Origin of the sequence: Jatrophihabitans sp. (genome assembly GCF_036388195.1) — a bacterium.
Lineage (GTDB): Bacteria > Actinomycetota > Actinomycetes > Mycobacteriales > Jatrophihabitantaceae > Jatrophihabitans_A.
This window is the reverse complement of record NZ_DASVSG010000071.1, coordinates 1-43,702: the sequence shown is the minus strand read 5'-3', so window position 1 is coordinate 43,702 and position 43,702 is coordinate 1. Positions and strand designations below refer to the sequence as shown.

Sequence of the window (43,702 nt, the reverse complement as noted above, 5' to 3'; positions counted from 1 at the left end):
TGCTCCGCCGCGGCTGCCCAGGCGACCTTCGCCGGGCTGGTGGCGCTGCCCGACCGGCCGGCCATGGCGGCCACCCTGGCCGGCGACAGCGCCGAGCAGCGATCGGAGCTGTTGCCGCGACTGGCCGCCGCGGAGCAGCGCAGGGCCGGCGTCGGCCCTGAGCGGGCCGCAGAGCAGCGGCGGGACGAGGTGGCTGGCCTGCTGGCCGCCGCGGCTGCCTTCGCCGCTGCGGCCGAGCTGGCCGACCCAGGCATGTCGGAGCCGAGGGGCGAGCCGGAACCCAGAGGCGAACCGGGAGCGGGGGACCAGCGCGTGCCGGCAGCGGGAGGTCAGTGCTCGACGGGAGCCACGCTGGCCGCCGAGCAGCTGGCCGAGCACGCCGTGGCCCTCACCGATCCGAAGGTGCGAGACGCCCTGTGGCTGGCCCTGGACGACGGCTTCCTGCCGATCAGCCGACTGATGGAGGAGCTGCATGCCAGGGTGCCCGTGCCCTACGACGCCGCGCCGCTGTTCCTCTTCGGCTGGGCGCAATGGCGTGCCGGCAACGCGACGCTGGCGACGATGGCCGCCGAGCGGGTGCTGCAATCCCAGCCCGGTTACTCGGCCGCCGAGCTGCTCCTCACCGCGGCGCAGCGCGGCGTGGACCCGCGTGCCGTGCCGACGCTCAGCCAGGCCCGGCGCTGAGCCGGCTCAGACCGGCACGGGACGAAGCTCAGACCGGCGCCGAGAAGGGAACTCAGGCCGGCGCGCCGAGGCGAAGCTCAGACCGGCGCCGAGAAGGGAACTCAGGCCGGCGCGCCAAGGCGAAGCTCAGGCCGGCACCGAGACGAAGATGTGCCGGGCGACCTCGTCGAGCACCAGCTCGGAATCCGGGGCGCCGGTCACGTGCAGGCCGGCCGGCACCCGGGTGACCGCGACCGACAGCCCGGGCACCAATCCGGAGTCCGACAGCTGACGCATCAGATCGACGTTCGGCTGCAGGAGCTCGCTGATCCGCTCGATCCGGACCGTGACCTCCTCGGCAGCCACGGAGTCGGCCAGCGTGGGGAGCGCCGGGGCGTCCGCGCTGCCGTCGGCGGGCAGGCCGAGGTCCTCCAGGCCGGGGATCGGATTGCCGTGCGGGCAGACCAGCGGGCCGTCGAGCATCGCCACGATCCGGCGCTCCACGGCCTCGCTGATCACGTGCTCCCACCGGCAGGCCTCGTTGTGCAGCTGGTCCCATTCCAAGCCGATGACGTCGTGCAGCAGGCGCTCGGCGAGCCGGTGCTTGCGCATCACCGCCACCGCCAGGTGCCGGCCGCGATCGCTCAGCAGCAGGTGGCGGTCGCTTTCGACGTGCAGCAGGCCGTCTCGCTCCATCCGCGCGACCGTCTGGCTCACCGTCGGCCCGGACTGGCTGAGCCGCTCGGCGATCCGGGCGCGCAGCGGGGTGACGCCCTCTTCCTCGAGCTCATAGATAGTGCGCAGGTACATCTCGGTGGTGTCGATCAAGTCGCTGTGGTGATGGTTCACTTGCCGACCCCTTTCCGAACTCCGGTGCCGAACTCCGCCGGGCTGCTGCGCCGGACCCACGTCCATGTTAGAACCGTCGACATGAGCGACCATTCTCCGCAGGCCCTGATCAGCGTCGATGAGCTGGCTGCCGCCATCGAACAAGGCGCCAACCTGGTGCTGCTCGATGTCCGGTGGCAGTTAGCCGGGCCCTCCCAGTATCCGCTCTACCTCGCCGGGCATCTACCGGGGGCTCGCTGGTGCGATCTGGGAACCGATCTGGCCGACCCGGCGGGCGCCCGCGGCCGGCATCCGTTGCCCGATCCGGACCGGCTCGAAGCCAGGCTGCGGTCCTGGGGGATCGAGCCCCGGTCCCAGGTCGTGGTCTACGACGAGGCCACCTCGGTAGCGGCGGCCAGGGCCTGGTGGGTGTTGCGGTGGGCCGGGGTGGAGCAGGTCCGGGTGCTCGATGGGGGTTTCGAGGCGTGGACGCGCGCCGGCCACCCCACCGACACCGAGGAGCCCCCGCCCGGCGCCGGCACGGTCAGCGTCCGCCCCGGCAGCATGCCGGTGCTGGATGCCGACACCGCCGCATCCTGGGGCCGCGCCGGCCGGCTGGTCGACGTCCGGGCAGCCGAGCGGTACCGCGGCGAGGTTGAGCCGATCGATCCGGTCGCCGGGCACATCCCGGGCGCGATCAACCTGCCGACCACCGCCAACGTGCAGCCGTCCGGGCATTTCCTGCCGGAGCCCGAGCTGCGCCAGCGGTTCACAGCGGCCGGGGTGGACGAGGCCGGCCCGGACGCGCAGGTCGGGGTCTACTGCGGCTCGGGGGTCACCGCGGCCCACACCGTGCTCGCGATGCGGCTGGCCGGCATCGAGGCCGCGCTGTACCCGGGCTCGTGGAGCGAATGGATCACCGACCCCAGCCGGCCGATCGAAACCAGCGGGCCGGTCGAAACCAGCTGACCCGGCCGCAACCGCCCTACCGGTCCCGGTTCGCCCACGCCAGCAACTCCTCCACCGGCCAGGTGTTGACCACCCGGTCCGCCGGCACCTCGCACTCGGCGGCCCGGGCGACCCCGAAGGGCTGCCAGCCCAGCTGGCCGGGCGCGTGCCCGTCGGTGTCGATGCTGAACAGGCACCCGGCCTCGACGGCCTGCCGTAACAGCTCACGCGGCGGATCAAGCCGCTCGGGCCGGCTGTTGATCTCCACCGCGACGCCGTGCTCGGCGCACGCCGCGAACACCGCCGCGGCATCGAAGGTGCTCTGCGGCCGGGACTTGCCACCGATCAACCGGCCGGTGCAGTGCCCGAGGATGTTGGTGTGCCGGTCGGCGATCGCGGTGAGCATCCGCCGGGTCATCGCCGGTGAGTCCATCCGCAGCTTCGAGTGCACCGACGCCACCACCACGTCCAGCCGGGAGAGCAGCTCCGGGGTCTGGTCCAGGCTGCCGTCGTCGAGGATGTCGACCTCGATGCCGCTCAGCAGCCGGAACGGTCCCAGCCGCGGCGCCAGCGAGTCCAGCACCCCGAGCTGGCGCTCGAGCCGCGCCGCGGTCAGCCCGTTGGCCACCGTCAGCCGGGGGGAGTGGTCGGTCAGCGCCAGGTACTGGTGCCCGAGCTCGATGGCAGAGACCGCCATCTCCTCGATCGGGCTGCCGCCGTCGCTCCAGTCCGAATGGCTGTGCAGGTCACCGCGCAGCGCGGCCAGCAGCTCCTGGCCGGCGGGGGTGAGGTCGACCAGCGGGCCCTCCCGCTCCTCCAGCTTGGCCAGGTAGTCCGGCACCCGGCCGCTGGCCGCCTCGGTGATCACCGAGGCGGTCACCTGCCCGATGCCGGCCAGCTCGGCCAGCGTGCCGGCGCGCAACCGCTCCTCCAGCTGCGCGGCGTTGGTCAGGGCCACCTCGGCTGCCCTGCGGAACGCGCGCACCCGGTAGGTGGGAGCGCCGCTGCGTTCCAGCAGGAAGGCGATCCGGCGAAGCGCGATGACGGGGTCCACCAGCACACCGTAGAGAGCAGGCGCCCGGACGCATAGCGCAGCAGGCCGGGACGCAGAGCAGGCGGGGCCGTCCCGATAAACACCAACCGCCCGGTATCTCGACGCGAACATCGAAACACCGGGCGGCCGGAAAGACTCCTGCGCGTGGGCGGCTGCCGTCAGCGCGAACGACCGGAAAGCGCAGCGACCCAGAAAAGGGCCGTCAGGCGTCCAGGTAGTCCCGAAGCGACTGGGCCCGGGAGGGGTGGCGCAGCTTGGCCATCGTCTCCCGTTCGATCTGGCGGATCCGCTCACGGGACAGGCTGAACTTCTTCGCGATGTCGTCCAGGGTGTGCGGGTTGCCGTCGGCCAGGCCGTACCGGAGCCGGACGACGGCTGCCTCCCGGGGCTCCAGCGAGTCCAGGATCGTCCCGAGCTGTCGGCGCATCAGGTCGAACTCGACCGCCTCGGTCGGCTTGGTGGCCTCGCTGTCGGCGATGAAGTCCCCGAGCGCGGAGTCCTCGTCGGTGCCGACCGTCTGGTCCAGGCTCACCAGGTCACGGGCATGGTCGATGAGCTCGTGCAACCGCTCGACGGTGATGTCCAGCTCGCTGGCCAGCTCGGCGTCGGTGGCGTCCCGGCCGAGGTTCTGGCCCAGCTCGCGGCGCATCCGCTGCATCTTGTTGATCTGCTCGACGAGATGGACGGGCAACCGGATCGTGCGCGACTGATCTGCCATCGCGCGGCTGATCGCCTGCCGGATCCACCAGGTGGCATAGGTCGAAAACTTGAAGCCCTTGGTGTAGTCGAACTTCTCCACGGCCCGGATCAGTCCCAGGTTGCCCTCCTGGATGAGGTCCAGGAACGGCATGCCGCGGCCGGTGTAGCGCTTGGCCAGCGACACCACCAGCCGCAGGTTGGCACGCAGCAGCAAGTCCTTGGCGGTCTCGCCGTCGGCGGCCAGCGCCTGCAGCTCCCGGCGGCGCGGCAACGCCACCCGCTTGCTGGTGCTCAGCAGGTGCGTCGCGTACAAACCGGCTTCGATCCGCTTGGACAGCTCGACCTCTTCGACAGCCGTCAGCAGCGACACCTTGCCGATCTCGTTCAGGTACGAGCGGACCAGGTCGGCGGCCTGGACGACCTCGTCAAGATCAGCGGTGGCCTCGACCGGGTTGACCTCGTCCAGGACGGCCTCGGTCGGGCCGGTGAGGTCGTCGAGCTCGACCGGCGCGTTGGGCGGCGTTGCGGCAGCACGGGAGGCGCGGTGGCCCGGCAAGGTGTGGGAAGCCGCGTTGCGGCGCTTGGCTGTGCTCGGCTTGGCTGCTGGCTGTGCGGCTATATCGATGGCTGGCTGCGTCACGTTTGGGGTCCCGTCCGCTGATGGGGGTGCTTTTCTCCCGTCCTGTACAACGATTCGTAGCCGCAGTTGTTCCCGGATCGGCCTTCTCGTTGCTCCGCAGCCCCAATTGGCGCAACGCAAGAGTGTTCGTCGGCCTCGGACGAATCTGCTGTGATGTAGGCCACTCTCTGCGTCGGGGCCCATCATGCCCAGAGCAGCGTCAGCCACCTTGCCACGAGCACAGCACGAGCAACGCCCAGGACGCCCGCCAGCACGAGACGTCAGCGCCGGGACGGCGTCTCGAGCAGGAGGGTCAGCGGGCCGTCATTGACGCTGTGCACGGCCATGGTCGCGCCGAACTCCCCGGTCGCCACCGGCAGCCCGAGCGCCCGCAACTCCTCGCACACCGCGGCCACCAGCGGCTCGGCGTGGCCGGCCGGCGCGGCGGCCTGCCAGCTGGGCCGGCGTCCGGAGTTGGTGTCGGCGTACAGCGTGAACTGGCTGACCACCAGCACCGGCGCGCCGATCGAGGCCGCCGATGCCTCGTCCCGGCCGCCATCGCGCAGCACCCGCAACCCGGCGATCTTGCCGGCCAGCCAGCGAGCGTCGGAGTCGGTGTCGGAGTGGGTGACGCCGACCAGCACCAGCAAGCCTGCCGGGATCTCGCCACGAACCTGGCCGCCAACGGTCACCGACGCCGCTGAAACCCGTTGCACCACCGCCCTCATCGGTCACTCCCGGTAGCAGCGGGGCCGGCCAACTCGACGGGGACGAGGAAACCGCGATCGATCAAATCGCGGACGACCGGTAGCAGAGCGGTGATCACCTCGTCGACACCGGCTGACACCGAGGCCGCCAGCACGCTGAGCACCACACCGAGGGCAGCCTCGCCCGTGCAGGCGGCCACCAGCGCCGCGACCGCATCGTCGACCTCCAGCTCCCAGCGCAGGCCGCCGGCCTGGCGCAGTTGCGCGACCGCCTGCTGCCAGCCGTCGGCGGTGAGCACCGAGTGCGTCGAGCGGACCATGCCGGCCGCGGCTGTCAACCGGGCTTCCAGCAGCTCCGGGACCGACCGGTCCCGCAGCCAGGCCTGCCGGCCGAACCAGTCCTCGATCGCCGGCCCGATCGGATGCTCATGGGCCTGCGGAACGTCCTGGCAGACCACCTGCGAGGCGTGCCCACCGGTACGCCGCAGGCTGATCAAGCCCATTCCGATGCCGGCCACCCCGGCAGCGGCGAACCAGTCCAGCCACTGGTCATAGCGCTGCTGCCAGCCGGGGGTGCCCGGCTGCTCGCCGGCATCGCGCAACCACAGCGCGACGTACTCGCCCGGTTCGGCGACCTCGCGCTGCCATACCCAGGCCTGGCAGCCGGCCGGCGGGAACCACTCCGAGACCCGCTCCTCCCAACTCTGGGACGCGCCGATGATCCAGTTGGCCAGCAGCTGCCCGGTGCCGCCCTCGGCCAGCCGGGCCGGCAGCCCGCGGACCAGCTCCGCGCACACCGAGTCCCCGGGTAGGCCGCTGTCGCGGTAGCGGAAGCCGCCGGCGCCAGGGGCGAAGCCCGGGCCGACGATGAACGGCGGGTTGGACACGATGAGATCGAACTGCTCCTGCCCGACCGGCTCCAGCAGCGAGCCTTGCCGCAGGCCCCAGCGCTTGCCGTTCAGCGCCGCCGTGGTGGCCGCCATCCGCAGCGCCCGGCCGCTCAGGTCGGTGGCCGTCACCGACCCGCTGTGCTCGGACAGATGCAGCGCCTGGACGCCGCAGCCGGTGCCGACGTCCAGCGCGCGCCGCACCGGATCGCGCACGGTGGCCTCGGCCAGGGTCAGCCCGGCCGAGCCGATCCCCAGCACGTGTTCCGGGTGCAGCGGGCCCGGCCGGACCTCGGCGCCGAGGTCGGAGACCACCCACCAGTCCGGTCCGCCGGTCTCGGAGTAGGGCCGCAGGTCCAGCGTCGCGCGGACGGAGCCGGCGGCCTCCTCGACCAGGCCGGCGGCGACGGCCTGCGACAGCGGCAGCGGGCGCAGGACCGCCTCCGCGGCGGCGGACGGCGCCGGCAACCCGAGCAGGAACAGCCGGATCAGCGTCTCGGTCTCCGAACCGCCCCGGGTCAGCCGGTCGGCGCCGCTGAGGTCGCCACGCGACATCGCCGCCTCTCCGGGCAGCCCCAGCGCCTCGGCGACGGCTACCGAGCCGTACCGGCCACGGATCGCCTGGCCCAGCTGATCGAGCACGGACGCCGGGAACAGCGGCTGGACGCTCATGCCGGCTCCGCCGCGGCTGGACGGTCGACCGGGCCAGCCGCAGCCGCCCCGACCGGACCCGGCTCCGCCTCAGCTGGACGGTCGACGGGCTCCGCCGACGCCGCCCCGGCCGGACCCGGGCCCGGAACGAGGCCGAGTCGTCGCGCCGCCCAGCCGGCGATCAGCTCCGCGATCGCGGCCGGCTGGCTCAACTGCAGGTCGTGCCCGCCCTCGATCCGGTGGCCGCTGGAGTTCCCGATCGCGGCCAGCAGCCTGGTCGGGGTGGCGGACGGGATCATCGAGTCGGAGTCGCCGCTGATCACCATGGCCGGCGCCGTGATCAGCGGCAGGGCGGCGTTGATCCGAGGCAGCTCGGCGAGCAGCGCCCGCTGCTCGAGCAGGAAACTGCGCCAGACCGGCCGGTAGCGCATCGCCGCCCCGCTGGCGCTGCCGTACGGGCGGTCGGCGTCGGCAAGAGCGTCCAGGATCGCTGACCGGGCCCGCCACCGGACGACCGGGCGTCCCAGGTGCAGCGTCATGAACGCGATCAGCTCGCCCACCACCGGCGCGGCCAGCACCGGATCGATCCGCATCAGGCAGCCCGGCCCGACCGAGCCGAGCAGCGCCAGCCCGGCCAGCTCCGGCGGCCGGCGTGCCGCCGTCAGGATCGCCAGCCCGCCGGCCCAGCTGTGCCCCACCAACACGACCGGGCCCGCCTGGACGCGCGCCAGCCAGTCCTGCAGCCAGCGCTCGTTGCCCGGGTAGCCGGCGGCCGGCAACGGGTTGGCGCCGTAACCGGGCCGGTCGGGCGCCAGCACCCGGACGCCGCTCGGCAGCCGGAGCAGCAGCTCCCGGCGCAGCGGCCAGAAGCTGGCGGAGGAGTCCGGTTGGCCGTGCAGCAGGACGATCGTCGGCGTGGGCACGAGCACCATCGTGCCGCAGCGGGAACTCTCCTGCGGCGGCGATGCAGGTCACCCCGTCGACTTCCCCAGCGGGCTCCTCGCGGTGGCACGATGGTGTGGTGCGCCCGTCGAGAAACCCCAGCGACCGGCCGATCCTCATCACCGAGGCACCGGTCAATGCCGACGACGAGTTCGACCACCGGCGCAAGCGGTACCTGCTGATGATGACGCTGCGGGCGGTGTGCATCATCGGCGCCGCCAGCACCTTCTCGCTGTCGGGTTGGATCGCGGCCGGCTTCGTCGCCGCGGCGCTGGTGCTGCCCTGGTCGGCCGTGCTGATCGCCAATGACCGCCCGCCCAAGCAGGAGCTGCGCTTCCGCCGCTTCGTCGGCGCCGGCGACCAGGCCCAGCGCCAGCTGACCTCCGGCGACGCGCCGGCCGCCGACCGTCCCGAGCCGTCCGAGCCGCGGGTCATCGACATCTGAGCTGCCCGGCTCCCTGCCGCGATGGCACAATCGGTGGGTGACTACCCAGACCCTGGATGACCCGAAGACCGCCGACGCCGACCAGGGCGATCAGGTCTTCCACTACGTCCGCAAGAACAAGGTCGCCGAGAGCGCGGTGCTGGGCACCATGGTCGAGGCGCTGTGCGGCGAGGTCTTTCCGGTGACCCGGGCAGCCAAGCCGGGCTCGCCGGTGTGCTCGCGTTGCAAGGAGATCTATGAGTCGCTGCCGGCCGGTGGATCTGCCTGAGCCGGCCGAGGCGCCGAGGTAGCCGCCGGAGACGGGGGTGACGGAGGCGGAGCCGTCACAGACGGAGACGGAGCTGACGAAGGCGGAGCTGACGGAGGCGGAGCTGACGGAGGCGAAGCTGACGGAGGCGAAGCCGCCACAGACGGGCCTGCCGGCGAGCGTGCGCCCGCACCGCCCGGCTGACCTAGCTCCGGGCCGGGTGTGAAGCGCTTCCAACCCCGTCCCGCGCCGCGCGCCTTGCCCGTGATGGTCGGCGAGCGCTGCTCGATCTCGGCGTTGAACTCAGCGCCCAGCAGCACCCCGAGGGCGAGCAGGAAGAAGAACAGCAGCGCCGCGATCGGCGCCGCCAGCGTTCCGTAGGCGTGGTTCTGGTCGATGATGAAGCTGATGTAGAAGCGCAGGCCGATCGACCCGGCCAGGAAGATCACCATCGCCAGCAGCGCGCCCGGCACGCCCCGCCGCCACGGCAGCCGCCGCGGTGGCGCCAGGTGGTAGAGGCTGGTCAGCCCGATCAGCAGCAACAGCAGGACCACCGGCCAGTAGGCATCGCCGATCACCCGGTCCGCGGTCTCCCGCGCCCCTTCGGGAAACAGCTCGGGCAGCAGCGCCGGGCCCAGCACCAGGGCGGGCAGCACGACCACACCCACCACGATCGAGCCCAGGTAGATGCCCAGCGCCAGCAGCCTGCTGCGGACCGCGCCGCGCAGGTCGCGCATGCCGTAGGCGATCGTGATGGTGTTGACGAAGGTGGCGGTCGCCGACGAGCCCGCCCACAGCGCCAGCACGAAACCGACCGAGATGACGTCGGCCCGGCCCTCGCGCAGCACCTCCTGCACCACCGGCGCGATCAGCTGGTCGACCACCTCGGTGCTGAAGGCCCGGGAGAAGGCGGTCAACAGGTTCTGCTGCACCCGGTCGACGGTGCCCGCCCCGGCCAGCTCGGAGAAGTAGCCCAGCGCGGCCAGCAGCGCCAGGAACAGCGACGGCAACGACAAGAGCTGCCAGAACGCCGCCTCGGCCGAGAGTCCGAGGATCCGGTCGTTCCAGGCGCGGGACACGGTTCTTCGTGCCAGCGTCCGCACCGTGCGCTGGCTCATCACAGGTTCCTAGTCTGCCCCAGTCCTGCCGGTCGGGCGGAGCTGTGACACGCGACGGCGCCGAGACCGTGCTGATCTCGTTGGGCCCGACACCGCGAGCCGGGTCAATCTCACATCGGCGCGGGTTGGTCGCTGCCGGCCGGGCGGACTGTGGTTAGCCTTGCCGGGCGGGCGGAAATCCACTGCCGGGACCGCATCGGACGAGCAGGCGAAGGGGGCGGCGTCGAGTGCCAGAACGCCGCCCGACCGGTACCCGGCTGCGCCTGTGGCAGCGGGAGGCGCTGGCCAAGTACGAGACCGAGCCGCGCAGGGACTTCCTGCTCACCGCCACCCCCGGGGCTGGCAAGACGACGTTCGCGCTGAGCCTGGCGGTGGGCCTGCTGAGCCGCCGGGTGATCGACCGGGTGATCGTGGTGGCCCCCACCGACCACCTGCGCTCGCAGTGGGCCGAGGCCGCCCAGCGGTTCGGGGTCGCGCTCGCGCCGAACCTGGGCAACTCGGTGGGCCCGGTGCCGGCCGACCTGCACGGCTACGTCACGACCTACGCCCAGGTGGCCGGCAAACCGACCCTGCACGCGGCCCGGGCCACCTCCCGGCGCAGCCTGGTCATCCTGGACGAGATCCACCACGCCGGGGACGGGCTGTCCTGGGGCGAGGCGGTCGAGCACGCCTTCGCCGGCGCCAGCCGCCGGGTCTGCCTGACCGGGACGCCGTTTCGCACCCGGGTCGGCGAGCGCATCCCGTTCGTCCGGTACGAGCCCGACGGCGAGGGCGGCCTGGTCTCCACCGCGGACTTCAGCTACGGCTATGCCGACGCGCTGCGCGACCATGTGGTCCGCCCGGTGGTCTTCGCCGCCTACACCGGGGTGTCGCGGTGGCGGAACTCCGCCGGTGAGGTGATCGCCGCCTCGCTGACCGAGGCCGGCACCAAGTCCACCGAGCAGGCCGCCTGGCGCACCGCGCTGGCCCCGGACGGCGACTGGGTGCCGCACGTGATCGCGGCGATGGACGAGCGGCTCACCCAGCTGCGGGAGTCCGGCATGCCCGACGCCGCCGGGCTGGTGCTCGCCTCCGACCAGGAGGACGCCCGCGCCTACGCCTCGATCGTGCACCGGGTCACCGGCGAGAAGCCGTACCTGATCCTCTCCGACGACCCCAAGGCCAGCTCCAAGATCGCCAAGTTCGCCGCCGGCGGCCCCCGGATCGCGGTCTGCGTCCGGATGGTCTCCGAAGGCGTGGACGTGCCCCGGGCCGCCTGCCTGGCCTGGCTCACCAGCTACCGGACGCCGCTGTTCTTCGCCCAGGCGGTGGGCCGGGTGGTGCGCTCCCGGGGGCGGCACGAATCCGCGACGGTGTTCCTGCCCGCGGTGCGGCCGTTGCTGAGCCTGGCCGCGGAGCTGGAGACCGAACGCAACCACGTGCTGCCGCCGCCGGCCGGCCCGGCCGACTCGCTGGAGCTGGTGGACGAGCTGCCCGACGAGCAGCCCGAGCAGGCCGAGTCGGCCTTGCTGGAGGAGTGGCAGGCGCTGACGGCCGAGGCGCAGTTCGCCCACGTCCTGCAGGGCGGCCGGGCGGTCACCCCCGACGCCGGGCCGGGTCCCCAGACCGACGGCGAGGATGACTTCATTGGTCTGCCGGGCCTGTTGTCGGCCGAGCAGACCGCGGCGTTGCTGGCCCGCCGCGACGAGGAGCTGCGCAAGCGGGCCACCAGCGCCCGGCGGGCCGATCCGGCTGCCCAGCCGGCAGAGGACGCCGGGGCGGCGGTGGGCAGCTGGCGGGCGGCCGCGGACCTGCGCCGGGAGGTGAACCGGCTGGTGTCGGTGCTGGCGGCCCGGACCGGCGTTCCGCACGCGGCATTGCACGCCCAGGTCAGGGCGGCGGTGCCCGGCCCGGCCTCGGCCTCGGCCTCGCTGGAGCTGCTGGAGTCCCGGCGGGCGTACCTGATGGCCCGGATGTGAAGGACCCACAGCGGTCGGCAGGCCGGCCGGGCCGAACGCATCGGTCACGGTGGCGAAACGTTTCGGGGAGTTCGCTACACGCGTAATAACTCTCAATTGAGTTACTGGCGGGACTACGGCGCGCCTGAACTGGTTGTATGTAGTAAGCAGACACGATAAGTCTCAGAGCAGCAGAGGCCCCAGGTCTGTGAGACCGACCGCGAGAACTGTCGCAGAGATGAGGGACCAGTGACCAGCACCTTGACCGTCGAGCCATTGACCGCAGCAGACCGCTGCGACCGGTGTGGCGCGCAGGCCTACGTGCGCGTCACTCTCCCGGCTGGGAGCGAGCTGTTGTTCTGTGCTCACCACGGCCGCGAGTACGCGCCCAAGCTGCGTGAGTTGGACGCCGAGATCCTGGACGAGTCGGAGCGGCTGGATGAATCCCAGCCGAGGCCGGTCGCGTCCGCGGGTCTGCCTGACTGAGAACTGCAGTCCGGCCGTCCAGGCCACGTCATACCAGAGAAGACCGGTCCCGCTGGGGCCGGTCTTCTTCGTTCCCCCGGCAGCGCAGGCAGCACTGATCTTGGCGAACTAGGATGCCTGACTTCGCGGGAACCCAGCAAGCTGGGCGAACCCGACCCGCAGCGCGGTCGGGACGAGAAGCCGGATATCAGCGCCGGCCGGCGGCGCCGGTCGGGTAGGTGAGGGGAACGGCGGATGGCGGTACGGCAGTTGTCGCTGTGGTTGCAGCCCGAGCAGGCGGCCGCCGCGGAGCTCGACGCGGTGATCGCGCGACTGGCGGCCGTGCACCGCACCGCCGTCTTCCCGGCCCACCTGACGCTGCTCGGGGTTCTGGAGCAGGAGCCGGACGCCGCCGTGAGCAGCCTGCGGCAGGTGGCGCAGCTGCTGGACCCGCTGACGGCCCGGTTCGATCAGACCCGGTGCGAGCCTGCCTGGCACCGCTCGCTGTACCTGGCCGCCGTTGCCGACCCCACGCTCCGGCGGGCGTTCGAGGACGCGGCGCGGATGTTCGGCCTGCGTGGCAAGCCGGCGTTCGATCCGCACCTGAGCCTGCAGTACTCCGAGCTGCCGGTGGCGGACAAGCTGCGGCTGGCGGCGAGCCTGTCGCTGGAGCTGCCGATGACCGTCCGGTTCGACCGGGTGTCGCTGTGGCATACCCCGGGCTCGGATGCCGGCCGGTGGCGGCAACTGGCCGACTGCCCCCTGTAGGCCTCGCTGGGCCACTCCGGCTCCGCGGCCTGCTGCTGCCCCCGCCGGCGCAGGGAACGCCTCAGCCGCCCCTACGTGAGTGGCTCACTCCGGTCCGGCCGCCGGCCGCCGGCCGGCTGAGGCCGTGGTGGGCGGCGAGCACACCCCGGCTGGACAGGTGCGACAGGAGTGACCAGCGCGAAGCCGAGGACAGCACCGAGCCGGCCGAGAGCCACGATCCGATCGAGAGGATCGACAGCGCGGAGCCCACACTGCCGATCGAGGCGAACGACCCGACGCTGCCGATCGACAGGACCGAGCCCCGGGAGCCGATCGACAGCACGCTGTCCTGTGACCACAGGGACCACCGCGAGGACCCGGACGGGCATGCCGGCGAGTTGGAGTTTGTCATTCCGGCAGCATGACAGCCGCGATCGCGCGCGAACAGGCCTGCCTGCGCGGCAAGCCGCCGCTGAGCAGCCGGCGACCTGGCTCACTGTCAGCAACCAGTCGGGCACACGGTGCGGTCACGATCGGCTGACGTGTCTGCGAGGTCGCGTTCATCACAATCAGGAGAATCTGTCGAGCATTTTGGACGCACCATGGGCGTGTGAAGATCAGTTTCATGCTGACATTAGCTACCCTTAGTAGCAGCCAACAGTTGGCACGTTACAAAGTCTTCACGGGGGGATGTTTTGTAATCGTTAAGTCACTCCCGGTGACGGTAACGATTAAAAATACCCTTATGTGAAAAGGGCTTTCGCGAGGTGTGGTCTCAGTGTAAGTTTTGCGGACAGCACCCGGCATGAGGCCGGAGAAGATGGCCACGGTGGGCCACCCGATCACTCCAGCAGGACACCCTGGCGTTCTGTCAGCCGTCATCTGGAACGCAGTTGAAGATCAAGTCGGTGTGATTTCCAGAAGGCGAGGCTGAGATGATCACAGACAGTGCATCCATTCTCGGAGAGACGTATCCGACGCTTACAGCGGCCTCGCCCATCACGGCCGGCTTGCAGACCGGGGGCATGCAGTGAGGTTCGACGCGGGGCAAACCACCTGGAACCTGCCATCGCCGTTGCGGGCGCCGGCGGCGTCCCGACGCCGTGGCCGGCTGCCGGTGGCGGCGGTACGCCCGGACTACGAACTCATCCCGATGAACGGATCGCGCCTGGAGACACCCGGGCTCGAGCGTGGCGCGCCGGCGGGCGCCATCTGCGCGGTGTCCTACCGGGCCGAGCTGCGGCCCTCGACCTGGGAGCTGCTGAGCCACCTGGTCGATCCGCAGGCTGCGGTGGTGGCTCGATCCCGGCTCACCGGCGGACGCCCCGTCGATGAGTACGAGGCGGCGGGGCTCGACGATTCGATGTGGTCGCTGGAATCGGCGACGGCGGCTGCGGCCGGGCTGCTCGGCGAGCCGGTCCGCGAGCTGGGCCGCGGGGCCGTCATCGAGGCGCTGCGGGACGATACCCCCGGCCTGCGCTGCGAGGACGTCATCATCGCCGTCGACGGCCGGACGGTCGAGACGGCGGTGCACCTCAGGGGAGCGCTGGCGGGCCTCGACTCGGCCGAGCTGACGGTGTTGCGCGGCTCCGCGCGGCCGGGATCGCTGTCGAAGGTGAAGATCAGCCGGCACCCGGACGGCGCGTGGGGAATCCGGGTCGTGACCGCCGATCGAGTGCTGCGGCACGGCATCGATGCGCGCTTCAGCCTTCCCGGCGACCTGCGCGGGCCCTCGCTGGGGCTGGCCTGCGCGTTGAGTGTCGTCGATGCCTTCACCGGTGGCCGGCTTGCCGCCGGTGGCGTCGTGGTCGCAACCGGAACGGTCGACATGACCGGCCGGGTGGGCAGCGTCGGGGCAATTGAGTTCAAGGCTCGTGCGGTGCGGGCACATCCGCACGTACGACGCTTTGTGGTTCCCGCGGAGTCGGGCGCCGACGTTGACGATGCGCGTCGGGTGCTCGGTGGGCGGGCAGAAGTTGTGGCGGTGGCCTCGTTGGCTGAAGCGGTAGAGGTGCTCTGCGGTTTCAGGTGGCGAGGCAGGCAAGTCACCCATCGATCACCTGATCGGCAATGGGTTAGCACCGTCCGGTAAGGCGTCCATCCGGCGCCGGACAATTTCCTTGGAGGGAAAATGCGTTACACGTCCGCACGTTGGTCCTCGGCCCGCTGGTCCTCGGCCCGCTGGTCCTCGGCCCGCTGGTCATCAGCCCGCTGGTCCTCCGCCCGCTGGTCGGCCGGCGCAGGCACTACGGTCGACAGCGTCGAGCTGTAGCTCGACCGCTCTTCATGAGGCCGGGCGGTGGGTTCTTCCCGCCGCCCGGTTCTGATCTGGTCAGCCGGATCAGGTAACGCGCCAGCCCCCTGCGTGGTGGTTGCGCGTGTTCAAAGACGCTGATCGGTGGCTGGGTCCGGCATGCCGCCGAAATACCGGTCGAGCACGTCCGTGAAGACGGGCTCGTCCGGTGCTGCCCTGGCGAACAGCGTCATTGACGACTGCAGCTTGCGCGCGTCCAGCTCGCCGAAGATCTGCGGCGCGCTCCGGTCATGCCGCTCTGCCAGTATGCGCGCGCATTCGATGAGCCGCGACCCGAGCACCGGGTGCTCCAGGTATGCCCGCGCCTGGGCCAGCGAGCTGATCGCGAACCTCCTCGACATGGGGCTCTGTCCCAGTCCCGCGATCTGCGGGAACACGAACCACATCCAGTGGCTGGTCTTGCGGCCTCGGCGCAGCTCCGCGACCGCGCGCTCGAAGGTCTGCTCGTCCTCCTGTGCCCGGACGAACCGCTCCAAGTCGGCGCCAGCCTGATCCCCGGCGTTGCCCATCGGATCTCCTGTCTGCGACACGGCATGTGACCTGCTCCGGCGAATGTGCTTCAAAACATTGATACTCCGTTACTCTTCGTAACCGGCCCGTTCGGTCGATGAGGGGATCTGTCCGAACAAAATCCCCGAATAGCGGAGTCCGGCATGTCGAACACCCAAGCAAACACAACCAAAAAGAGTGAAGCGGAGGTTACTGGCAGTCACCGTGTCGTGCGTCGGCTACGCCGCTTGCCGATGCTGTCGGCATTGCTCTCAGCACTGCTGCTTGCCGGCCTGCTGATGGCCGCCGGTCAACACCGGCCTGCGAAGGCCGCAGCGGCCGAAGCGCCGATCCGGGCCGCGTTCTACTACGGGTGGTTTCCCGAGACCGAGCACTGGGCCTCCCACTACACCCCGACTGCGGGCAAGTACGACAGCAGCGACCCGGCGGTGGTGGCCACCCAGGTGCGCCAGGCCAAGGCTGCCGGCCTGAACGCCTTCATCTCCTCGTGGTGGGGCCAGGGCACCAAGACCGACTCGCGGCTGCCGTTGCTGCTCGACACCGCCGCTGCCCAGGGCTTCAAGGTGGCGCCGTACTTCGAGCGCGAGGGGTTCGGCAATCCGACTGCCGCGGAATTGAGCTCCGACCTCGGTTACCTGGCCGCCAAGGCCGCCGCCAGCCCGGCGTGGCTGCGGGTGGGTGGCCGCCCGGTGCTGTTCGTCTACAACGCCGATGACACCAGCTGCGCGGTGGCCGACCGCTGGCTGGCCGCCAACCAGGGCCGCTTCTACCTCAACCTGAAGGTCATGCCCGGCTACCAGAACTGCGCGTCCCAGCCTGATGCGTGGCACCAGTACGGGCCCGCCTCGGCGATCCAGCAGGTGCTGCCGTGGTCGGTGAACGTCGCGCCCGGGTTCTTCAAGTTCGACGAGAGCGCCCCGCGGCTGGCCCGCGACCTGGCCACCTTCAAGTCGGCGCTGGCCCAGCAGGTCAAGTCCGGCGCGCAGTGGCAGTTGATGACCAGCTGGAACGAGTGGGGCGAGGGGACCGGCGTCGAGCCGACCGTCCAGTTCGGGCAGGCCTATCTGGACGCGATGGCCAGCGCCTATCGCGGCGCCACCGCCTCGGCCACGCCGTCCTCGACCGGCTCGGCTGCGGCCGTCGCGCTGCCGGTCGCCGACAGCTACGTCAAGTCCAACACCGCCAGCACCAACTACGGCACGGCGACCACGGTGCAGCAGAACGCCACCAGCTCCGCGATCGCGGTGTCCTACCTGCGCTTCCCGGCGCCGGCCGGCGCGGTCACCAAGGCGACCCTGCGGCTGTTCTCACGGTCGACCGGAACCACCCGGACCAAGGTGTTCGGCACGTCGGCCACCTGGGACGAGCGTGCCCTGACCTGGGCCAACCGCCCCGCGCTGGGCGCTCAGGTCGGCGTCACCGGCACCCTGACCGCCGGCCAGTGGACCGAGGCGGACGTGACCGCGGCGGTGCGCGGCGGCGCGACGTCGTTCGGGCTGACCACCTCGGCGACCGCGACCCGCTACTTCGACAGCAGGGAAACGGCGAACCCGCCGCAGTTGATGCTCGAGTACTCCACGACCAGCTCGGCGCCCGCTACCAGCTCTGCCCCTGCCACCAGCTCTGCGCCCGCTACCAGTTCGGCGCCGGCGACCTCCGCCCCGGCGACCAGCTCGGCTCCGGCGCCGACCAGCTCCGCTCCGGCCGCCTCGCCGGTGATCGCCGCGGTGGGCGACATCGCCTGCGCTCCCGGCTATACCGTGGGTTCCACCTGCCAGCACAAGGCGGTGGCCGACAAGATCATCAGTGACACCGCCGTCTCCCGGGTGCTGGCCCTGGGTGACATCCAGTACGAGGCCGGCGCGCTGTCGGCCTTCCAGAACTCCTACGACAAGTCCTGGGGCGCGCTGAAGTCCAAGACCAAGCCGGTGCCCGGCAACCACGAGTACGGAACGCCCGGCGCCGCGGGCTACTACGACTACTTCGGGGCGCTGGCCGGTGACCGGACCAAGGGCTACTACTCCTTCGACGTGGGCGCCTGGCACTTCGTCGCTCTCAACTCCGAGGTCGACATCACCGCCGGCGGGGCCCAGGTGGCATGGCTGAAGGCCGATCTTGCCGCCCACCCGAACAAGTGCGTCGGGGCGATGTGGCACAAGCCGCGGTGGTCGAGCGGCACCCACGGCGACCACTCGTCGATGGCCCCGTTCGTCCAGGCGCTCTACGACGCCAAGGCCGAGCTGATCCTGTCCGGTCACGATCATGACTACGAGCGGTTCTACCCGCTGAACCCGTCCGGCGTCCGGGACGACGCCCGGGGCATCGTCCAGATCGTCTCCGGCGAGGGAGGCAAGAACCACTACGCCGTCGCGGGCCGTTCGACCACCGCGGCCAAGGACAACACCTCCTACGGCTACGCCCGGCTGACCCTGCACCCCGACAGCGCGGACGTCGCCTTCGTCCCGGCGGTCGGCGCCTACCGGGATGCCGCCAAGATCACCTGCCGGTGATCGTGCGCTCGCAGCTCGGTCAGGGTTGCCAGACCGAGTGATCGTGAGCGAAGACCACCCGGGCTGGATCGAACTGCCGGAGCCGTTCGATCCAGCCCGGGATGTGCGGCAGCTCTTCGGCATGCCGGTCCTGGCGGGCACGCCAGGCAAGCATGTCCGAGCTGAAGTCGGTGGCGGTGTCGTGGCTCTGGCCGGCGACCACGACGGTGCCGTCGGGCTGGCGGACCACCAGTGACTGATGGCCCTCGGTGTGGCCGGGGGTGGGGATGAGCAGCACCCCGGGCAGCACCTCGGACTCGCCGGACAGCTCCTCATACCGTGCGCCGGGCGTGTCGATCAGCTCGGCAAGGGTGTAGTCCTCGACGGTGCGCGCCGTGGCCAGCTCCACCGCCTGGGTGAAGATCGGCCGTCCGGGGAACAGCCCGTTGCCGCCGCAGTGGTCGAAGTGCAGGTGGCAGTTGGTGAGCAGATCGATGTCGGCGATGCCGCTGCCGGCCCGGGCCAGCGCCTCGGCCACGCCGGTACGGCGCGGGCGGTAGTGGCTGTCCACGTCGGGATGACGGCCCATTCCGGTGTCGAAGAGCAGCGTGCCCTGTGGATGCCTGACCAGATAGCCCAGGCAGGGCTCCACCCGCGGCGACCCGGATGGGGTTTCCGCGCCCGGGCGGAGGAAGTACCCGTAGTCGAGCCGGTGCACCGAGATCGACGTCATGCCGCGAGATCCCTTCCTGGGTCCCTGCTCCTTCCGGGGCAGCGATGGGCTCAGGCGCGCCAGCGGTATGGCCGGATGTCAACGCCACGTTCGGATGGTTCGCCTCGATCGAGTACACCATGGACACTGGACGTGGCGGCTGAGAGCCCAGCCCAGTGAGGTAAGCCCAGCCGTCCGTGCGTGGTTGACACACGCCCTGGCTGGGTCGACAGAAAGTGAGATCAGCCATGGGTGACGAAGACATGGACGTCGAGGCCGTCCGCAAGCAGCTGTCCGTCGCGGTGTCCCAGCAGCTCGGGTCGATGGTGAGCCTGACGGTGCTCGCGGGCAGCCTGCGGGGCGCCGCCTACGTCGGGTTGAAGCTTCGGCTGCGCGAGTTCGCGGTGGCCGAGGTGACCGACACCGAGCGGCTGGTGGAGATGTTCTGCGCCCTCGGCGGACAGTTGCAGCCGATGGAGGTGCCGCCACCGCCGAGCACCGACTCCGCCACGGCGTTGAAGGAGTTCATCGAGCGGGACAAGCAGGTGATGGCGAGCTTGCACGCGGTGATTCCGCACTCCGGGCAGGAGCCGCAGAGCGAGGCGCTGGAGCACCTGGTCGAGCATGTGCTGCTGCGCAAGCAGGAACAGCTGGACTTCCTGCTGCTGGCTCAGGACTGAGCGAAGCGGAACTGCCCCCGCGCTGGTCAGGCGCGGGGCAGTTCCGTGCCCGCCGGAGAGGCCGGCCTGCTCATGGTCCACTCCGAATGATGTGAGAGCGATGAGCCGCCACGAGGTGTCTTACATATCGTGTTACGGTTGACCGGTGGCTGACACCATCACCTTCCGTCCCGACGAGGATGCGTCCCGAGCTCTGGAAGTTCTCACCCGGGACGGAACACCGGTCTCCGCCGCGGTGCGGTCCGCGCTGATCGAGGCAGCACGGCAGCGCGCGGTTGCCTCTGTTCGTGCCGAGGCTCAAGCGCTGGCGGCTGACGAGCAGGACCGGGCCGAAGCGATGCAGGTGCTGCGTGACATGGAGACCCTGCGTGCGTGGTGAGGTGTACCGGTTGCGCGCTCCACGAGGAGCGCTCGGTCATGAGCAGGCCGGTTCACGCTATGCCGTAGTGGTGCAGTCCGACCAGTTGCCGCTGTCGACATGGTTGGTGGCGCCGACCTCCACGTCCGCGCGGGCTGCCAGCTTCCGCCCGGAGGTGGAGATCGCCGGCCGCAGCACCCGAGTCCTGGCCGAGCAGACCGCGGCCGTCGACCCGTCCCGTCTCGGTGACCGCGCTGGGACTCTTACCTTCGAGGAGCTGCGCCGGGTCGATGCGGCGCTGCGCATCGTCCTGGACCTGTAGTAGCCGCTGAAATAACCAGCGCCCCCCGCCACCGAGGTGACGAGGGGCGCTGGCCAGAAGGCGAAGCTCAGGAAGCCTGGGCTCCGTGGTCGTGCGCATCGCCGCCGAGCGGGCCGGCGAAGGTGTGCTCCGGTCCGGCAGGCGCCGGGATGGTGAAGTGGCCGGGGACCTTCTTGCCGGGGACGCCGTTGACGGCCTCGGTGGAGTAGGCGAAGGTCATGACCGCGAACGCCACCGCATCGGTGTTGACCTCGAGAGCGTGGTCGTTGTTGTTCGCGTAGGTGTCACAGGCCTGGTGGTAGCACGGGTCGAACGCCTGACCCGCGGTGCCGCCCCAGATGTCTTCCTGCTCCTCGGTCTTCACTACCTCAGCGCCGGTGAAGAGCCCGCTGGACGGGATCCCGTTGTTGATGAACGCCTGGTAGTCGCTGCGACCGCTGAACAGGGTGTCGTCGTACGGCTCGCCACGCAGCGTGTAGAAGGACTCGAAGACCCTCTCGATCGCCGCTGAGCCCTCGGGGATCGTCACGCCGGCCGGCGCTTCGAAGCTCGACTCGTTGGCGTCGTACACCATGAAGATGTAGTTCGGCGAGCCGATCATGTCGAAGTTGAGGTACAGCGCGATCCGGTCGAGTTCCGCCTGAGACTGCTGGGCAACCCACCGGGTCGAGCCGATCAGGCCCTCTTCCTCAGCACCCCACCACGCGAAGCGCACGGTGTTCTCCGGACGGAGCTTGGTCATCGCCTGGGCGACCTCGAGCAGCGCCGCGGAGCCGCTGCCGTTGTCGTTGATGCCCGGTCCCTCCGGCACCGAGTCCAGGTGGGCGCCGGCCATCACGACGTTGTCGTCGTTGCGCCCGGCAAGCTCGGCGATGACGTTGAAGGAGTGACGGGTCAGGAAGTCGACCTTCACCTGAGCTGTGGAACCCGCCGCGGCCAGAGCCTCGCCCTGGGCGAAGCTGGCTCCGACGACCGGGATGCCGACGACGTTCTCGCCGCCGAGGGTGCCGACGATGAGGCCCAAGCGGTCGTCCGCGTTACCCTGGTTGAAGATGATCACGGCTTCCGCGCCCGCAGCCTCGGCGTTGAGCGCCTTGACGTTGAAGCCGCAGGTCCCGCGCTGCATGAGCGCGATGTCGTTCGTGCCGGAGAAGTCCAGCCCCGCGAAGTCAGCCGCTTCGCAGCCGCTGCTGCTGGCCCGGGCTCCGGTCAGGGCGAGGTCGACGGGAATGACGTTGCCCGTCACGTCGCCCTCTCCGGTCCCGGTGTAGGCGCCGGTGGCGTAGGTGGCCTGCACCGGGGTGAGCTGGCGCAGCAGGGAGTCGGTGGCCTCGTAGGAGAAGGGGACCTTCTCGGCCTCCCAGCCCGCGGCGGCTAGCACGCCCATGACGTAGTCGACGCTGGCGGCATACCCGGGGGTGCTGTCGGCCCGCGTTCCGCCGTTGGCGTCGGCGATCCGCTGCAACGCCGCCTGGTGCTCGCGGACGCCCTCGAGCCGGACGCATTCCAGCATCTTGCTGTAGGTGTTGTTGGTGCGGCTGTCGCAACCCGCCTGCGCGGGGGCGGCGCCTGCGGGCATGGTCGCAAGGCCGCCTAGTAGGAGGGCGCCGCCCGACAGAAGCGCGACCGCGCCCCTTCGAACGGTAGAACGGTGTACCACCACAGTGTCTCCTTGTCTGAGTCGAAGCTACGAGAGTCCCCGAGCCTCTGACGTCTACTTTGTCGGCCAAGGATCGCCGACACCTTCTTTACATGTACTCCACATGAACGTACCTGGCCGCGTGTGAGGCGTGCGCAAGGTATTGGGGTTCGGGCTCCCTGCTCCGCTGAGCGATACTTCGACCGTGCCCCCGGGAACTGCTCACTGATGCCTCCGGCTCCCAGCCCGCTCGAGAGCCGGCTGCCCCTGGCCGCCGCGCCGATGGCCGGTGGCGCTTCCACGGTGCGGCTCGGCGCTGCGGTCGCAGCTGCCGACGCGTTTCCCTTCCTCGCCGGTGGCTACAAGACGCCGGAGGCGCTGGCCGCCGAGATCGCCGAGCTGCGGGCGTACGGCGCGCCGTTCGGGGTGAACCTGTTCGCCCCGAACCCTGTCCCGATCGGGGAGGCGGTGTTCCGGCAGTACGCGCGGCAGTTGCAGCCGGAGGCGGACGGCTACGGGCTCGACCTGGGCCAGGCGCCGCTGGTCGAGGACGACGACGGGTGGCAGGACAAGCTCGATCTCCTCCTGGCAGACCCGGTGCCGGTGGTGTCGGTGACCTTCGGATTGCCCGGCTCCGCGGAGGTCGCGGCGCTGCGCCGGGCCGGCAGCCGGGTGCTGATCACCGTCACGACGCTGGACGAGGCGCGGGCTGCCGCCGACGTCGGGGCGGATGCGCTGGTCGTCCAGGGTGGCGAGGCCGGCGGGCACAGCGGCGCGTTCGATCCGCGCCGCGCGGTCGCCGCCCTGCCCGTGTTGGAGCTCACCCGGGCTGTTGTCGCGGTGACCGATCTGCCGGTGGTGGCGACCGGCGGGGTGGACGGCGGCCAAGCTGCCGCCGAGCTGTTGCACGCCGGGGCCGCCTGCGTCGCCGTCGGCACCCTGTTGCTGCGCACCGCGGAGAGTGGCGCGTCGGCGACCCACAAGGACGCACTCGCCGACCAGGCCTTTCCCGGCACGGTGCTCACCCGTGCCTTCACCGGACGGCCCGCGCGTGGCCTGCGCAACCAGTTCGTCGAACGGCACGAGGCGACGGCGCCGCTGGGTTACCCGGCCATCCACCACCTCACCCGCGGCCTGCGCCAGGCGGCGGCCGCGGCCGGCGACCCGCAGCGGCTGCACCTGTGGGCAGGCGCCGGCTACCGGTCCGCGGCCACCGGCCCGGCCGGGTCGGTTCTCGACGGGCTGGCCCGCGGCCTATGACGGTCCTGTTCGGCCCGCTCCCGCTGCTTATCGCTCGGGTGACGGCTGCCGCCTGTCCGTCTCGGAATCACTCGGCTCGTGCAGGCGGCGCAGTCGCGGCGAGAGCCGCCATCGGCAGGAATGGGTGAATACGCGCCCTGCGGCCTTCGGTGAGGAAATCGCTCAGTGAGGGATACTGTGCCCGACGTGACCTCCGAGAGCGCGGCACGCCGCGCAGGCGGTGCCGGCATCCGGCACAGCGACCAGGAAGGGACAGCAATGGCAGCGAAGTTCGAGGTGTACAAGAGCGGCGACCAGTACCGCTTCCGGCTCAAGGCGAGCAACGGCGAGATCGTCGCTTCCGGCGAGGCCTACAAGACGAAGGCCGGCGCACACGAGGGTTGCGAGGCAGTCAAGCGGGCTGCCGCCGCGGCCACCATCGAAGACGTCTGACCGGGCCCCGCTGACCACAGAACGGCAGCGGCCCTTCTTCCGACACCAGGTCGGCCGTCGCGTCAGGCCCTGAGCAGCGGTCCTCGTTCGGCGAGGAACCCTTCGACGGCCGAGCGGAACGACCGGCACTCGTCGTCGCCGATCTCCAGGCTGAGGGCGATCATGCCGCGCCGGGCGAGGTAGCAGCCGCGCTCGAGCATGTCGAGATGGAACAGCTCCCGCAGCTCTGCTTCCGGACGGATGTCGCGGGCGGCCCGGATCGGCTCGGTCTGGAAGTGCACGGTGAGCAGGCTGCCCATCCCGGTCCACCGCATCCGGGCGCCGGCTTCGACACACAGGGCGTTGAGGTCCTGCCGCAGCTGCTCACCGCGCTGGAACAGGGCGTCGAGCACCTCGGTGGTGAGCAGCCGGCTCAGCCCGGCGTAGCCGGCAGCCATGCTGAGCACGTTGTTGTTGAACGTCCCGGCGTGCGGCGCCGCGTCCGGGCTGCGCGGGTCGTAGCGCGACATCAACTCCCGCCGGCCGCCGAACGCCCCGAAGGTCATGCCGCCGCCGAGGTACTTGCCGAGGGTCGTGAGATCCGGCGTGATGCCGAGCCGGTGCTGCATCCCGCCGACCGACATCCGTGACGTCATCACCTCGTCGAAGATCAGGACGGCGCCGGTGTCGTCCGCGCCGCGGCGCAGCAGGGCGAGGAACGCCGGATCGGCCGGCACGCAGCCGCCGCTGCCCAGCATCGGCTCGACCAGGATCGCGGCGAGGTCGGCGGCTCGCTCACCGATCAGCCGCTCGGCGCCGGCGATGTCGTTGTAGGCGCCGACCACCCACCGGTGCGGGACGTTGATCGGTATGCCGCCACCGTCGAAGGAGAGCACCGAGCCGTGGTACGCGCCGTCGAACACCAGCACGGACCGGCGGCCGGTGTGCAGGACGGCGGTGGCCAGCGCGAGCAGGTTGGCCTCGGTGCCGGAGTTGGTGAACCGGACGAGGTCCAGCGACGGGAAGCGGGCGCACAGCAGCTCGGCGAGGGCGGTCTCGTTGACGCCATGTGCGCCGAGGTTCCACCCGCCGTCCAGCGCCGCGTCGAGGGCCTGCCGGATGACCGGGTGGTTGTGCCCGAACAGGCCCGCGGTGTACTCGCCGAGCAGGTCGAGGTAGCTGTGCCCGTCCAGATCGGTCATCCAGCAGCCGGCGCCACCGGTCATGGTCAGCGGGAACGGCGAGAAGAACAGGGTGCTGCGGGTGTTGCCGCCGGCCAGCGCGCCGGTCGCCGCCTCGTACGCCTTCTGGCTGGCCGGGTGGGTGTCGACGTAGCGCCGCCGGGCATCCGCGAGCGCCACCGTCATCGAGTGGATCTCGCCGTTCACGCGGTTCCTCCGACTCCGGCCGACCGAGGAGGTGGCTCGCGAGCGACCATAGCCCAGGCAGGGCTCGATGCCCGCACAGCGGCTCTGCCCTACGCCGGCAGGCCGCTAGTCGAGTTCGAAACCGCGATTGCCGAAGGTGTCGTCGAGCCGGAAATTGACGAAGGTGATGCTCACGCTCACCTGCAGCGCACGCAGGTGGTGCCACCAGTCCACCGGGATGAAGACGGCGTCGCCGGGCTGCAAGACGGCCGACCGAACGGTCACCTCCGCGAACTCGGCAAAGCGATCGAGGTCGGGTCCCTCGACATCGACCATGCTGTAGTAGCTCTCGGAGTTCACCGAGGCGTGCTGGCTAGTCCAGGTAGTCGCGCAGCACCTGGGACCGGGACGGGTGGCGCAGCTTGGACATGGTCTTGGACTCGATCTGGCGGATTCGCTCCCGGGTCACCCCGTAGACCTGGCCGATCTCGTCCAGCGTCCGCGGCTGGCCGTCGGTGAGCCCGAACCGCAGCTTGACCACGCCGGCCTCGCGCTCGGACAGGGTGTGCAGCACCGACTGCAGCTGGTCCTGCAGCAGCGTGAACGACACCGCGTCCACCGCCACCACGGCCTCGCTGTCCTCGATGAAGTCACCGAGCTGGCTGTCGCCCTCGTCGCCGATGGTCTGGTCCAGGCTGATCGGCTCCCGGGCGTACTGCTGGATCTCCAGCACCTTGTCCGGGGTGATGTCCATCTCCTTGGCGAGCTCTTCCGGGGTCGGCTCGCGGCCCAGGTCCTGCAGCAGCTCGCGCTGGATCCGGCCGAGCTTGTTGATCACCTCGACCATGTGCACCGGGATCCGGATGGTGCGGGCCTGGTCGGCCATCGCCCGGGTGATCGCCTGCCGGATCCACCAGGTGGCATAGGTGGAGAACTTGTAGCCCTTGGTGTAGTCGAACTTCTCGACCGCCCGGATCAGGCCCAGGTTGCCCTCCTGGATCAGGTCCAGGAACGCCATCCCGCGTCCGGTGTAGCGCTTGGCCAGCGACACCACCAGCCGCAGGTTGGCTTCGAGCAGGTGGTTCTTGGCGCGCTCGCCGTCCCGGACGATCCAGCTGAGGTCCCGGCGCTGCTGCAGCGGCAGCTTCTCCCCGGCGATCTCCAGCTGGCGCAGCCGCTCCGAGGCGTACAGGCCGGCCTCGATCCGCTTGGCGAGGTCCACCTCCTCCTCGGCGTTGAGCAGCGCCACCTTGCCGATCTGCTTGAGGTACGCGCGCACCGAGTCGGCCGAGGCGGTCATCTCGGCGTCCTTGCGGGCCTGCCGCAACGCCTCGGACTCCTCCTCGTCCCAGGTGAACTCCGAGGACTCCGCCTCCGGCGGCTCGACCGGGTCCTCGGTCTCGGCGTCCGCCTCGACGTCGAGCGGGATCTCCTCGAGCTCGATGTCGGCGGGGATGTCGGCCGGCTCGGCGTCCAGGGCCGGGTCGGCCAGCGCGGGGTCGACAGCGTCCGGAGCCGGCGCGGCGCCCGCCGCAGCCTTCTTCGCGGGAGCCTTCTTGGCCGCGGCCTTCTTGGCGGGAGCCTTCTTGGCCGGCGCGGCGACGGTCTTGGTCACCGAACGGCTGACCGTCGCGGCGGCGCTGACCTGCGACTGCTCGGAGGATTCGCTGGGAACCACGGACGCCCTTTCATACAGCGATCACATGTTCAAAGGCGGACCCCGGCGGGCCCGCGATATGCGGGGAGAAGTGGGGTCAGCCAGCCGCTGGGGTTCATCGAATCGATCGCAGCGATGTCGATGCCTTCGTTGGTGCCATGCCCGCGCGGTCCATTGTAGCCAGAGCAGCCGTATTCAGCGTTCAGCAGCCGCCATGGCCGCGCCGACGATGCCGGCGTTGTTGAGCAGCTGCGCAGGACGCACCGGCGTCTGCAGCTTCAGCAGCGGCACCCACCGGTCGGCGTCCTTGCTGACCCCGCCGCCGACGATGAACAGATCGGGAGAGAACAGCCTCTCGACATGCGACATGTACACCTGCACGCGTTTGGCCCACTGCTTGTAGGACATCTTCTGCTTGTCCTTCACCGAGGCCGCCGCCCGCGACTCGGCGTCATGGCCGTCGAGCTCCAGGTGGCCCAGCTCGGAGTTCGGCACCAGCTGGCCGTTGAGGAAGATGCCGCTGCCGATCCCGGTCCCGAAGGTCAGCAGGATCACCACGCCGGACACCCCCCGCGCCGCGCCGAACCGGACCTCGGCCAGCCCGGCCGCGTCGGCGTCGTTGAGCACGGTGACCTCCAGCCCCGTCGCCTTGGAGAACACCGCGTCGACGTCGGTGCCGATCCAGGACGGGTCGACATTGGCCGCCGACCGGGCGACCCCGCTCTTGATCACCGCCGGGAAGGTGGCGCCGACCGGCCCGGCCCAGTTGGCCCTGGTGACCAGCTGCACCACCACCTCGGCGACGTTGTCCGGCGTGGACGGCTTGGGGGTCGGGATCCGGACCCGCTGGGTTCTCAGTTCCCCGGTCACGGTGTCGACGACAGCTCCCTTGATGCCGCTGCCGCCGATGTCGACGCCGAACGCCGCATCAAGCTGGATCTGGGGCTGGTCTGACGCTGGCGCGGTCATCGTTCCTCCGCTGGTTAGGGTGGCTACCTCCAAACCATATAGCCGAGGGGCTCCGGAAGCCGCAGATGAAAAAGGCCAAAGCCGATGACTGACGGCCCGTCCGCGGCCGGCACAGTGCCGGATCCGAGGCAACTGTCCGACATCGCCGTCGAGCTGGCCGGCCGGGCCGGAGCGCTGGCGATGCGCCACCAGGCGGCCGGCCTGAGCGTCAGCAGCAAGAGCTCGGTCACCGATGTGGTGACCGACGCCGACCGGGCGGTGGAGGAGTTCCTGCGCGCCGCGCTGGCCCAGCTGCGCCCGGGGGACGCGGTCCTGGGCGAGGAAGGTGGGACGGGCGGCCAGAGCACGGCCGGCTCACCGGTGCGCTGGGTGCTGGACCCGATCGACGGCACGGTGAACTTCATGCTCGGGCTGCCGTACTTCGCGGTCTCGATCGCGGCCCAGGTGCACGGGGAGACAGTGGCCGGCTGCGTGCACAACCCCGCCACCGGAGAGCTGTTCCGGGCAGCGGCCGGTTCTGGCGCGTTCCTCGGCGACCGCCGGCTGACCGGGCCGAGGCCCGCGCCGCTGGACCAGGCGGTGCTGGCGACCGGCTTCAGCTACGACCCGGCCCGGCGGGCTCGGCAGGGACGAGCCGCGGGGGAGTTGCTGGCCAGCGTCGGCAACCTGCGCCGGCTGGGCTCGGCGGCCCTGGACCTCTGCGCGCTGGCAGCCGGCTGGGTGGACCTGTACTACGAGGGCCCGCTCAACGAATGGGACTTCGCCGCCGGCCTGCTGATCGCCGCCGAAGCCGGGGTGGCCACCTCCGGGTTGCGCGGGCGTCCCGCCGGCGCCCACCTGGTGGCCGGCGCGCACCCGCTGCGGGCCGAGGAGTTCTTCCAGCTGCTCACCGCGGCCGGGGTCGCCGAGATCGGCTGAGACTGGCCTCAGCAGGGCTTGCTGGCGCCGGCCACGGCCTTGCTGGCCGTATCGGCGGACGCCAGCGCGCGGAAACCGGCGCCGAGCACCAGGTTGACCCTGGCGTCGGAGCGGTTGGACGGCGTCAGCTTCGCGCCGGGCAGGTGATAGCTGAGCAGGGTGGCGCCGGCCCGGCCGGCGGCGCCGTACCGGATCTCGCCGACCCCGTTCAGCGCCGTGGTGGTCCCCGGCGTGCCCGTCTTGAAGCCCCGGCCCTTGAGCTGGCTGGTGACCTTGGTGGCCAGCAGGTCGCGTCCGGCGCCGTTGAGCACCACCACCGACACCGACGCGGGGGTCGGCAGCCGGACCGCTTTGGCGCCGCCCGGGGTGCAGCTGGCCGTCGGCGCGACGGTCTGCGGCTCGGCGGTTTGGGCCGGCTCGGGGCGGTGCAGCACCCGCCACCAGACGATGGCGGTGAGGACGCTGAGCGCCAGCAGGAACGCCAGGGCAGGCAGCGGCCGACGCCGTGTCGCGGTGGACATAGCGGCCTTCGTCACCTCCTGCCGAGCAAGCCGTATTCGCGTGGCCAGCCTAGCCGGATCGGCTTCGGGAATGGTGAGGGCTGCCCGGTCGTTGGAGCGCAGGCGTGACGCGATACGGTTCCGCGCCAGCGGGGGCGTAGTCCGCCGCCGGTGGTCCGAACAGCCGGATCGTGTGCGCTTGGGAGATCGAGGAGTTGAGAGGTAGTGGCCACCGATTATGACGCCCCCCGTCGGGGCGATGTTGATGAACTGAACGAGGACTCGCTGGAGGAGCTGAAGGCCCGCCGGGCCGAGGCGCAGTCGGGATCGATCGATGTCGACGAGACCGAGCTGGCCGAGTCGCTGGAGCTGCCCGGGGCAGATCTGTCCAGCGTGTCCGGCGAGGAGCTCACCGTCCGGGTCCTGCCCAAGCAGGACGATGAGTTCACCTGCTCCAGCTGTTTCCTGGTGCACCACCGCAGCCGGCTGGCGCGTGAGAAGAACGGCCAGCCGATCTGCCGCGACTGCGCCTGAGTCGTTGTGCCCGCGTCCGCCGGCCCGTGTCGTTCCGCGAGGCCGGCGGCGCTCGGTTCAGCGCCCGATGCCCGGCCTCGGTGACCTCTCCGGCCCCGTCGCGATCGAGCTCCGGTCGCGACCCGGCATGCGCGCGATCAGCGTGGGAAGGTGACTCATGGCCAATGACGAGATAGCGGACCTGGTGGCCCGGGCAACCGCCTCAGGATCCGACGGCGATCCCGCCAGCGATCGGCGCAGCCGGCAGAAGGCGTTGGCCGCCCTGATCCCGGCGCTCACCCGCAGCGCCAAGGCATCCGGCATCCGCGCGGTGGCCGCCGGGCGCTGGCTGGCCGACCTGATCATCGAGCTGGCCCCGCGGGTGCCGGTCCGCGACGCCCTGACGCTGCGGCGCCAGCACCCCGGCCTCAGCGACATCGAGATCGCCGAACGGCTGATCCGGCAGGCCACCAAGACCACCGCCGCGCTCGGCGCGGCCGCCGGCGGCCTGGCCGCGGTGGAGTTCCTCAGCCCGCCGATGCTGCTGGCCGCGCCCGTCCAGCTGGCCGCCGAGATGCTCAGCGTCACCGCGGTGGAGCTGAAGCTGGTCGCCGAGCTGCATGAGCTGCTGGAACGCCCGGCCAAGGGCAGCGCCTCCGAACGGGCCAGCGCCTACCTGATGTCGTGGGTACGCCGCCGCGCGATCTCGCCGCAGGTCGGCGGCGCGGGCCTCGGCGCGGTGTTCGGGGCCGCGGCCAAACGAGAGCTGCGCAGCCAGGTGCTGCGCCGGATCGGCAGGAGCACCACCACCCTGGCGCCGTTCATGGCCGGCGCGGTGGCCGGAGCCGAGGTCAACCGCCGCGCCACCAAGGCGCTCGGCGAGACGCTGCTCGCCGAGCTGCGCGGCTTGAGCGAGGAGCGCTGGTTCCGGCAGGTGTGAGGGCTTCGGTCCGGGGCTGTCGAGGCCGCACTCAGCGGACGCCTTTACCGGACGCATTCAGCGGACCCCTTACCGGACGCCTTCAGCGGACCCCTTCACCGGACGCCTTCAGAGGCCGCTGACCATGCCGCCGTCGATCACCAGGGTCTGACCGGTCGTCCAGGCGGCGTCGGAGGAGGCCAGGTACGCGACCGCCGCGCCGATGTCGGCCGGCTCACCGAGGCGCTTGAGCAGGTAGCCCGCCGCGACCGCCTCCTCGTTGGCGGCGTAGAGCGCCTCGGCGAACTTGGTCTTCACGACCGCCGGCGCCACGGCGTTGACCCGGACGCCGGGCGAGAGCTCGACCGCCAGCTGCTTGGTCAGGTTGATCAGGGCGGCCTTGGTGATGCCGTAGAACGCGATGCCGGGAGAGACGCCCAGGCCTGCCACCGAGGCGATGTTGACCACCGCCCCGCCGTGTTCGGCCAGCCATGCCCGGTGCGCCAGCCGGACCCAGGACAGCGCCGACAGCACGTTGACGTCGAACATCTTGCGAGCCAGCCGGTCCTCGATCTCCAGCAACGACCCGAACGTGGGATTGATGCCGGTGTTGTTGACCAGCACGTCCAGCCGTCCGAAGGCCGCCATGGTGGCCTCGACCGCCGCCGCCTGGTGCTCGGGGTCGTCACCGGAGCCGGCGGCGAAGATCGCGCGCTCGGGCCCGCCCAGCTCGGCTGCCGCGGCCTCCAGCGCCGGTTGCCTGCGCGCGGTGATGCAGACCCGGGCGCCCTCGGACACCAGCCGCTGCGCGACCGCGAAGCCGATGCCGCGGCTGGCGCCGGTGATCAGCGCGACCTGGCCCTCGAAACGTCCGAGTGACACGGGGCGGCTCCTGTTCAGGACGGGCGGTTCGGTGAGTGGTGTCCCAGCTGGCAGCGTGCGACCGGGCTCAGCGCGACCGCGAGCCGGCTGCCTGGGCGGCCTGCAGCGCGGCCAGCAGCTGGTCCGGATGCCGGGTCGACACCACCCAGTACGGCTCCGGGAGGCGCTCGGCGGGCAACGGATCGTCCTGCGGCGGATCGGCCGGCTCACCCGGAGCCTGCCGGGCATCGGCCGGCTCACCCGGAGCCTGCCGTCCGAGCTGCGGCGGATCGGCCGGCGGCCGCAGCACCAGCTGCACCCCCGGCCCCACCCAGGACCTGATGTAGGTGAAGGCGAGCGGGTCGCTGTGCCGGCCCACCAGCCGGCGAAGCTCGGTGGGGCTGAGATCGATCGCCTGCTCGATCTCGGTCACCGCGACGCTGCGCTCGCCGGCCCGCAGGGTGGCGCCGTCCACCGAGACGCTGCCGGAGGAGAGCCGCCAGACGGTCAGCAGCGCGCCGGGCAACAGCAGCGCGAACGGCGCCCAGGCGACCCAGCCGGAGATCGCCACCGCGAACTCCAGGCCGAGCAGGACCGCTACCCCCACCGCGGCCAGGTACCACCACCTCGGCGTCCGCAGCCGCTCGTGGTACCCGGCCGGCCGGGCCTGGTCGGGCTGGTGGGTAGCGGGGTCCATCACGGGACGAGGGTAGCCTTTGCCCCTGTGACGATCCGACCGATGGTTGGCGCAGCCGGTGAGGACGTAACGGACATCGCGTCCGGTCCGCTGCCGGTGCCGGTCCAGGTGCAACGGCTGCATCCGGACGCGCCGCTGCCCAGCTATGCCGTGGACGGCGACGCCGGCGCGGACCTGTGCACCATGGTCGACGTCCGGCTGCAGCCCGGGGAGCGTGCCCTGCTGCCGACGGGGCTGGCCATCGCGCTGCCCGCCGGGTACGCCGGATTCGTCCAGCCGCGTTCGGGGCTCGCCTGGCGGGTGGGCCTGGGCATGGTCAACGCGCCGGGGACGATCCCTTCGGGCTACCGTGGCGAGATCAAAGTCATCGTCGTCAACCATGACCGGGAGAATGCCGTCGAGTTGCGCCGGGGCGAGCGGATCGCCCAGCGGGTGGAGCAGGCCAGGTTCGAGGTGGTGGACCGGCTGCCCGAATCCGCCCGCGGCGCTGCCGGCTATGGCTCGACCGGCGGAGCCGCGGCCCTGTCGACCGGCGACCTGCTGGCGGCGGACACTGTGCCGGCGGCGAACAACAGAGGAGACGATCGGTAATGGCGCTCCGGCGCAAGGAGAAGCGCACCGAGCAGTCCAAGCTCGATGCCACCCCACCCTGGGAGACCAGGCGATCCCACGAGAACGCGCTCACCACCGGGCCCTACGACGTCGCCGACACCCCGGCTGATGACGTAGAGCGGCTGGACCTGGGGGCGCTGCGGGTGCCGGTCGAAGCCGGCCTGGAGATCCGGGTCGAGGTGAACGAGACCGGCCAGGTGGTCGGGGTGACGATGCTCAACCCGAACGGCCAGATGCAGCTGGGCGTGTTCGCCGCGCCCCGCAAGGACGGCATCTGGGACGAGATCCGAGCCGAGATCAAGGCCTCGATCTCCACCCAGGGCGGCACCGTGTCCGAGCAGGACGGCGAGTTCGGCGCCGAGCTCGTCGGCCGGCTGCCGGTGCCCGGTGGCCTGACCCCGGTGCGGTTCCTGGGCGTCGACGGCCCGCGCTGGTTCGTGCGAGCGATGCTGGCCGGGGCGCCGGCGGCCGAGGAGGACGAGGCGAAACCGTTCCTGGACGCCTTCCGTGGCCTGGTGGTGGTCCGTGGCTCGGACCCGTTGCCGGTGCGCGAACCCGTTCCGCTGCAGCTGCCGAAGGAGGCCGCCGAGCAGTTGGCCGCGGCCGCTGAGGCGGCCGAACCACAGGACGGCTAGTCAGTGACCTCGCCGGAGGACCTGCGCGACCGGACCCGCCAGCAGATCCTGGCCTCGCTGGGCGGCTGGTCGGGCACGATCGCCGCCGCCATCCCGCTGCTGGTCTTCGTGATCGCCAACACCGTTGGCGGGTTGCGGACCGCCGTCATCGCCGCGGTGGCCTCGGCGGTGCTGGTCGCCGGCTACCGGATGGCCCGCCGGCAATCGGTGCAGCAGGCGCTGAGCGGGCTGATCGGCGTCGCGATCGCCGCGGCCATCGCCGCCCGGACCGGCGAGGCCCGGGGCTTCTTCGTGCTGGGCATCGTCTCGGCGTTCGGGTATGCGGCGCTGTTCGCGCTGTCCCTGCTGGTCCGCCGGCCCCTGGTCGGGGTGATCTGGGAGTACCTGGACCCCGCGCCGCTGCCACCCGGCCAGCGCTGGCACAAGGTGCGCGAGCTGCGCCGGGGCTATGACATCGCCACGGCGGCGGTGCTGGCGATGTTCGTGGCGCGGGCGGTGGTGCAGCTGAGCCTGTTCCAGGAGAACCGCACCGGGTTGCTGGCGGTGGCCAAGCTGGTCATGGGGCTGCCGCTGTACCTGGCCGTGGTCGCCGTGGTGTTCTGGGTGGTACGCCGGGCCCGGCGCCAGCTCGCGCCAGCCGTCCCCGCACCGGCTGAGCCTGCCGAGCCGACGCCGCCGGAATCGCAGCCGGAATCGCAGCCGGGTTCGCAGCCGGGTTCGCAGCCCGCCGCCGGGCTACGCGGCGCAGACAGCGCGCCGGATGGCGGGCTCAGCCTCCGGAAGGGCGACGAATAGCAGCTCGTCGCCGGGCTCCAGCGGCTCGTCCGGGGTCGGCACGATGACCCGCGAGCCCCGGATGATCGCGACCATCGCCGCGTCCGAGGGCAGCTGCACATCGCGCAGCGGCACCCCCGCGCACGGCGCGCCGACCGGCAGGGTCACCTCGATCAGGTTCGCCTGGCCCTCCCGCAGCGTGAACAGCCGCACCACGTCGCCGACCGAGACGGCCTCCTCGACCAGGGCGGCCAGCACCCGGGGCGTCGACACCGCGACATCCACCCCCCAGGACTCGTTGAACAGCCACTCGTTGGCCGGGTGGTTGATCCGGGCCACCACCCGGCGCACCGAGAACTCGGTCTTGGCCAGCAGCGAGACCACCAGGTTCACCTTGTCGTCGCCGGTGGCCGAGATCACCACCTCGAACTCCTCCAGCCGGGCGTCCTCCAGGCTGGACAGCTCGCAGGCGTCGGCCTGCATCCAGTCGGCCTCCGGGATCCGGTACGGGCGCACCTTGCCGGCGTCCTTGTCGATCAGCAGCACCTGGTGGCCGTTGGTCAGCAGCTCCCGGGCGATCGAGCGGCCCACCGCTCCGGCTCCGGCAATCGCGATCCGCATCAGTGGTGCCCTCCTGCCGGTCCGGCCGCGGCGGCAGCCCGGATGCCTTCGGTGAGATCGTCGGTGGCGGTCACGTGCAGCTCGTCGCCGGCCTGGATCACGGTGGCCGGGGTGGGCAGCTCGCCCTTGCCGAACCGGCTGATCAGCGCCACCCGGCAGCCGGTGGCCTCCTCGAAGCTGGTGAGCTTCCTGCCGATCCAGCCCTCGGCCAGGATGAGGTGCAGCATCACCACCTGGCCGGTGGGATCGCGCCATTCCTCGTCGATGGCGCCGCCCAGCAGGGTCTTGAGCAGCCGGCCGGCCGTCCACGGCACGGTGGCGATGGTCGGGATACCGAGGCGCTCGTAGACCTCCGCGCGCAGCGGGTCATAGATCCGGGCGACCACGTGGCCGACGCCGAAGGTCTCCCGGGCGACCCGGGCGGCGATGATGTTGGAGTTGTCGCCGCTGGACACCGCCGCGAAGGCGTCGGCGTTCTCGATCCCGGCCTCGACCAGGGTGTCGCGGTCGAAGCCGATCCCGGCGATGGTCTTGCCCTTGAAATGGTCCCCGAGCCGCCGGAACGCGTTCGGGTCCTGGTCGATGATGGCCACGCTGTGGTCCAGGCGCTGCAGATGGTGCGCGAGGGTGGATCCGACCCGTCCGCACCCCATGACGACGATGTGCACCCCCGGGACGGTACACACCGCGGGCCGCGTCCGGTCGGCTACCGCGATCGGGGGGAATCGCCGGGCCCGCCGGGTGCGTGCATAGGCTGTGCTGATGGACGAGCGGGCGGGTCAGCGGGCCGGCCGGCAGCCGCAGCCGGCCGCCGCCGAGAGCTGGCTGGGACGCCGGCTCGAGGTGCGGGTGGAGGCGATCGCGCACGGCGGGCACTGCGTGGCTCGCTCTGCCGGCCGGGTGGTCTTCGTCCGGCACGCGCTGCCCGGCGAGACGGTGCTGGCGGAGGTGACCGAGGACCGGGGCGGCTCGTTCTGCCGCGCGGACGCCGTCGAGATCCGGACGGCCTCGCCGGACCGGGTCAGCCGGCCCTGCCCGTACGCCCATCCCGGCGGCTGTGGCGGCTGCGACTTCCAGCACGTCTCGCTGCCCGGGCAACGGGCGCTGAAGGCGGCGGTGGTGGCCGAGCAGCTGAGCCGGCTGGCCGGCCTGGAGCGCGCCGTCACCGTGCAGCCGCTGGACGACGGGGACGGGCTGGGCTGGCGGCGCCGGGTGCGGTTCGCGGTCGGCCCGGCCGGCGAGCTGGGGCTGCGGGCGCATCGCTCGCACCGTGTCGTGCCGCTGAGCCACTGCCCGATCGGCGCTCCGGGCGTGGGGGACGCGCGTGCCCTGCAGTCGGACTGGCCGGGCCTGGCCGAGCTGGAGGTGGCAGTCGATGACCGGGGCGAGGTGGTGGAGCTGGCCCACCGGTCCCGGCCGGCCCGGCCGCGCCGCGACAGCCGTGGCCGGCATGGCGGGAACCGGCGACCGGCCCGGCCGGTGCTGAGCACCGAGCAGCTGTCCGGGCCGCCCGCGCTGCGCTATGCGGTGGCCGGCCGGGAGTTCACCGTGCACCCGGCAGGCTTCTGGCAGACCCATCCGCAGGCCGCCGAGGTGTTCACCGCGACGGTGCTGCGGGCGGCGTCGGCGCGGCCGGGGGAGCGGGTGCTGGACCTGTACGCCGGCTCCGGGCTGTTCACCGCAGCGCTGGCCTCGGCGGTGACGTCGACCGGCAGGGTGCTGGGCCTGGAGGCCGAGCCCACCGCCGTCGCCGACGCCGGCGCCAACCTGGCGGATCAGCCATGGGCCGCCGTCCGGCGCGCGACGGTGAGCGCCGCGACGGTCCAGGCAGCCACCGGCGACCTGAGCGCGGACGGTGTGGACATCGTGGTGCTGGACCCGCCCCGCAGCGGCGCCGGCCGGGAGGTGCTCAGCGCGATCCTGGCGGCCGGACCGCGGGTGGTGATCTACGTCGCCTGCGATCCGGCGGCGCTTGCCCGGGATGTCCGGATCGCTCTGGACGCGGGCTGGCAGCTGGACGAGCTGTCGGCGTTCGATGCCTTTCCGATGACCCATCACGTGGAATGCATCGCGGTATTGCGGCCCTTGTGGAACCGCTCATGACGACCACGAAAACGGCACGGTGCAAGTAGGCTGACGTCCCGTGAGCCCTCTTCTGAGCCGGATCTCCTGCCCCGCTGACCTGCGCCAGCTCAGCTCCGAGGAGCTTGCCTCGCTGGCCACCGAGATCCGCGACTTCCTGGTGCGCAACGTCTCGCGCACCGGGGGCCACCTGGGTCCCAACCTCGGCGCCGTCGAGCTGACCCTGGCCCTGCACCGGGTGTTCGACTCGCCGACCGAGCCGATCCTGTTCGACACCGGCCACCAGAGCTACGTCCACAAGATCGTCACCGGCCGGCACGAGAACTTCTCCACGCTGCGCCAGAGCCGGGGGCTGTCCGGCTATCCCAGCCGCGCCGAGAGCGAGCACGACTGGATCGAGAACTCCCATGCCTCGACGGCGCTGTCCTACGCCGACGGCCTGGCCAAGGCCTTCGACGTCCGCGGCGACCGGCGCCCGGTGGTCGCGGTGGTCGGCGACGGCGCGCTGACCGGCGGCATGTGCTGGGAGGCGCTGAACAACATCGCCACCTCCGACCGGCCCGTGGTGATCGTGGTCAACGACAACGGCCGGTCCTACTCGCCGACCATCGGCGGCCTGGCCGAGCACCTGGCCGGCCTGCGGCTGCGGCCCGGGTACGAGCGGATGCTGGGCAACGTCAAGGAGACCCTGGGCCGGACGCCGGTGGTGGGCCCGCCGCTGTACGGCGCGCTGCACGGCATCAAGCGCGGCATGAAGGACCTGCTCGCCCCGCAGGGCATGTTCGAGGACCTCGGGCTGAAGTACATGGGCCCGGTGGACGGCCATGACCTGGCCGCGCTGGAGCACGCCTTCTCCCTGGCCCGGCAGTTCGAGGGGCCGGTGCTGGTGCACTGCGTGACCCGCAAGGGCTACGGCTACGCCCCGGCCGAGAACCACCAGGCCGATCACATGCACGGCGGCGGCGCCTTCGACCCCGAGACCGGCGAGTTCCTGAGCAAGGGCGGCCAGACCTGGTCCGGGGTGTTCTCCGACGAGATGGTGCGGATCGGCGCCGTCCGCGACGACGTGGTGGCGATCACGGCCGCGATGCTGGACCCGGTGGGCCTCGGGGCGTTCGCGGCGGAGTTCCCGCACCGCTGCTTCGACGTCGGCATCGCCGAGCAGCACGCCATGACCTCGGCCGCCGGCATGGCAGCGGCCGGGCTGCATCCGGTGATCGCGCTGTACGCCACGTTCCTCAACCGCGCCTTCGACCAGCTGCTGATGGACGTCGCGCTGCACAAGGCCGGCGTCACCCTGGTGCTCGACCGGGCCGGGGTCACCGGTGAGGACGGCGCCAGCCACCACGGCATGTGGGACATCGCGATGCTCGGCATCGTCCCCGGCATCCACGTGGCGGTGCCGCGCGACGAGCCGACCCTGCGGGCGGGACTGGCCGAGTGCCTGGCCATCGACGACGCCCCCTCGGTGCTGCGCTATCCCAAGACCCCGCTGTGCGCCGACATCCCGGCGCTGCGCTCGGTGGGCGGCATCGACGTGCTGGCCGAGACGGCCGCCGGCCCGGTGGACGTCCTGCTGGTCTCGGTCGGCGCGATGGCCGCCGACACCCTGGACGCCGCCGAGCGGATCGGCGAGGCCGGCTACACCGTCCGGGTGATCGACCCACGCTGGGTGACCCCGGTGCCGCCGGCGCTGGCTGACTTCGCTGCGCAGGCCGGGGTGCTGGTCACCATCGAGGACGGCGTGGCGGTCAACGGCGCGGGCTCCCGGTTCGCCCAGTACCTCGGCGAGCAGGGAGTGGGCGTCCCGACCCGCCAGATCGGCATTCCGGTCGACTTCCTCCAGCACGGCAAGGTCGCCGAGGTGCGCGCTGCCATCGGCCTGACCCCCCAGGGCATCTCCCGGCGGGCGGTAGAGTTCGCCGCGGCCGTGCTGGGGCGCGGCGACGGTCCTGCCGACGGCGGAGCGGAGCTCTTCGCGGCCGGTTCCGCGCCAGTTCAGGACACCGACCGCCGACGTGAGTGACCTCCTGCACCTGCTTGCTTGCTGTTCGTGAGATCGTTGCCCCATTACCTGCGCTCTCGGCTCCGGAGCCGAGGGCACCCAGAAGCGGAGACAGCGTGCGCGTACTTGTGGTTGAAGACGAGACTCAGCTGGCGGATGCCGTGGTCCGCGGTCTGCGGCGAGAGGGAATGGCCGTCGATGTCGCATACGACGGCGACGAGGGTTTCAACAAGGCGACCACCACCCGGTACGACGTGGTGGTGCTCGACCGCGACCTGCCGGGCAAGAGCGGCGATGAGATCTGCCGCTCGCTGACCGACGAGGGCGTGCTGACCCGGGTGATCATGCTGACCGCCAGCGGCTCCATCGAGGACAAGGTGGAGGGCCTGGCCCTCGGCGCCGACGACTACCTGGCCAAGCCCTTCGCCTTCGCCGAGCTGGTGGCCCGGGTGCGGGCGCTGGGCCGGCGCGCGACACCGGCCGCCCCGCCGGTGCTGCAGGCCGGCGACCTGGTGCTGGACCCGGCCAAGCGCACCGTGACCCGCTCCGGGCGCAACGTCGACCTGACCCGCAAGGAATTCGGCGTGCTGGAGACGTTGCTCTCGGCCGCCGGAGTCGTTGTCTCCAGTGAGGAGTTGCTCGACCGGGTCTGGGACGAGCATGCCGACCCGTTCACGACCACCGTGCGGGTCACCATGATGACCCTGCGGCGCAAGCTCGGCGAGCCACCCATCATCGAGACCGTGGTGGGCTCGGGTTACCGGGTGGATCCCACCCTGGTCACCGCGGCCGCCGAGGGTGATGAGTCTGGGGGTTCGACCGACCAGTGAGACTGGTGCAGCCATCGCTGCGGATCCGGATGGCGCTGTTATATGGCGCCCTGGTGCTGCTGATCGGCGCTGCGCTGCTGGCCACGTCCTACATCCTGCTCGACCGGGCGCTCAGTCAGATCTCGCTGCCGCCCAACCCCGGCGACGTGATCATCACCGACACCGCGGGTACTCCGCCGGCCAAGTGGAACCCGTCCCAGGCGCGCGAAGCGATGCGTGCTGACGCGCTGCACTACCTGCTCAACAACGGGCTGCTGTACTTCGGGGTGATCGTCCTGATCGGCTCGATCGGCGGTTACCTGCTGGCCCGCCAGGCGCTGCGCCCGGTCGCCCGGATCACCGCGACGGCCAAGCAGCTGTCGACCAAGACGCTCAACGAGCGGATCGGGCTGGGTGGCCCGGACGACGAGCTGCGCGAGCTGGCCGACACCTTCGACGAGATGCTCGGCCGGCTGGACGCGGCCTTCGGCAGTCAACGCCGGTTCGTGGCCAACGCCAGCCATGAGCTGCGGACGCCGCTGGCGGTGATCCAGACCGAGCTGGACGTGACCCTGTCCGACCCGAACGCGCCGCCGGACGAGCTGCGCCGGATGGGCGAGGTGGTCCGGGAGGCGACCAACCGCGCCCAGCGACTGGTGGACGCGCTGCTGGCGCTGGCCCGGCTGCAGGGCCGGGAGGGGCAGAGCCTGGAACTCACCGAGGTGGTCACGCTCAACGAGCTGATCCCGAACGCGGTCGCTGCGGCCAAGGCCGAGGCGGTCACCCGCGGCATCACCATCACCGCCGAGGGCGAGCCGGTGCGCACCACCGGCGATCCCCGGCTGCTGGAGCGGGTGATCGGCAACCTGGTCGAGAACGCGGTGCGCTACAACGTGCCCGGCGGCTGGGTGCAGATCAAGACCGAGTCCGCCGGCTCCGCGCCGTACCGCACGTCCCAGATCGTGGTCCTCAACAGCGGGGTGCCGGTGCAGCCGGAGGAGGTCGAGGGGCTCTTCGACGCCTTCCGGCGGGGCGGCCGGGCGCGGACCGGCCAGCGCGGCGCGGGCCTGGGGCTGTCGATCGTCCGGGCGATCGTGGACGCCCACAACGGGTCGATCTCAGCCAGCGCCAACGCAGCCGGCGGCCTGCGGGTCGAGGTCTCCTTCCCCGCCTCGGCCGACAGCGAAGCGTCGCTGATCTCCTAGCGTGACCTCTCGTGACGACCCGCCCGCAGCTCCAGCTGCCGCACTGGACCAACACCCCCGGGTTCGGGGTGGCGGTGTTGTTCGTGCTGGCCGTGATCCTGATCGCCAACGGCGAGCCGCAGCCGTCGTCGCGGCCCAGTGGCACCTCCGTGGGGGTGACCGGCAGCCCGCAGGCGCCCACGGCGGTACCGGACCTGCTGGTCATCCGGGCCGGCACGGTGGAGGCGCGGCAGGGACGTACGGTCCGGCCGGTGCGGCTGCCGGCCACCGCCCGGCCGCTGTCGGTGGTGACCGGGCGCGGCCTCAGCGTGGTGCTTGCAGAGCTGGACGGTCGCCAGCGGGCCTACGCGGTGCGGCCGGATCTGAGCGTCTCCGACCTCGGGCCGGCCGATGCGGTGGTCCCGGCCGCGGCCCGGGCCGCGGTGCTGGTCGAGACCGGGCTGACCGAGCCCGGCAAGCTGATCTACACCGGCAGCGCGACGCCCAGCCGGACGCCGTCGGCCAGCCCCAGCGCGACCGGGCCACCGGACCTGCGCGACTTCGCCGTGCAGCGCTATGACGCGGCCGGGCGGCGGGTCGGCATCTCCCAGTTCCTGCCGACCGGCACCCGGATAGCCACCGACACCGCCGTCGGCATGGTGGTCTGGCAGCCGGTCAACCGGGTCTTCGACAACGGCGTGGCGCTGGAGCCGCTGTCGGCCGCGGCGACCCTGGTCCGGCCGGACAGGTCGCTGCGCCGGCTCGGCCCGGTGCACCCGCTGGCTGCCGATGCGACCAACCTGCTGGTCTGGGACGTGGCCGTCCGGCGGTTCGGGTTGATGCCGCTGCGCTGGGCCACCTCGACCGCCACCTCGACCGCCAGCCCGTCGGCATCGGGCACCCGGTCCGGCGCCAGCAGCTCGCCGGCCCGGAGCCGTTCAGCCTCGCCCACCGCCAGCCCGACCACGGTGGCCGGGGTGCGGTGGTTCTCCCCGACCCGGGGGATCACCGTGGTGACCGGCCCGGCCAGCTTCAACCCGGACGGCTCGGCGTTCGCGGTGTACGCCCAGGTCGGAGCACGGCGCCGGCTGATCGTCGCCCAGCTGAAGAACCTGGGCACCGACCGGGTGGAGGTGCTGGCGCTCGTCCAGCCGCCCGCGCCGAGCAGCCAGCCGGCCCGCAGCAGCCGGCCGGGGTCCTCGGGCCCGTCCGGCCCGGCGGTGACCGTCAGCGGCTCCAGCACGGTGGGCGTCACCGGGTCGCCGTCCGGTTCGGGCCCGTCGGCATCCTCGGCCAGCAGCTCGTCGAGGCCGGCATCGCCATCGGCGCCGGCGCTGCAGCCGGACGGCTTTCCGATCGAGGCCCCGCTGACCCCGTTGTGGTGGAACGACCAGGTCGTGGCGCTCGGCGCGGACGCCACCGTGGTCGGCTACCGGCCGGGCAGCAACCAGGCGTCGCTGCTGGACCTCGGGCCCGAGGACCTGCGGGCGATGGCAGAGATGCCCTGAGCCGCGCGGCTCAAGCGCTCGGAAACGCTGGGGCTCAAGCGCTCGGGAACGCCGGGGCTCGAGAGTTCGTGACGCGGCGGCTCACGCGCTCGGAACGCTGGCGATCCCCGGCGCCAGGAACCGGCTGCCCCGGACCCGCTCGGAGACGCCGTGGCGGTCCAGGTACGGGGTGACGCCACCGAGGTGGAACGGCCAGCCGCTGCCCAGCAGCATGCACAGGTCGATGTCCTGCGGCTCGGCGACCACGCCGTCGGCCAGCATCAGGTCGATCTCCTCGGCCAGCGCCGCCAGCGCCCGCTCGCGCACCTGCTCCTCGGTGGACGGCCGGTCGCCGAAGACGAACAGCTCCGCCACCTCGGGGTCGACCTCCGGGCTGCCGGAGTCCCAGACGTACACACCCGGCTTCTTGGCCTCGACCAGGCGCCGCAGGTTCTCCGACACCGGGTAGCGGTCCGGATAGGCCGCATGCATGGTCTCGGCGACGTGCAGCGCGACCGCCGGGCCGACCAGGGCCAGCAGCACGAACGGCGGCATCGGCAGGCCCAGCGGCGCCAGCGCGCGGTCGGCGACCTCGATCGGGGTGCCCTCGTCCACCGCGGCGGTGACCTCGCCCAGGAACCGGGTCAGCAGCCGGTTCACCACGAAGGCCGGAGCGTCGGACACCAGCACGGCCGACTTCTTCAACGTCCGGGCCACCGCGAACGCCGTCGCCAGCGACGCGTCGTCGGTCTTGGCGCCGCGGACGATCTCCAGCAGCGGCAGCACCGCGACCGGGTTGAAGAAGTGGAAGCCGACCACCCGCTCGGGGTGCCGCAGCTCCGCAGCCATCTCGGTGATGGACAGCGATGAGGTGTTGGTCGCCAGGATCGCCTCGGGCGAGACGTGCTGCTCCAGCTCGGCGAAGACCGCCTTCTTGATCGACAGCTCCTCGAACACCGCCTCGATCACGAAGTCGGCGTCGGCGAAGGCGTCCTTGGTCAGCGAGCCGGTCACCAGCGCCTTGAGCCGGTTGGCCTTGTCCTGGTTGATCCGGCCCTTGGCCAGCAGCGAGTCGAGCTCGCCGTGCACGTAGTCGACCCCCCGGTCCAGCCGGTCCTGGTCGAGGTCGGTGAGCACGACCGGCACCTCGAGCCGGCGGACGAACAGCAGCGCAAGCTGGCCGGCCATCAGCCCCGCGCCCACCACGCCGACCTTGGTGACCTTGCGGGCCAGCGACTTGTCCGGCGCACCGGCCGGCCGCTTGGCGCGCTTGTTCACCAGGTCGAAGGAGTAGAGCCCGGCCCGCAGCTCGTCGCTCATGAGCAGGTCGGTCAGGGCGTCGTCCTCGGCGGCCGTTCCTGCGGAAAAGGCGTCCGTGCCGACCCCGGCACGCGCCAGGTTCAGCAACTCGACGGCGCGCACCGCGCCCGGGGAGGCGTT

At 71.5% G+C, this 43,702-nt stretch carries 47 protein-coding genes; 25 read left to right on the top strand and 22 right to left on the bottom strand.

Annotated features, from left to right (window positions below; translation table 11 throughout):
- Window positions 1–684, top strand: a 684-nt coding sequence (locus VF612_RS07445) for a DUF4192 family protein (protein WP_408659217.1), incomplete at its 5' end; no start/stop codon positions are given.
- Between the two features lie 126 nt (window positions 685–810).
- Here VF612_RS07445 and VF612_RS07440 read toward each other — a convergent pair.
- A complete protein-coding gene (locus VF612_RS07440) occupies window positions 811–1,512 on the bottom strand; it encodes a metal-dependent transcriptional regulator (RefSeq protein WP_408659216.1) in 702 nt (233 codons plus the stop codon).
- An 81-nt stretch (window positions 1,513–1,593) separates the two neighbouring features.
- Here VF612_RS07440 and VF612_RS07435 point away from each other — a divergent pair, with 81 nt between their 5' ends.
- Complete coding sequence (locus VF612_RS07435) at window positions 1,594–2,460, top strand: sulfurtransferase (protein ID WP_408659215.1); 867 nt, start codon at window positions 1,594–1,596, stop codon at window positions 2,458–2,460.
- A 16-nt stretch (window positions 2,461–2,476) separates the two neighbouring features.
- Here the strand turns inward: VF612_RS07435 and VF612_RS07430 are convergent, their stop codons facing one another.
- From VF612_RS07430 to VF612_RS07410, 5 genes are all read right to left on the bottom strand, one after another.
- Complete coding sequence (locus VF612_RS07430) at window positions 2,477–3,493, bottom strand: PHP domain-containing protein (protein ID WP_408659214.1); 1,017 nt, start codon at window positions 3,491–3,493, stop codon at window positions 2,477–2,479.
- 202 nt (window positions 3,494–3,695) lie between these two features.
- Window positions 3,696–4,658, bottom strand: coding sequence for an RNA polymerase sigma factor SigB (gene sigB, locus VF612_RS07425; RefSeq protein ID WP_408659220.1), 963 nt, complete (start codon window positions 4,656–4,658; stop codon window positions 3,696–3,698).
- A 434-nt stretch (window positions 4,659–5,092) separates the two neighbouring features.
- Window positions 5,093–5,539, bottom strand: coding sequence for a D-aminoacyl-tRNA deacylase (gene dtd / locus VF612_RS07420; RefSeq protein ID WP_408659213.1), 447 nt, complete (start codon window positions 5,537–5,539; stop codon window positions 5,093–5,095).
- Window positions 5,536–7,077: a DUF7059 domain-containing protein gene (locus VF612_RS07415; RefSeq protein WP_408659212.1), complete on the bottom strand. Its 1,542-nt coding sequence runs from the start codon at window positions 7,075–7,077 to the stop codon at window positions 5,536–5,538. The genes dtd and VF612_RS07415 overlap by 4 nt, the downstream gene beginning before the upstream one ends.
- Window positions 7,074–7,979: an alpha/beta fold hydrolase gene (locus VF612_RS07410; RefSeq protein WP_408659211.1), complete on the bottom strand. Its 906-nt coding sequence runs from the start codon at window positions 7,977–7,979 to the stop codon at window positions 7,074–7,076. The genes VF612_RS07415 and VF612_RS07410 overlap by 4 nt, the downstream gene beginning before the upstream one ends.
- Before the next feature lie 98 nt (window positions 7,980–8,077).
- Between VF612_RS07410 and VF612_RS07405 the strand changes: the two genes are divergently transcribed.
- Both VF612_RS07405 and VF612_RS07400 read left to right on the top strand, forming a co-directional pair.
- Window positions 8,078–8,443: a DUF3099 domain-containing protein gene (locus tag VF612_RS07405; protein ID WP_408659210.1), complete on the top strand. Its 366-nt coding sequence runs from the start codon at window positions 8,078–8,080 to the stop codon at window positions 8,441–8,443.
- A gap of 37 nt (window positions 8,444–8,480) precedes the next feature.
- Window positions 8,481–8,711: a DUF3039 domain-containing protein gene (locus VF612_RS07400; RefSeq protein WP_408659209.1), complete on the top strand. Its 231-nt coding sequence runs from the start codon at window positions 8,481–8,483 to the stop codon at window positions 8,709–8,711.
- On the opposite strand, the gene VF612_RS07395 is transcribed toward VF612_RS07400, so the two are convergent.
- Complete coding sequence (locus VF612_RS07395; protein ID WP_408659208.1) at window positions 8,678–9,808, bottom strand: YihY/virulence factor BrkB family protein; 1,131 nt, start codon at window positions 9,806–9,808, stop codon at window positions 8,678–8,680. The two genes, VF612_RS07400 and VF612_RS07395, sit on opposite strands and share 34 nt — an antisense overlap.
- A 227-nt stretch (window positions 9,809–10,035) precedes the next feature.
- On the opposite strand from VF612_RS07395, the gene VF612_RS07390 reads away from it, so the two are divergent.
- From VF612_RS07390 to VF612_RS07380, 3 genes are all read left to right on the top strand, one after another.
- Window positions 10,036–11,766, top strand: coding sequence for a DEAD/DEAH box helicase (locus tag VF612_RS07390; protein WP_408659207.1), 1,731 nt, complete (start codon window positions 10,036–10,038; stop codon window positions 11,764–11,766).
- 228 nt (window positions 11,767–11,994) lie between these two features.
- Window positions 11,995–12,231 carry a DUF7455 domain-containing protein gene (locus VF612_RS07385; RefSeq protein ID WP_408659206.1) on the top strand — a complete coding sequence of 79 codons (237 nt, stop codon included), beginning with the start codon at window positions 11,995–11,997 and terminating at the stop codon, window positions 12,229–12,231.
- Window positions 12,232–12,465: 234 nt separating this feature from the next.
- Complete coding sequence (locus VF612_RS07380; RefSeq protein ID WP_408659205.1) at window positions 12,466–12,978, top strand: 2'-5' RNA ligase family protein; 513 nt, start codon at window positions 12,466–12,468, stop codon at window positions 12,976–12,978.
- 61 nt (window positions 12,979–13,039) lie between these two features.
- On the opposite strand, the gene VF612_RS07375 is transcribed toward VF612_RS07380, so the two are convergent.
- Window positions 13,040–13,369: a hypothetical protein gene (locus tag VF612_RS07375; RefSeq protein ID WP_408659204.1), complete on the bottom strand. Its 330-nt coding sequence runs from the start codon at window positions 13,367–13,369 to the stop codon at window positions 13,040–13,042.
- Window positions 13,366–13,584: a hypothetical protein gene (locus tag VF612_RS07370; RefSeq protein WP_408659203.1), complete on the bottom strand. Its 219-nt coding sequence runs from the start codon at window positions 13,582–13,584 to the stop codon at window positions 13,366–13,368. The genes VF612_RS07375 and VF612_RS07370 overlap by 4 nt, the downstream gene beginning before the upstream one ends.
- A 403-nt stretch (window positions 13,585–13,987) precedes the next feature.
- Here VF612_RS07370 and VF612_RS07365 point away from each other — a divergent pair, with 403 nt between their 5' ends.
- Complete coding sequence (locus VF612_RS07365; protein WP_408659202.1) at window positions 13,988–15,049, top strand: S16 family serine protease; 1,062 nt, start codon at window positions 13,988–13,990, stop codon at window positions 15,047–15,049.
- A 290-nt stretch (window positions 15,050–15,339) separates the two neighbouring features.
- On the opposite strand, the gene VF612_RS07360 is transcribed toward VF612_RS07365, so the two are convergent.
- Complete coding sequence (locus VF612_RS07360; protein ID WP_408659201.1) at window positions 15,340–15,780, bottom strand: DUF1810 domain-containing protein; 441 nt, start codon at window positions 15,778–15,780, stop codon at window positions 15,340–15,342.
- Window positions 15,781–16,026: 246 nt separating this feature from the next.
- Between VF612_RS07360 and VF612_RS07355 the strand changes: the two genes are divergently transcribed.
- Entirely contained in the window at window positions 16,027–18,291 is a 2,265-nt protein-coding gene (locus tag VF612_RS07355; protein ID WP_408659200.1) for a DUF7594 domain-containing protein, read from the top strand.
- 19 nt (window positions 18,292–18,310) lie between these two features.
- On the opposite strand, the gene VF612_RS07350 is transcribed toward VF612_RS07355, so the two are convergent.
- Complete coding sequence (locus VF612_RS07350) at window positions 18,311–19,003, bottom strand: N-acyl homoserine lactonase family protein (RefSeq protein WP_408659199.1); 693 nt, start codon at window positions 19,001–19,003, stop codon at window positions 18,311–18,313.
- 227 nt (window positions 19,004–19,230) lie between these two features.
- On the opposite strand from VF612_RS07350, the gene VF612_RS07345 reads away from it, so the two are divergent.
- The 3 genes from VF612_RS07345 to VF612_RS07335 all read left to right on the top strand — a co-directional run bounded on the left by VF612_RS07345 (window position 19,231) and on the right by VF612_RS07335 (window position 20,342).
- Entirely contained in the window at window positions 19,231–19,662 is a 432-nt protein-coding gene (locus VF612_RS07345) for a ferritin-like domain-containing protein (protein WP_408659198.1), read from the top strand.
- 145 nt (window positions 19,663–19,807) lie between these two features.
- The gene (locus VF612_RS07340; RefSeq protein ID WP_408659197.1) at window positions 19,808–20,041 is read left to right on the top strand and encodes a hypothetical protein; all 234 of its coding nucleotides are present in this window, start codon (window positions 19,808–19,810) and stop codon (window positions 20,039–20,041) included.
- Complete coding sequence (locus VF612_RS07335; protein ID WP_408659196.1) at window positions 20,031–20,342, top strand: type II toxin-antitoxin system PemK/MazF family toxin; 312 nt, start codon at window positions 20,031–20,033, stop codon at window positions 20,340–20,342. The genes VF612_RS07340 and VF612_RS07335 overlap by 11 nt, the downstream gene beginning before the upstream one ends.
- Before the next feature lie 67 nt (window positions 20,343–20,409).
- On the opposite strand, the gene VF612_RS07330 is transcribed toward VF612_RS07335, so the two are convergent.
- The gene (locus VF612_RS07330) at window positions 20,410–21,921 is read right to left on the bottom strand and encodes a M20/M25/M40 family metallo-hydrolase (RefSeq protein WP_408659195.1); all 1,512 of its coding nucleotides are present in this window, start codon (window positions 21,919–21,921) and stop codon (window positions 20,410–20,412) included.
- Window positions 21,922–22,209: 288 nt separating this feature from the next.
- Between VF612_RS07330 and VF612_RS07325 the strand changes: the two genes are divergently transcribed.
- Together VF612_RS07325 and VF612_RS07320 are read left to right on the top strand one after the other, a co-directional pair.
- Window positions 22,210–23,241, top strand: coding sequence for a nitronate monooxygenase (locus VF612_RS07325; protein ID WP_408659194.1), 1,032 nt, complete (start codon window positions 22,210–22,212; stop codon window positions 23,239–23,241).
- A gap of 258 nt (window positions 23,242–23,499) precedes the next feature.
- A complete protein-coding gene (locus tag VF612_RS07320) occupies window positions 23,500–23,673 on the top strand; it encodes a YegP family protein (RefSeq protein WP_408659219.1) in 174 nt (57 codons plus the stop codon).
- 62 nt (window positions 23,674–23,735) lie between these two features.
- On the opposite strand, the gene VF612_RS07315 is transcribed toward VF612_RS07320, so the two are convergent.
- From VF612_RS07315 to ppgK, 4 genes are all read right to left on the bottom strand, one after another.
- Window positions 23,736–25,040, bottom strand: a complete 1,305-nt coding sequence (locus tag VF612_RS07315; RefSeq protein WP_408659193.1) for an aspartate aminotransferase family protein — start codon at window positions 25,038–25,040, stop codon at window positions 23,736–23,738.
- Between the two features lie 105 nt (window positions 25,041–25,145).
- The gene (locus tag VF612_RS07310; RefSeq protein WP_408659192.1) at window positions 25,146–25,379 is read right to left on the bottom strand and encodes a cupin-like domain-containing protein; all 234 of its coding nucleotides are present in this window, start codon (window positions 25,377–25,379) and stop codon (window positions 25,146–25,148) included.
- A gap of 13 nt (window positions 25,380–25,392) precedes the next feature.
- Window positions 25,393–26,697 carry an RNA polymerase sigma factor gene (locus tag VF612_RS07305; protein WP_408659191.1) on the bottom strand — a complete coding sequence of 435 codons (1,305 nt, stop codon included), beginning with the start codon at window positions 26,695–26,697 and terminating at the stop codon, window positions 25,393–25,395.
- Between the two features lie 174 nt (window positions 26,698–26,871).
- Window positions 26,872–27,645 (bottom strand): polyphosphate--glucose phosphotransferase, encoded by a 774-nt coding sequence (gene ppgK, locus VF612_RS07300; protein ID WP_408659190.1) that lies wholly within the window; start codon window positions 27,643–27,645, stop codon window positions 26,872–26,874.
- A gap of 84 nt (window positions 27,646–27,729) precedes the next feature.
- Here ppgK and VF612_RS07295 point away from each other — a divergent pair, with 84 nt between their 5' ends.
- Window positions 27,730–28,563, top strand: a complete 834-nt coding sequence (locus VF612_RS07295; RefSeq protein ID WP_408659189.1) for an inositol monophosphatase family protein — start codon at window positions 27,730–27,732, stop codon at window positions 28,561–28,563.
- An 8-nt stretch (window positions 28,564–28,571) separates the two neighbouring features.
- On the opposite strand, the gene VF612_RS07290 is transcribed toward VF612_RS07295, so the two are convergent.
- Window positions 28,572–29,084, bottom strand: coding sequence for a LytR C-terminal domain-containing protein (locus VF612_RS07290; protein WP_408659188.1), 513 nt, complete (start codon window positions 29,082–29,084; stop codon window positions 28,572–28,574).
- A gap of 204 nt (window positions 29,085–29,288) precedes the next feature.
- On the opposite strand from VF612_RS07290, the gene VF612_RS07285 reads away from it, so the two are divergent.
- Together VF612_RS07285 and VF612_RS07280 are read left to right on the top strand one after the other, a co-directional pair.
- The gene (locus VF612_RS07285; protein ID WP_311421933.1) at window positions 29,289–29,597 is read left to right on the top strand and encodes a DUF4193 domain-containing protein; all 309 of its coding nucleotides are present in this window, start codon (window positions 29,289–29,291) and stop codon (window positions 29,595–29,597) included.
- Window positions 29,598–29,754: 157 nt separating this feature from the next.
- Window positions 29,755–30,516 (top strand): hypothetical protein, encoded by a 762-nt coding sequence (locus VF612_RS07280; RefSeq protein WP_408659187.1) that lies wholly within the window; start codon window positions 29,755–29,757, stop codon window positions 30,514–30,516.
- Window positions 30,517–30,624: 108 nt separating this feature from the next.
- Here VF612_RS07280 and VF612_RS07275 read toward each other — a convergent pair whose 3' ends face one another.
- Together VF612_RS07275 and VF612_RS07270 are read right to left on the bottom strand one after the other, a co-directional pair.
- Window positions 30,625–31,377, bottom strand: a complete 753-nt coding sequence (locus VF612_RS07275) for an SDR family oxidoreductase (RefSeq protein ID WP_408659186.1) — start codon at window positions 31,375–31,377, stop codon at window positions 30,625–30,627.
- Window positions 31,378–31,444: 67 nt separating this feature from the next.
- The gene (locus VF612_RS07270) at window positions 31,445–32,053 is read right to left on the bottom strand and encodes a DUF3093 domain-containing protein (protein ID WP_408659218.1); all 609 of its coding nucleotides are present in this window, start codon (window positions 32,051–32,053) and stop codon (window positions 31,445–31,447) included.
- A 42-nt stretch (window positions 32,054–32,095) separates the two neighbouring features.
- On the opposite strand from VF612_RS07270, the gene dut reads away from it, so the two are divergent.
- The 3 genes from dut to VF612_RS07255 are packed head-to-tail and all read left to right on the top strand — an operon-like array spanning window position 32,096 to window position 34,095.
- Window positions 32,096–32,644, top strand: coding sequence for a dUTP diphosphatase (gene dut, locus VF612_RS07265; RefSeq protein WP_408659185.1), 549 nt, complete (start codon window positions 32,096–32,098; stop codon window positions 32,642–32,644).
- A complete protein-coding gene (locus VF612_RS07260) occupies window positions 32,644–33,300 on the top strand; it encodes a DUF3710 domain-containing protein (protein ID WP_408659184.1) in 657 nt (218 codons plus the stop codon). Before dut ends, VF612_RS07260 begins: the two co-directional genes overlap by 1 nt.
- Window positions 33,301–33,303: 3 nt before the next feature.
- A complete protein-coding gene (locus VF612_RS07255) occupies window positions 33,304–34,095 on the top strand; it encodes a DUF3159 domain-containing protein (protein ID WP_408659183.1) in 792 nt (263 codons plus the stop codon).
- Here VF612_RS07255 and VF612_RS07250 read toward each other — a convergent pair.
- Window positions 34,036–34,695: a potassium channel family protein gene (locus VF612_RS07250; protein WP_408659182.1), complete on the bottom strand. Its 660-nt coding sequence runs from the start codon at window positions 34,693–34,695 to the stop codon at window positions 34,036–34,038. The genes VF612_RS07255 and VF612_RS07250 overlap by 60 nt on opposite strands.
- Entirely contained in the window at window positions 34,695–35,381 is a 687-nt protein-coding gene (locus VF612_RS07245) for a potassium channel family protein (RefSeq protein WP_408659181.1), read from the bottom strand. The genes VF612_RS07250 and VF612_RS07245 overlap by 1 nt, the downstream gene beginning before the upstream one ends.
- 76 nt (window positions 35,382–35,457) lie before the next feature.
- Between VF612_RS07245 and VF612_RS07240 the strand changes: the two genes are divergently transcribed.
- The 5 genes from VF612_RS07240 (at window position 35,458) to VF612_RS07220 (ending at window position 42,283) form a co-directional block, all read left to right on the top strand.
- Complete coding sequence (locus VF612_RS07240; protein WP_408659180.1) at window positions 35,458–36,798, top strand: class I SAM-dependent RNA methyltransferase; 1,341 nt, start codon at window positions 35,458–35,460, stop codon at window positions 36,796–36,798.
- A gap of 40 nt (window positions 36,799–36,838) precedes the next feature.
- Window positions 36,839–38,803: a 1-deoxy-D-xylulose-5-phosphate synthase gene (dxs, locus tag VF612_RS07235; RefSeq protein ID WP_408659179.1), complete on the top strand. Its 1,965-nt coding sequence runs from the start codon at window positions 36,839–36,841 to the stop codon at window positions 38,801–38,803.
- Between the two features lie 95 nt (window positions 38,804–38,898).
- Complete coding sequence (locus tag VF612_RS07230; RefSeq protein ID WP_408659178.1) at window positions 38,899–39,612, top strand: response regulator transcription factor; 714 nt, start codon at window positions 38,899–38,901, stop codon at window positions 39,610–39,612.
- A gap of 5 nt (window positions 39,613–39,617) precedes the next feature.
- A complete protein-coding gene (locus tag VF612_RS07225; RefSeq protein ID WP_408659177.1) occupies window positions 39,618–40,796 on the top strand; it encodes a sensor histidine kinase in 1,179 nt (392 codons plus the stop codon).
- 11 nt (window positions 40,797–40,807) lie between these two features.
- The gene (locus VF612_RS07220) at window positions 40,808–42,283 is read left to right on the top strand and encodes a hypothetical protein (RefSeq protein ID WP_408659176.1); all 1,476 of its coding nucleotides are present in this window, start codon (window positions 40,808–40,810) and stop codon (window positions 42,281–42,283) included.
- Window positions 42,284–42,364: 81 nt separating this feature from the next.
- On the opposite strand, the gene VF612_RS07215 is transcribed toward VF612_RS07220, so the two are convergent.
- A partial coding sequence (locus VF612_RS07215; RefSeq protein WP_408659175.1) for a 3-hydroxyacyl-CoA dehydrogenase family protein occupies window positions 42,365–43,702 on the bottom strand: 1,338 nt, incomplete at its 5' end.

Bases quoted from the DNA above. Each gene is read 5' to 3' on its own strand.
- VF612_RS07290 (WP_408659188.1), bottom strand. From the start codon at position 29,084: ATGTCCACCGCGACACGGCGTCGGCCGCTGCCTGCCCTGGCGTTCCTG.
- VF612_RS07325 (WP_408659194.1), top strand. From the start codon at position 22,210: ATGCCTCCGGCTCCCAGCCCGCTCGAGAGCCGGCTGCCCCTGGCCGCC.
- VF612_RS07435 (WP_408659215.1), top strand. From the start codon at position 1,594: ATGAGCGACCATTCTCCGCAGGCCCTGATCAGCGTCGATGAGCTGGCT.
- VF612_RS07370 (WP_408659203.1), bottom strand. From the start codon at position 13,584: ATGAAACTGATCTTCACACGCCCATGGTGCGTCCAAAATGCTCGACAG.
- VF612_RS07280 (WP_408659187.1), top strand. From the start codon at position 29,755: ATGGCCAATGACGAGATAGCGGACCTGGTGGCCCGGGCAACCGCCTCA.
- VF612_RS07270 (WP_408659218.1), bottom strand. From the start codon at position 32,053: ATGGACCCCGCTACCCACCAGCCCGACCAGGCCCGGCCGGCCGGGTAC.
- VF612_RS07360 (WP_408659201.1), bottom strand. From the start codon at position 15,780: ATGGGCAACGCCGGGGATCAGGCTGGCGCCGACTTGGAGCGGTTCGTC.
- dtd (WP_408659213.1), bottom strand. From the start codon at position 5,539: ATGAGGGCGGTGGTGCAACGGGTTTCAGCGGCGTCGGTGACCGTTGGC.
- VF612_RS07250 (WP_408659182.1), bottom strand. From the start codon at position 34,695: ATGCGGATCGCGATTGCCGGAGCCGGAGCGGTGGGCCGCTCGATCGCC.
- VF612_RS07330 (WP_408659195.1), bottom strand. From the start codon at position 21,921: ATGCCCGCAGGCGCCGCCCCCGCGCAGGCGGGTTGCGACAGCCGCACC.
- dut (WP_408659185.1), top strand. From the start codon at position 32,096: ATGGTTGGCGCAGCCGGTGAGGACGTAACGGACATCGCGTCCGGTCCG.
- VF612_RS07375 (WP_408659204.1), bottom strand. From the start codon at position 13,369: ATGACAAACTCCAACTCGCCGGCATGCCCGTCCGGGTCCTCGCGGTGG.
- VF612_RS07345 (WP_408659198.1), top strand. From the start codon at position 19,231: ATGGGTGACGAAGACATGGACGTCGAGGCCGTCCGCAAGCAGCTGTCC.
- VF612_RS07350 (WP_408659199.1), bottom strand. From the start codon at position 19,003: ATGACGTCGATCTCGGTGCACCGGCTCGACTACGGGTACTTCCTCCGC.
- VF612_RS07380 (WP_408659205.1), top strand. From the start codon at position 12,466: ATGGCGGTACGGCAGTTGTCGCTGTGGTTGCAGCCCGAGCAGGCGGCC.
- VF612_RS07415 (WP_408659212.1), bottom strand. From the start codon at position 7,077: ATGAGCGTCCAGCCGCTGTTCCCGGCGTCCGTGCTCGATCAGCTGGGC.
- VF612_RS07295 (WP_408659189.1), top strand. From the start codon at position 27,730: ATGACTGACGGCCCGTCCGCGGCCGGCACAGTGCCGGATCCGAGGCAA.
- VF612_RS07240 (WP_408659180.1), top strand. From the start codon at position 35,458: ATGGACGAGCGGGCGGGTCAGCGGGCCGGCCGGCAGCCGCAGCCGGCC.
- VF612_RS07260 (WP_408659184.1), top strand. From the start codon at position 32,644: ATGGCGCTCCGGCGCAAGGAGAAGCGCACCGAGCAGTCCAAGCTCGAT.
- VF612_RS07395 (WP_408659208.1), bottom strand. From the start codon at position 9,808: ATGAGCCAGCGCACGGTGCGGACGCTGGCACGAAGAACCGTGTCCCGC.
- VF612_RS07320 (WP_408659219.1), top strand. From the start codon at position 23,500: ATGGCAGCGAAGTTCGAGGTGTACAAGAGCGGCGACCAGTACCGCTTC.
- ppgK (WP_408659190.1), bottom strand. From the start codon at position 27,645: ATGACCGCGCCAGCGTCAGACCAGCCCCAGATCCAGCTTGATGCGGCG.